This is a genomic window from Acinetobacter seifertii, from assembly GCF_016064815.1.
GTDB lineage: Bacteria > Pseudomonadota > Gammaproteobacteria > Pseudomonadales > Moraxellaceae > Acinetobacter > Acinetobacter seifertii.
This window is the reverse complement of record NZ_CP065820.1, coordinates 3,171,928-3,229,598: the sequence shown is the minus strand read 5'-3', so window position 1 is coordinate 3,229,598 and position 57,671 is coordinate 3,171,928. Positions and strand designations below refer to the sequence as shown.

Genomic DNA, 57,671 nt, shown 5'->3' with positions numbered 1-57,671 from the left:
ATTATGCTGACCAGTAAGATGAGCGAAAACAAAATCCGATAGTAACGGAGCTTGGTCCAATAACTTTTGGAAGTTTTCGAGCCCTTCACGTCGGATTAAGGAGTCTGGATCGTGGTCATTTGGTAATACAAAGAATTTAAGCTCACGACCGTCGTTGAGTAATGGTAATGCAATTTCTAAAGTTCGACGTGCTGCTTTTTGACCAGCAGCATCACCATCAAAGGCAATCGTAATTCTATTATTTTGTTTAAATAAAATATTAAGATGTTCTGTATTACTCGCCGTTCCTAAAGTTGCGACAGCACCAGTAATGCCATATTGCTGTAAAGCAATGACATCCATATATCCTTCAACCATTAACCAGTCATTAGACTTTAATTTTCTGCCTTCATATAAACCATAAAGTAATTGGTTTTTATGGAAAACTTCTGAGTCTGGTGAGTTAATGTATTTGGGTTTAATTTCGTCATTGAGCGCACGACCACCAAACCCGACTACACGGCCTTTCGGGTCTCGAATTGGGAAAATCACACGATCGCGTAAAAGGTCAAAATCGCGACCACTGTCACTGGAACGAATGAGTCCAAGTTGCTTTAAGCCTTCAATGTCGTAAGGGAAAGCTTTTTCTAAATGTTGCCAGTCTTCGGGAGCATAACCTAAACGCCAGAATTGAATTGTTTGGTCGGTTAGGCCGCGTTGTTTAAAGTACTTTTTAGCTTTTTGACTTGTAGGTAGTTGGTGCTCGTAAAATTGAGCAATATTTTCCAAAAGGTCGTATAAATTACCTTCTTGTACAGGTTCATCAAAACTAAATGGCTGTTCGAACTGTGCAAAAGGATCATCAAAATATACTGGTTCAAGCGTATTGTACTGATCATCTATAGGTGCTTGAGTATTTGGTTCTACAACTGGTTTTGCTGGAACTGGTGGCTTGGTAACTTGGCGTGTATAAGACAGTTTTTTATTATCAGTATTGTCTTTGGGTAATTCGATACCCGCATTACTGGATAACTCCTTCATCACATCGATAAAGTTTCGGTTATCAATATCCATTAAGAAACGAATGGCATTACCGTTTGCTTGGCAGCCGAAGCAGTGATAGTACTGTTTATCGCGATAAACATGGAATGATGGAGTTTTCTCTTGATGAAAAGGGCAACAACCAGAATATGTTCGTCCGGTCTTTTTCAATTTCACACGTTGACCGATTAGATCGACAATATCTGTGCGATCTAGAATCTGATCAATCGTATGCTGTGGAATTGCCATAATTCAGATAACCGTGTTTAAACTAATGATGCGATAGGTCAGATTATTCTGACATGATGAAACGAGATATGCCCGATAAATATTTTACTATTTTATAAAAACAAACAGGCAAGTCATATCACTTGCCTGTTTGTTGGTTATTTTTAAGCTGTTATTGCTTATTGAGCAGCGTCGCCCGCTTCAGTCGAAGATGCTGCTGGTGCAGTTGTTGCACCTTCTGCTGCTTTTTCTGGTTTATCAAGTAAACCGAAGCTTAAACGGTTAGTCCAACTGCGTTCAGATTTTGGAGTCTCAACTGGTGCTTGGGTTGTTTCTTGAGTTTCTTCTTTACCTGAACTACCCATTAAGCCAAAGCTTACACGGTTAAGTAGACTTCGTTTTGGTTCAACTGGAGTAGCTGTTTCAGCTGCTACAGATTTAGATTCGCGACCAAGAATACCTAAGGTAGCACGGTTAATCCAGTTGCCTTCTTTACGCGCAGCGCGCATATTTACCGTGCCATTTTTATTAACAAGGCTAGGATAGTTAAGTTTCAGAACTTCGATGTATTGTTGTGAAGTTGCTTTATCACCCAGTTGGTCATAGCTATATGCCAAAGTTGCTAGGGCTTCTGGCACTTGAGGTGTTTGTGGGTAGTGTTCAATTACCCATTGCGAACGCTCAGCCGCTGCAACCCATGCTTTACGTTTAACGTTAAAGCGAGCAGTATTCATTTCACTTTCAGCAAGCTCTTGACCAATAAACTTCATACGCTGTGCTGCATCGACAGAATATTGGCTGCTTGGGAAGCGGCGAATCAGGTCAACGAAGTTTTGATAAGCAACTTTTAAATAACTGATGTCACGATGAGATTGTTGCAAAGATGTGTAACGCAACAAGCTATCATAGTTCAGTTCCATGTTAGATACGCCGCGAACGTAGTAAGCGTAATCTACATTTGGATGTTGAGGATTTAAACGAATAAAGCGTTCAGCTAAAGCAATCGCGCCTTCATAATCTTTTTGTTTAAATTTTGAATAGAGAAGTTCAAGTTGTGCTTGTTGTGCGTATTGTCCAGTTGGATAATAGGTATCAATCGCTTCTAAAGATTTAGCAGCGTCAAGATATTGCCCACGATCAAGAGATTTTTGAGCTTTGTCAAAATACGCTTGTTCACTAGATTGAGGCCCAGTATCGACCACTTCTTTTTTACTTGGATTGCTGCTACAGCCCACAAATGCAGACGCTAAACCTAAAGATAGGGCAAGCATCGTAATTTTATAACGTGGTAGCGACATAAAAACTCCTCTGTTATGTTGGGCAATGAGCTACAATTGCGCTATTAAACCACTTTTATCTCAATGATCAAATGACTTCAGCACAATCTTCAAACACAAACTTCTCTGAAACTGACTTCAATTTACTTGAAGATTCTGAGGATGCAGATAACCATACTTCTGATACAACTGCAACACGTTTATCGTTGCAAGTTCAGTTGGATGAAAGCTACTTAGGGCAACGTATCGACCAAGTTGCAGCTATGGTGTGGAGTGAGTTCTCCCGCGAAAAACTGAAACAATGGATGAAGGAAGGTCATCTGTTGGTAAATGGTAACATCGTAAAACCTAAATATCGTTGTGAGGGCATTGAAACCCTAACTTTAAATGTTGAGTTAGAAGCACAGACGACCAGTCAGCCTGAAAATATCCCACTTGATATTGTTTATGAAGATGAAGATATTTTAGTTATTAATAAACCAGTCGGTATGGTGGTCCATCCTGGAGCGGGTAATAGTTCAGGAACATTAGTGAATGCATTGCTTTACCATTTCCCAAAACTGGCAGAGCTTTCACGTGCTGGTTTAGTACATCGTATTGATAAAGATACGAGTGGTTTATTGGTTGTTGCAAAAACGCTAGAAGCCCAATTTTCTTTAAGTAAGCAGTTGGCAAATAAATCGGTTTACCGCTTATATGACTTAGTTGTTTATGGAAATATCATTGCTGGCGGTACGATTGATGAGCCGATTAAACGTCATCCGGTAGACCGTGTGAAAATGGCGATTTTACCGGGCGGACGCGATGCAGTGACTCACTACAATGTAAAAGAACGTTTTAAAGACTTCACTCGTGTACAAGCGCGTCTAGAAACAGGACGAACTCATCAGATTCGCGTGCACTTTAGCTATATTGGCTATGGCTTGATTGGTGATCAGGTTTATATGAACCGTGTACGTGTGCCTGCTGGTGCATCTGAATTACTCATTGAAACTTTACGTGGTTTTAAACGTCAAGCATTACATGCAGCTAAATTAGGCTTGAAACATCCGCGTACTGGTGAAGAAATGCAATTTGAAGCGCCGTGGCCTGAAGATTTTACTCAGTTGGTAAATGTGTTACGTTCAGAAAACGCAGCCTACTAAGGAACTGAATTATGGAATTTGTTCAAGGTTTACCACAAGGTGTTTTTGTAGGGCAGACGCGTATTCAACATCCTTTGGCATTGCCAACGGACCAAACTGAATTAACGGGTTTTAATCTTGCTTTGCATGTTAATGATGAAGCTGGACGCGTTCAGCAGCATCGAATGATGCTTTTAGATGAGTTTGCTCAGTTTGGCGTTAAGAAAATGACATGGATGACCCAAACACATAGCACGATTTGTCATACGGTAAATGAACAAATTCCCTTTACGGCATTAATAGGTGATGGCTTGGTTACTCAAACCAAAGGCCATGCATTAATGATGATGACAGCCGATTGTTTACCTGTGGTACTTGGCAATGCAGAGGGCACTGAGGTCGCTAACTTACATGCAGGATGGCGAGGTTTGGCAGGTGGTATTATTGAAAATACAATTGCTGCTATGCAAAATCCTCCAACTTGGGCATGGTTAGGAGCTGCGATTAGCCAACCCTGCTTTGAAATTGGAGCCGAAGTAAAAACTGCTTTTTGTAGTAAGTATCCTGAATTGGAAACAGCTTTTGTTGATGGAGCGGTACCAGATAAATTTCATGCAGATTTATATGCGATTGCTCGCTTTATTTTGCAAAGACTCGGCGTGAAACAAGTTTTAGGTGGAGACCAGTGCTCATATCAACAGCAAGATAAGTATTTCTCTTACCGCCGTAATGCTAAAACGGGACGTATGGCAACTTTTGTATTTATGTAGTTTATAAAAATCGCAATTCACTTTAAGAAGTGTGATTGTTGTGATATCAATCTCTTATGTTATTTAGATTTTTAAATAATATAGGAGATTTTTTTTATTTTTGGATTTTTAATATTGACTCAAATAATCCCTTAAAAAGCTAATTTTTGATATTCACAGATCGCGGTTTAGCAAGTTTTAATAAAATGCTAAAATACAAAAAATCGCTCAAATTATTAAACTTATGTCTTTGCCTGAAAAACATCTCTCAATTGTCTATCACAGCCCTTATGGCCACACTGCAAAGGTAGCTTCTGCTATTGCTGCTGGAGCGGAAGTGATGGGCGTTAAAGTACATGTGATGAATATTGAGCACATTGACTGGGATGTTTTAGACGCTTCACAGGGAATTATTTTTGGCTCGCCAACCTATATGGGCAGTGTAACTGCTGATTTTAAAAAGTTTATGGATAGCACATCCAAACGCTGGAAAAATCGGTTATGGCAAGGCAAGTTGGCTGCTGGTTTTGCAAATTCGGGTGGTTTGAGTGGTGATAAGCTTGCAGTTTTGCAGCAGCTTAATATTTTTGCGATGCAACACGGCATGCTGTGGTCTGGTTTGCCTTTAATGACAACTGGTCATACTGAAACTGATTTAAACCGTTTATCAAGTTGTTTGGGCTTAATGACACAGTCAGATAATGCACCTGTTGAGATTACCCCGCCACAAGGTGATTTAGATACTGCTAAATGGTTTGGTGAATATATCGCTGGTCTTTTATATAGATTAAGTTAAGTAAATCATGCGATATAAAAAAAGCCTCTAAAAGAGGCTTTTTTACTAAATTACTTATGAAATATACGGGCTTTATCACGCTGCCAGTCGCGGTCTTTTTCAGTCGCACGTTTGTCGTGAAGCTGTTTACCTTTCACAAGCGCAATTTCCAGCTTAACTAAATGACCTTTCCAGTAACACGCCAAAGGAACGCATGAGTAACCTTTTTGGTTAACTGCACCCATGAGGTGTTCAAGCTGACGTCGAGAGAGCAATAACTTACGAGTACGTGTTGCTTCAGGAACAACATGGGTTGAAGCCGATAATAAAGGCTGAATTTGTGAGCCAAGTAAAAATGCTTCGCCATTTTTGAAAATGACATAACTTTCTGTCAAAGTCATACGCCCAGCACGTAAGGATTTCACTTCCCAACCTTGAAGTGACATGCCTGCTTCAAATTTTTCTTCGATAAAATAATCATGACGGGCACGTTTGTTTTGTGCGATGGTTCCGCCATTATGTTTCTTAACTACTGTTGCTTTCGCCATAATTCAAACTTCCACAATTGCCTCTATTGTGCCGTAAACTGATGCCAAGGTGAAGTTTTTTCCCACATATCAATATTTCGCCTAATGTATAACTTTTGCTAAAATAGGCGCACAATACAATTAGAGTACTAGCGGATGTCTAAAACGCGTGTAATTTATCCTGGAACATTTGACCCTATCACAAATGGGCACGTTGATTTAGTTACTAGAGCATCAAGAATGTTTGATGAGGTCGTAGTAGCGATTGCAATTGGACATCATAAGAACCCTTTGTTCAGTCTAGAAGAGAGAGTTGCACTGGCACAATCATCATTAGGTCATCTATCAAATGTTGAGTTTGTAGGTTTTGATGGCTTACTGGTTAATTTTTTCAAAGAACAAAAGGCTACAGCGGTACTTCGCGGTTTAAGAGCAGTTTCTGATTTTGAATATGAGTTTCAATTGGCTAATATGAATCGCCAGTTGGACCCACATTTCGAAGCAGTGTTCTTAACACCTTCTGAACAGTATTCTTTTATTTCTTCGACGTTGATTCGAGAAATTGCACGCTTAAGAGGTGATGTAACCAAGTTTGTTCCGCAAGCTGTGGTAGAAGCTTTTGAACGTAAACATCAACAAGGTTGGTAAAGTGTCGTTATATATCACCGATGAGTGCATAAACTGTGATGTTTGTGAACCAGTTTGCCCAAATGAAGCTATTTTTATGGGTGAAGTGATTTATGAAATTCATCCAGATTTATGTACAGAGTGCGTTGGTCACCATGACCAGCCACAGTGTCAATTATTTTGTCCAGTAGACTGTATTCCTAAAGATCCGCAGCATGAGGAGACGGAAGAACAGCTATTAGACAAATATAAAAGATTAATTGCTCAAAAAAGCACAAGCAATTAGTGAATAAATTTGTTAATATGCGCCCCTGAAGTGAGCTGGATGGTCGCTGCTGTGGAGGTCTTCGTGACTGAAGCAGGAGAGGAAAGTCCGGGCTTCATAGGGCAGGGTGCCAGGTAACGCCTGGGCGGTGAAAGCCGACGGAAAGTGCAGCAGAGAGTAGACCGCCTCATTCGTGAGGTAAGGGTGAAAGGGTGCGGTAAGAGCGCACCGCGTGTCTGGTAACAGTTCACGGCATGGCAAACCCCACCAGAAGCAAGACCAAATAGGAATCCTAGGTGCGGCCCGTACTGGATTCGGGTAGGTCGCTTGAGCGTATGAGTGATTGTACGCCTAGAGGAATGACCATCCTCGACAGAACCCGGCTTATAGGCTCACTTCACCTCATTTTATTTAAAATTTTTCTTGACGCGCGGTAAAGAAGCTAAGATAATGCGCGCACAGTTTACGGCTATGTAGCTCAGTTGGTTAGAGCACCGCACTCATAATGCGGGGGTCACAAGTTCAAGTCTCGTCATAGCCACCATTTTACAGACCACGCTCCTGCGTGGTCTTTTTTTATGCTCATTTTTTGATTAAACACAGTTTGTAAAGACCGACTTTATAGTTCCGGCATTGTTTGTCTAACTCAATTTCTTCATGTTCTTATAACACTTAACAAGGATGTTGAAGACATGAAAAGGTCATTATTATTTTTAGGAATTTTGAGTTTATCTGCGGATGTACAAGTCTCTGCGGCTGATTTGAGTTGGGGTGATCCAACTTTAGATTCGGGTCAATTTAAAGTGTCTGGTGCGGTACGTTCCCGTTATTTGCATAAGGATTATGTGGTTGGGGCCAATGAAGGTTCTCAAAATGATGACTGGCGACTCACAGACATTAAATTAGTGTTGGGTTATGAAAATCCAGATTGGATTGCAGGTCTAGATGCCCGTTGTTACCAATATAATCGCCTATGTGACGCAATTTTCCTAAAAAAAGCATGGGCAGGCTATAAGCTATCTGACCAGCAAAGAATTACGGTAGGTTTGCAGCCTGTTGATTTTGGCTTTGGAGAATTTTGGGGCAGCAGTTATTACGAGACGCTTTTAAATACCGTTGGTTTAGAAGATATTGATAATTTAGGTATTAAATATAAATTTGCAGATAACAAATACAATTTGACCTTAGGTTTCTATCCAACAGATGGAGGAAATTATAAGGGAACGTCAAAGGATTCAAGCCGTTACAGTGGTAATTTTGTTGAGGCAGACGATTTGTCTAATGGAACCAGTATTGAAGAAAAAAATATGTGGATTGCTCGAGCATCTAGAAAATTTGAGCTTGATAAGACGCGAAATTTTTCGACGGAACTAGGTGGGGCAGCTTGGTATTCTGATTTAGAAAATAAAAGAACAAATATAGATGGACACCGTAAATCATGGAATATTTTTGCTCAAACCCAATATCAAGCATGGCAATGGATGTTCTTGGCAGGTAAGCAAGATGTGACCAATGGGGATGATTTATTTCCAAATAGTTCAACCATTGGTGCATTTGATTATCCATATCAAGTCGCCAATAAAGGTAAGTATTTAGTCAATGAAATTAATTACACCTTTGCTCAGCCATTTCATCAACTTACCAACATTAAGCCTTATATTTCTCATAGTCGCTTTTTCAAAGATGAGGAAGGCTATAAAGACTCTGAACGCTTAATTGCAGGTGTTTATTTTAATTACAAAGCCATTGGTATTCAGGGTGAATATATTATGAGTAAGAATGACCCAATGGTAGGTGGTGGGGCAAATGGCCTTGCACAAGGCAGCAGTAATGACTGGGATAAAATGTTTTATCTTTCAATTGGATATTATTTCTAAAATTTAAAAGCAAACTAGTGCCCTAAGTGAATAGCCTCACTTAGGGCTTTTTTATAGAAAGACTTTTTCAGGCGGCGGTTCTCGTTTGACGGCTGGTGAAATCAGTTGTCCACGATTTAGGTTTTGCACATGTTGCAAGCGATTAAGTAATTCATTTTGAATAAACAAAATGCAAGTTTGTAATTTAGATGAGCTTTTGAGTCGTGATGGATAAACTGCCCAGACGTCTGCATCTTGCCAGTACTCAGGCAAAATATGTTGGAGTTGGCCGGTAATCAACTCATCTGCAACATCCCAAATTGATCGGAAAATAATACCGTGACCTTCTATAGCAAGTTGATGAATAATTTCGCCGTTATTAGAAACAAAACGTGGTTTGATATGCACGGAGACATCTTCAGAAGCATGTCTAAATTTCCATAATACAGATGATTGATCACGCTCACTAATCGTCAAACAATCATGTGTTTGCAAATCTTCAATACTGTCTGGTACGCCGTGTTTAAGTAAATAGCTTGGTGCTGCACATAAAATTCGAAAGTTAGAGGCTAACTTCTTCGCAATCATGTTTGGCGCAATTTCATTACCAATCCTGATGTCTAAATCAATACTGTGTTGAATCAGATCTTTGGTATTGTCGATGGTGTCAAAATGTATTTGAAGCTTTGGATAAAGCATCATTAACTTAGACAAAATTGGTGCGATATGCTTTCTGCCAAAACCAAAGCTACTAATAATATCCATACGACCTGTGGGCGTACTAAGCGGGTTATTGACCAGTTCACAAACTTCATCAAATTCTTCAAGAATATTTGAAACTCTCTCAAGAATAAGTTTGCCATCTTCCGTCAAGCTAACGTGACGTGTACTGCGATGAAAAAGTTTGCAGCTTAATGTGTTTTCTAAAATATTAATTCGCTTGCTAATAAAAGCTGGCGATGTCCCAAGTTCCTCAGCAGATTCGACAAAACTTTTTAGTTTGGCGACTGTGCAAAAAACCTTTAAATCCGATAGGTTAGGTAGATTATTCACGATCCGTGTCCATTGGAGTGATAGTTCCGTTGTTGATCATTTTTGCTTAAAACAGCATGTTTAAGCCATACAAGGATATTAGTCGAAGGTGTGAAGGAAGCTTATGGCAAAAAGATATAAAGTTGCCACGATTGCAGGCGATGGCATTGGTTTAGAAGTTCTACCAGAAGGCATTAAGGTTGTAAAGGCAGCGGCAGAGAAGCATGGTATTGAGCTTCAACTCGATGCTTTTGATTGGGCAAGCTGCGATTACTATCTTGAGCACGGCAAAATGATGCCAGATGACTGGTTTGAAACCTTGCAAGGTTTCGATGCGATCTATTTTGGCGCTGTAGGCTGGCCGGATAAAGTACCCGACCATATTTCACTTTGGGGTTCGCTACTTCAGTTCCGTCGTCGCTTTGACCAATATGTAAATTTACGTCCAGTGCGCTTAATGCCGGGTGTAAAATGTCCATTAGTAGGTAAAAAACCGGGCGACATCGATTTTTACGTGGTTCGTGAAAACAGTGAAGGTGAGTACTCAGCCATTGGTGGTAAAGCTTTTGAAGGGACAGACCGAGAGTTTGTTTTACAAGAAGCAGTATTTACACGCCATGGTGTAGATCGAATTTTGCGCTATGCATTTGAGTTTGCAAATCAGCGTGATGCGAAAAAAATTACAGCAGCGACTAAGTCCAATGGTATTGCTGTCAGCATGCCGTACTGGGATGAACGCGTTGACGCGATGGCAAAACAATATCCACAAATTCAGGCTGATAAACAGCATGTTGATATTTTAGCGGCGCGTTTTGTGTTGCAACCTGAGCGTTTTGATGTGGTTGTAGCATCGAATTTATTTGGCGACATTCTTTCCGATTTAGGTCCTGCATGTACGGGAACCATTGGTTTGGCTGCTTCAGCAAATTTAAACCCAGAAAGAAAATTTCCATCATTGTTTGAACCTGTACATGGTTCGGCACCAGATATTTACGGTAAACAAATTGCTAACCCAATTGCTGCGATTTGGTCGGGTGCCATGATGTTCGAGTTCTTTGGTGAAGAAGACGAGCGCTGCATCCAAGCAGGTCAGGACATTATGCAGGCGATTGAGCATGTATTAATTAATGGGCCAAAGACAGCCGATATCGGCGGTCAGGCAAAAACTTATGAGGTAGGAGATGCAATTGCATCGTGTGTAGCCCAAATTAAAATGGACGTGTTCGCTATGGAATAACGCCATCCAAAAATGGATGTATGGATATGGATAATCAAAACACAAAAATTTATACGGATAAAGTTCTTGCCGTAACCAGCTTACTGTTTGTATTTATTTCAGTTGCTGGCCTGGCGATTTATTCGCAAGAGTCGATTAAGATTGCTGCAACATGGATGCAGTGGACGACATCGATGTTTACAACACCAGTATTACTGTTTGCTTTTTTAGCTATCATTTTTACTTTTGGTCTGGCCTTTAGTAAATACGGAAAAATCAAACTAGGTGAAGGAAAGCCTCAATACACCACGATGTCATGGATTTTTATGTTCATTTTGTCAGGTATTGGGTCTTCTACACTGTACTGGGGCTTCTTGGACTGGGCTTACTATTATCAAACGCCGGGTTTGAGCTTACCGCCTGAGTCAGCAGAAGCATTGAAATATAGCGTGGCGTACTCGTTTTTTCACTCTGGTTTAAGTGCTTGGGCAATTTATGCATTGGCATCAATTTCTTTGTGCTACAGCTACCATGTGCGAAAAAATAAAGGTTTAAGTTTGGCTTCTGTGATTGAGGCTGTAACAGGCTTTAAATCAACTGGCGTGGTTGGGCGTTTAGTCGACCTTATGTTCTTGCTTTGCATGTTTGGTGCATTGACGATTTCATTGGTACTCACTGCTGTGACATTTACCAATATTTTGTCTCAGCTCACAGGTATCCCAAACACCTTTATGACTAAGGTCATCATTATTTTAGGTGTTTCGGTTCTGTTCGCACTCAGTTCTTATGTGGGTATGGATAAAGGCATGCAACGTTTAAGTCACATGGTGTGCTTGGGCGTGGTGTTATTTGCGATTTATGTACTGTGCTTTGGTCCGACCCAATTCATTTTGAATAATTCATTAATGAGTTTCGGGTTAATGGCAACCAACTTTGTTGATATGAGCTTGTTTACTGATCCAATGGGTGACGGCAAGTTTACTCGTGAATGGACTGTTTTCTACTGGTTATGGTGGATTTCATATGCGCCGGGTGTAGCACTCTTTGTAACACGTGTTTCTAAAGGCCGTACCATTAAAGAAGTCATCTTTGCCATGGTGATTGGCGGCAGTGTTGGTCTTTGGTTCATCTTTGGTGTGTTTGAAAACTACAGTGTTTATAGCTTTATTCATGGGGCTGTCAATGTACCGCAAATCTTAAGCCAACAAGGTGGTGAGGTTGCAATTGGTCAGTTGCTCAGCTTGTTACCTGCTGGAAAACTCATGATGTGGATTTTCCTTGGCATTATGGTGGTGTTCTTGGCAGCGCATATGGATGCGGTTGGGTATGCGGTTTCAGCAACATGTACACGTGGTTTAAGTGAAGGGCAAGATCCATCACCAAATGCTCGTTTGTTCTGGTGTGTCATGCTGACTTTAGTTCCAATTGCCATGATCTTTAGTAAAGCGCCTTTGGACACAATGAAAACAGCAACCATTGTGACGGCTTTACCATTCATTGTGATTATTCTTATTCAAACCTATGGCTTAGTGAAATGGCTGATTCAGGATTATGCCAAAGTCCCATCGCATTTAATTGAGCAACAAGGTTATGATGATCAGGAAATTGGTTTAAACCAGTCCCAAGATGAACATGCAAAACGGATGCAGCTTGAGCTTGCAAGCTCAATCAAACTGGATAGAAAAACCAGCTAGAGGGAACGGTAATGACTACACGTGAACAGAACACTTATGCCTTAAGTGAAGAAATGCAAAGCCTAGTGTACTGGAGCAGCATTTATTCACCAGCAGATGCAGATATTGACTCAGTCCGTGCGGCCTATGACGCGATGTGTCGACACTACACTTTGCCACGTGATGGCAAGATTGCAGTAGAAGATCGCATTGTTGCAAGTGATGAGTATCAAGTTCCTGTTCGTGTGTATTTACCAAAAACCGATCGACCTGAGTCAGGTTGGCCGTGTGTATTGTATTTACATGGCGGCGGTTGGATGGTCGGTGGGCTCGATTCACATGAATTTATTACCAGCTATTTGTGCCAGGACTTAAATGCAGTTGTCATTGGTGTGGATTACCGCATGGCACCAGAGCACCGCTTTCCAGCAGCTTTTGAAGATTGTTTAGCAGTTTATCAATGGCTTAAAAAGCATGGTTCAGCTTGGCAGATCGATATCGAAAATATCGTTCTAGCAGGGGATAGTGCAGGCGGTAACTTAGCAGCAGCCCTTGCAGTTTATCTGCAGCAAAGTGGTATGCAAGCTCAAGGACTGGCTTTGGTTTATCCGTGTTTAACTACAGCGCTTGATACACCAGCCGCACAAAAGTATGCCCATGCGCCGTTATTAACAACGGAAGATATGCATTTTTATTTAAAGGAATATGCACCTAACTCTCAAGATTGGCAGGATTTACGTCTAGCGCCTTTATTGGCAATTGATTTTTCAGATATGCCTATGAGTTTTGTCGCAGTTGCAGAATATGACCCTTTAAGTGATGACGGTTATTTCTTTACCCAAAAATTGGAACAAGCAGGAATCTCGAGTGAGTTCCATTTAGGCAAAGGTTTACTACATGGCAGTTTACGACTTATGCGTGACTGCCCTGAAGTTCAACAGTTATATCAAAACATGCTGAGTGCGATACGCCGCATGTTAAGCAGTACCGAAAAGACATCAATTTAATATCGAGTCATTTGGACGAAAAGAATTTAATGGAGTAAAAACATGAGTGCAGTTGAAAAATTACCTGAAGATTTTTGCGCAAACCCAGATGTTGCATGGACTTTCCCTAAAGTTTTCTATACTTCATCACAAGTTTTTGAGCATGAGAAAGAAGCAATCTTTGCTAAAAGCTGGATTTGTGTTGCACATGGCAGTGAATTGGCACAACCGAATGACTATATTACCCGTAAAGTAATTGGTGAAAATATTGTCATCATTCGCGGTAAAGATAGCGTTTTACGTGCGTTTTATAATGTCTGTCCACACCGCGGTCACGAGCTTTTAAGTGGCAGTGGTAAAGCAAAAAATGTAATTACCTGCCCATACCATGCTTGGACTTTCAAGCTAGACGGTAGCTTGGCTTTGGCACGTAACTGTGACCATGTTGAATCTTTCGATAAAGAAAACTCAAGCATGGTGCCTTTAAAAGTTGAGGAATATGCAGGATTTGTTTTCATTAATATGGATGAAAATGCGACATGCGTAGAAGACCAACTTCCTGAATTTGCTGAGCGTTTAAATCAAGCATGTAGTGTAATTAAAGATTTAAAATTGGCAGCACGCTTTGTGACAGAAACTCCAGCAAACTGGAAAGTTATTGTCGATAACTATCTAGAGTGTTATCACTGTGGGCCTGCACATCCTGGTTTTGCCGATTCGGTTCAAGTTGATAAATATTGGCACACAACACATCAAAACTGGACTTTACAGTACGGTTTTGCCCGTTCATCAGAGAAGTCATTTAAGCTTGATCCATCAGTAACAGATCCTGAGTTTCATGGGTTCTGGACTTGGCCTTGTACCATGTTCAACGTACCGCCAGGCAGTAATTTCATGACGGTAATCTATGAGTTTCCAGTAGATGCAGAAACGACTTTGCAGCATTACGATATTTACTTCACGAACGAAGAACTCACTCAAGATCAGAAAGACTTAATTGAGTGGTATCGCAATGTATTCCGTCCTGAAGATTTGAACTTGGTCGAAAGCGTACAACGTGGTTTGAAATCACGTGGTTATCGTGGCCAAGGTCGTATTATGACTGACAAGCAACGCTCAGGAATTAGTGAGCATGGTATTGCTTACTTCCAGCATTTAGTGGCGCAGCACCATAAATAAAACAAATGGATTTATTCAGGTGTAAAGATGACTTACACCTGATTCTTCAGTTAGGAAGATGATATGTCGAGTTTACAAAGCACTGAATTATTTCAGCAACAAGCCTATATTAACGGGCAATGGCTAGCTGCACAGTCAAATGCAACAGTTCCAGTGACTAACCCAGCTACAGGCGAAGAAATTGGCACAATTCCAAATATGGGAGTGGCTGAGGCTACACAAGCGGTTGAGGCTGCTTATACGGCTTTGCAAAGTTGGAAAGCTTTAACTGCTCAAAATCGTGCAGATATTTTATTGGCTTGGTACAAACTGGTTCTTGATCATACCGATGAACTTGCTTTGATTATGACCATTGAACAAGGCAAGCCTTTAGCAGAAGCAAAAGGTGAGGTGCGTTATGCTGCATCATTTATTCAATGGTTTGCTGAAGAAGGCAAGCGTATTTATGGCGATGTGATTCCAACCGTAAATAACCAACAGCGTTTTATTATTAGTAAAGAACCTGTAGGGGTCGTGGCTGCGATTACGCCTTGGAACTTCCCAATTGCCATGATTACCCGTAAAGCAGCTCCAGCTTTAGCAGCGGGTTGTACGGTCGTGATTAAGCCAGCAAATGAAACACCTTACTGTGCATTAGCGATTGCAAAGCTTGCAGAAAAAGCAGGTATACCAGCTGGTGTGATTAATGTTGTTACTGGTAAATCTCAAGAAATTGGCTCGGTATTTACTTCACATGAAAAAGTGAAGAAGTTGACTTTCACTGGTTCAACGCCAGTGGGCCGTTTACTCATGCAGCAGTGTTCAAGCACCATTAAAAAATTGGCGCTTGAGTTGGGTGGTAACGCGCCTCTGATTGTGTTTGATGATGCCGATTTGGATAAAGCTGTACAAGGTGCGATTTTTGCCAAGTTTCGTAATGCAGGCCAGACTTGTGTTTGTGCTAACCGCATTTATGTACACGATAATATTTATCAAGCTTTTGCCGAGAAGTTTGTACAAGAGGTACAAAAATTTAAGGTCGGTAACGGTCTGGAAGATGGCGTGCAAATTGGGCCATTAATTAATGAAAAAGCAGTGTTAAAAGCACAGCAGTTGATTGATGACGCAGTCAGTAAAGGTGCTAAAGTCGCTTGTGGCGGTAAACAGCATGCTTTAGGACAAACGTTTTATGAGCCATCAGTTTTAACCAATGTTGATCGTACAATGGAAATTGTACAAGAAGAAATTTTTGGCCCAGTCGCACCACTTATTCGTTTTACAGATGAAGCAGATGTCGTTGCTCAGGCCAATGACACCATTTTCGGTTTGGCAGCTTACGTTTACAGTGAAAATATTTCACGTTTATGGCGAGTGTCAGAACAGCTTGAATATGGAATGGTCGGTATGAATGCCACAGCAATTTCAAATGAAGTTGTACCATTCGGCGGTGTGAAGCAATCAGGTGTTGGGCGTGAAGGCTCAAAGTATGGTCTTGAAGAGTTCATGACCATTAAATACATGTGTTTAGGGCTTTAAGGATAAGCCCTAACAACAAGAATATGCGGTAAAAGAAGGATTCTAATATGGCTAGTCATTATGAAATGTTCCCGGCAGTTGTTACTCATGTGGAACAGCTTACCCCTTTAATCAAACGGTTTACGTTCAAACGTCAAGATGGGCAGAACTTTCCTCGATTTAGTGGGGGAAGCCATATTATTGTCAAAATGAATGAGCAACTTTCAAATGCTTACTCATTGATGAGCTGTACACAAGACCTATCGACTTACCAAGTCTGCGTTCGTAAAGATGCGGAAGGTAAGGGGGGATCGGTTTTCATGCATGATCAATGTAATGAAGGCTGTGAAATTCAGATTTCAGAACCAAAAAATTTATTTCCATTAGCTGAAACAGGCAATAAACATATTTTAATTGCAGGTGGTATTGGCATTACGCCATTCTTGCCACAAATGGATGAGCTTGCAGCACGTGGTGCTGAATTTGAGCTACATTATGCTTATCGCTCACCTGAACATGCGGCTTTGTTAGATGAGTTAAAGCAGAAACATGCTGAGCATGTGTTTAGTCATGTTGATTCAGAAGGTTCCGCATTAAATTTAGATCAACTCATTTCATCGCAACCAAAAGGCACGCATGTCTATGTATGTGGTCCTAAATCCATGATTGATGCAGTGATTGATTGTTGTAATAAACACCGTTATCGCGATGAATATATCCACTGGGAACAATTTGCCTCAACAGTTCCTGAAGATGGTGAAGCTTTTACGGTAGTACTTGCTAAGTCTAATCAAGAAATTGAAGTACAAAGTAACCAGACTATTTTACAAGCTATCGAAACATTAAATATCGATGTGGAATGTTTATGCCGAGAAGGCGTTTGCGGTACGTGTGAAACTGCTATTTTAGAAGGTGAGGCAGAGCATTTCGATCAATACTTAAGTGATGCAGAAAAGGCTTCACAAAAGAGCATGATGATTTGTGTATCGCGAGCTAAAGGTAAAAAGCTCGTATTAGATCTCTAATATATTTCTCTGCCCGATCAATTGCTTAAAGTCTTAATTTACTAAAAAATGAATAAATAATGATGATCTGAATCTTATTTGTTCATTTGGTGGGCATAAAGAGTTTTGAGGTATTGACCTGCTATACAGAACTATAGATAATGCGCACACAGTTTACGGCTATGTAGCTCAGTTGGTTAGAGCACCGCACTCATAATGCGGGGGTCACAAGTTCAAGTCTCGTCATAGCCACCATTTTAAAAACCACGCTCCTGCGTGGTTTCTTTTTATCTATTTTTTACTCATTAAAATGTTTTTCAATCATATCGAGTGTTTTTGAGCTTTGATAAAAAGGAGCTAAGAGCGCTTGAAGCAACGGTTCCAAAATACCGTGCTCATTAAAGGCATCCATAACCTTCGGATAAAAACGTAAAGCTTCAGTTTGTAAGTCAGTTTCTGTTAAACCAATCTCACTTAACACTTCAAATAGACTTTGATCTTTATAAAAATCATAAAAAACTTCGACGCCATACAAAATAAGATCTTGCATAAATTGTGACTGACGTAATTCTTTCCAGTATTCATAAATTAAAACAAAGAACTCTTCCACATCGAGAGGAGTGAGCTGTTTCATAAACTCATACATTTTTTTATGTCTAATATCTTCCCAAACATGACGTATTAAGCTCTCTAAGTCTTCAGTCGATAAAAGGCTTAATTCAGTAAGCTGTTCATGAATAAAACTCGCAATCCACGTTTCAAGTTTATGCTCAAGACGTTGTTGCTGTAGAAAAGAGAATTTTTTAAGTTTGTGTTGCCATTCAAAATGGTAGTCATTTACTGTCGAGGCAGTTAAAAATTTTGGTAATTTTTGTTCTAAGGTTGAGGTCGCAATATATTGGCAAAGCTGTTGAACAGAAGGGCTAGTTCTTAAAAACTCATTCAAATATTGAGGAATATGCTCCATTTCCAAAAACTTGGAAAGCCACATTTCAAACTGGTGATCGGATACCAAGTCTTGTAGTTGAATTGGAGATTTCATAGCAGATAAATAAATACGCTGTGCAATTTCCCCAATAAACTCAAGTAAGCCAGCGCCAAGCTGCATCTCAAAAGCATAACGTTTCACAACGGCTTGTAATTGTTCTAAATCTACAACTTCATGAAGCTTGATTTCATCAGCATGTTGCATAAACAGTTGAATGAACTGCTGGAAATAAATAGGTGAGTTTTCTATCGATAATTGTTTTTTGAAAAATTCCACCTGCTCAAGCAAAAGTGCTTGAGCAAGTGCTGTGGTTTTTGATGAGTTTTTCTGCTCAGTCATTCGCTGTCCAACCGTTGACAATCGGATAACGTCGTTCGCGACTAAATGCACGAGAAGTAATTCTCGGGCCAATCGCACCTTGACGACGTTTGTATTCATTACGATCAACTAAACGGATGACTTTTTCAACAACTTCTTTATCAAAACCTTTGGCAATAATGTCTGCCTGACCTAAATCTTCTTCAATGTATGCATATAGGATAGCATCCAATACATCATAAGCTGGTAGAGAGTCTTGGTCTTTTTGATCTGGACGAAGTTCTGCAGAAGGTGGGCGGGTAATCACACGCTCAGGAATAACTGGGGTTTCACTTAAGCTATTACGGTATTTTGCTAGTTCAAACACAATAGTTTTGTAAACGTCTTTTAGAACAGCAAAGCCACCCACCATGTCGCCGTAGAGTGTGCAGTAGCCAACTGAAAGTTCAGATTTATTACCTGTAGACAGGACTAAATTACCAAATTTGTTAGATAAGCCCATAAGCAATGTGCCACGAGCGCGCGCTTGTAAATTTTCTTCAGTTGCATCGGCTGGTGAGTTACCAAAGAATGGATATAGCGTTTGCATGAAGCTATTTACGATTGAGTGGATTTCGGCAATACCGAAAGTCACACCCATACGGCGAGCTTGCTCGGCTGCATCTTCTACACTAATTTGAGACGTGTAAGTATATGGCATCATGACAGCTTGTACTTTTTCTGCACCAATTGCATCAACAGCAATTGCAAGTGTAAGGGCAGAGTCAATACCACCAGAAAGACCTAAGATCACACCAGGGAAACCTGAACGCTCTACATAGTCACGTGTTGCCATAACTAAGCTTTGATAGATTTCTGCAAAAGTTTCCAATGCCGGAGCAGACTCAGTGACTTTATATAATTTGGTATCACGGTCAAATTCAGCAATATAAAGATCTTCTTTAAAGCTTGGTGCTTGTAAAGCAATTTCACCATTTTGATTGCTGACAAAACTTGAACCATCAAAAATTAAATCATCTTGCCCACCAACTTGGTTGACATAAACAATATTTAAGTGAAGTTGTTTTGCAAGCTCGCTTAATGTTTGTTTGCGATGCTGTGGTTTACCTACTTCATATGGAGATGCATTAAGTACAAGTACAGTATCAACATTTAATTGGCTTAATTGTTTAACTGTATTGATTGACCAAATATCTTCGCAAATGAGGACACCAAACTTATGACCAAGGTATTCAAATACCAAATGTTGATGACCTTTTTCGAAATAGCGCTTTTCATCAAAAACGCTATAGTTTGGCAAGTTATGTTTATTGAAAACACCTAAAACCTGACCATCTTTCATGACAGCAGCTGAATTATAACGTTGGCCATCTTCAGTCTGGTTCACGAAGCCGAAAACCATCACAATATCTTTAACTTCGCTAAGTTGAGCAAAAGCCTTTTGCATACGTTTGTTTAAATTTGGACGTAACAATAAGTCTTCAGCTGGATAACCAATCACAGAAAGCTCAGGAAAAATAATCAGGTCAGCGTCTTGTTTTTTCGCCTGATTTGCTTGCTCAATCATCTTTTGGGTGTTTGAGTCAATATTGCCAATATGCGGAGAAAACTGAGCAAGGGCAACTTTAAAACTTTTCATTCAAACCTAATCCTAGATCATAACGAATATAAATACACATAGTGTTGATTTTTATGAATATAATTTTTCAACGATGTGTATGATACGATAATAAACAAGTAAAATAGTAAACAAAAATGTCAAGATCAATAATATATACCAATCACATATTTTCTGCGTAAAAATAACGAGATTTTCTGTATACAATAGAAACAAGCTTCATTATTTTTATTGTTTGTATACTGCCTTAACACTCCAAAATTTGGAATAAGTTTTTATACTTATTTTCAATAATTTGACAGTAATGAACTCAAATCTCAACTTTATTTTCATATTTTTTTGTTTATAAAATTTGCGTTGAGTAAGTTAGTAAAAATGTTACGTTGAAGTCAAACTCAATTATTTGCTTACAAATCCAGTTGAGGTAAACAAATAATATTGGGTAGCTTACCTGAGCAGATATCTCTCGCAATCTCTCCTTGTTGTTCAATATTGTAAGAGCTAAATGCTTTTTGCGGGTGATAGGTGTATTTGTAAGGATTGTAATATTTAAAGCTGAGGTAATAGGCAGATTGTAAAAATGCGCCTTTTAGTAATACATGAATACCTCGCTGATATTGCATAACATGGGTGAGTTCATGAATAAAAATACCTTGTATGAACTTAGACTCTAAAGCGTAATTGGTACTATAGTCAGAAAAATTTACATAGATATTTCCATTTGGAGCCATCAAAATTCCATGAGCTTGCCAAGGTAAGTAACGAGTAGCAATAATTTTAGGACGTTCACAATCCAGCAGATCTCCAAAAACCCTTTGCGCTAAAGCTTTTTCTTCAGGTGTAAGAAATCGAATTGGATAGCTTTTTAAGTGACGAAGAATAAAAAGAGTAAAAATAATAAATTGTCGATCTAAGGCGAATTTAAAAGCGCTGAGAGTGAACATAGTTTTGCTATTAAATAAGTTCATCTATTTGTTTAGCAGCATAACATACATCAACTATGTTGAAAGACAGACACAATGAACGATATTTATTTCTTACTTGATGATTTGAGTACCTTATTTGACAAAATGTCCACTTTGAATTTTATCAAAGGCTTGTAAAATCTCATTCTAATTATTGATTATAAAGGCGCCGTGACCATTAATAAGCTTAATTGAAAATAGGTTAACTGACTGAAATGAATTAAAAATTTAAATGAAAAGTCTTAGACAATAAAAAACCCCAGTTAAAACTGAGGTTTTACGACAACTAGAATCACAACCGCAAATAAAATTAAGGTTGGCATTTCATTGAAGAAACGCCAGAACTTATGGGATTTATAGTGAGCATTTCCGATAAGCTTTTTGCGATAGTAACCACACACTAAATGGTAAACTACTAATAAAGCCACTAGTCCAACTTTTAAGTAAAACCATGTGGCTTCATGGTAGTGTCGAGTTGCATCACCCCACTCAACGAGAAAGTGTGCAGTAATTAATGTGGCAATCATAGAAGGCCACATAATTCCTCGATACAACTTACGTTCCATTACTTCAAAGCGTTGATGACTTGCAGCATCTTCACTCATAGCATGATAAACATATAAACGTGGTAAGTAGAACAAAGCAGCGAACCAACAAACCACAGCAATAATATGTAATGCTTTTACCCACAAAAAAGCATCAGAAGGTGCATCCATCGTTAATCCTAGGTGGGATTATGCATCCCACTTCTTGAAAATTAGGCAAGCGTTTACACCGCCAAAGCCAAAACTGTTACTCATTACAGTATTCAATTTTGCATCACGTTTTTCAAGTACGATATCAAAAGGTTTTGCGCCTTCATCAAGTTCAGTTACGTTGATGTTTGGTGCAATAAAGTCATTTTGCATCATAAGAACAGAGTAGATTGCTTCTTGAACGCCAGCTGCTCCTAAGCTATGACCAGTCATAGATTTAGTTGAGCTTAACGGTGGTACTTTACCTTCACCAAAAGCACGTTCCATTGCTTTAAGTTCAGTAACATCACCTGCTGGGGTAGAAGTACCATGTGTATTTACATAGTCAATTGTTTCTACGCCATGCTGTTTAGCTTCTTCAAGTGCCATTAAAATACAGCGTGTAGCGCCTTCACCACTTGGAGCAACCATATCTGCACCATCACTGTTTGCTGCATAACCGACAACTTCAGCTAAAATGTTCGCACCACGTGCTTGTGCATGCTCAAGCGATTCAAGCACTACGAAACCACCACCGCCAGCAATTACGAAACCGTCACGGTCTGCTGAATAAGGGCGAGATGCTGTTTCAGGAGTATCGTTATATTTTGAGCAAAGTGCGCCCATTGCATCAAACAATAAACTTTGAGACCAATGATCTTCTTCACCACCACCAGCAAGCATAAGATCTTGTTTGCCAAGTTGAATAAGGTTATATGCATAACCAATTGCATCTGCAGAAGTTGCGCAAGCACTTGTAATAGTATGAGCAATACCTTGTAGTTTAAATGCAACACCTACGTTTGCCGTAATGGTATTTGACATATTACGTGGTACAAAGAAAGGACCTACTTTACGTGCACCTTTAGTTTCTAATAACTCAGTCATTTCAACAACAGATGCAGTTGAACCACCACCTGAACCACCTGCAATACCATAACGTGGGTTGCCGCCAATTTGTTCAGGTGTGAGTCCTGCATGTTCAACCGCAGCTACAGCAGCGTTGTAAGCATACATCGCACAAACGCCCATAAAGCGTTTTAATTTACGGTCGATATGATCAAAATCTTGTTCTGCAGCAGCGCTGACATGGCTTTTAAAATTAAGTTCAGCGTAAGTTGGGTTAAAACGTGTCCCCGAGATTCCATTTTGAAGTGAGTGAGTAACTGCTTCTAAAGAGTTACCGATACATGAGTTAATACCCATACCAGTGATTACGACACGTTTCATCTACAGGTCCCTTTATGGTGATATTTAAAGTCTATGAACATCAGCAGCTATTAAATGATAGGAGAAGATAGCTGGAAGAACATTAGACATATGTTTTCGTTGTTACCATGATAGCAGAAAGGTTTTTTATTTCTTATGGCAAATCTTTATGTCAATTTTGCATTTAAAAAAATAACCAAATACATAGTATGTTTCATTTAGGGTTAACTAAAATACACACATTCAAGTTGAGATAAATCTACATTCCACCTAGTATTTATCTCTAATTAGATAAATTAAAAAATCGAGGTACTGGATGACAAAATTTAATAATAATCAATCTGACAATTTGTTTTCTCAGGTCTTCGGAGTGGCTAAAAAGCTCAGTTCTACTGGGTTAAACATCTTGCAGCAAAGCCAAATAGGTGAGGTCAGTAAGTTGGTCGAGCCACTTGCGAGTGGCAAAACAGTAGAAGGTAATGCTAGAAACAAAAGCCCGTTTGAAGTGGAACAATATGAAAGTCCACAACAAATGTTACGTGAACATTTACCTAAAGTTACTCGCCAAGTTTTTGGTCGTCATTTCAGAAAGGTCAATGGTATTGCTACATTTATTTCACCTGACTGGAATGAGAAAATATCAAGCTATTTATTTGATGCGCTGAATGACTTTAGTTCGAAAAGTACACTTACTGAAAAAATCTTAGAAGAGGCAGGTGCAAAAGACCTATTTGAGTTAACTAAGGATACTTCACGCTCTCAACGTTTAAGTCAGGCGCTGATTGAACAAAATAAATTGATTGCAACAATACAAGGTGCGATTACTGGTGTATCTGGTATGGCGGGAGCGGCCGTAGATATTCCTGTATCTTTAGTTTTGGTTTTAAGAACAATTTATCAAACTGGAAGATCACATGGTTTTGATTTAAATGATGGAAGTGATCAAGATGTTGTTGAGTTTATTTTTAAAGAAGTCGATATCAGTTTGATTGCTGAAAAGCAGACGGTACTTTTGGCATTAAAAGCGTTACGTAATATGTTAGAGACACAAGATGTTCAACAGTTTCAGCAATTACTGGGGTCTTCAAATGATATTGAAACCTTGAAAAAATGGTTAGTTGATGAAAATGGCGAGTTTAAATGGAACTGGTTAAATAAAGTTCCGCAACTTGCTTCTGTTGGTAAATTTACTCCTGCAGTAGGGGCAGTGCTCAGTGCTGTTTACAGTTGGAAGTTACAAGAAGATGTAGGCCACAAGGCGCAAGCTATTTTTGGTGCTGCACGACACTATTTAAATGAACATCCGAATGAGCATTTATCACCACTTCAAGCTTATTATGCTGCTGTGACTCTTATTCAAAAGGCAAGTCCTCGTCTTTTGAACGTTGGAGAAAACGGCAGTATTCACGCGGCACAACATCATAAAATAGAAAATCATGATGTAATTTCAAAAGTGGCAGTTGTGGTTAAATCGAATACTTCTGAAAAAAGTGAAGAAAAAGTGCAAGAAAATGTTCATCAAGGTATTGAGCAGCTTGCAGAAAAACATGTGGTCGAGCACGAGCACAGTGAACAAAAACCAGCATTAGAAATTGAAAATGATGATGTTATAGAAGATCAAAAGTACTCTTAACAATACAATTACAAAGATAGGGTTTCAAAACGAAATTTCACCCCTATTTAATTTTGTAAGTCATCCTGTCAAACATTGATATGGTCAACATTTGGTAATTATTGCCGTGTTGACCATTTTTGCATCTTAGCTTACAATTATGTGCCCTTAAAAAGAGGTATTTTCTTTTTGAGGTTTTTTAATAACGGGAGAATTGCCATATGGCAACAACGAATCAGTTGATCCGTAAGGGTCGTACGACTTTGGTTGAAAAATCCAAAGTTCCTGCGTTGAAGGCTTGTCCACAACGTCGTGGTGTTTGTACACGTGTTTATACAACTACACCTAAAAAACCTAACTCAGCTATGCGTAAGGTTTGCCGTGTTCGCTTAACTTCAGGTTTTGAAGTATCTAGCTACATCGGTGGTGAAGGTCATAACTTACAAGAGCACAGTGTTGTTCTTATCCGTGGTGGTCGTGTTAAAGACTTACCAGGTGTACGTTACCATACCGTTCGTGGTTCTTTAGACTGTGCCGGCGTTAAAGATCGTAATCAATCACGTTCTAAATACGGTACTAAGCGTCCTAAGAAGTAATTCTAGGAAACTAGTCCAAAAGCCCTTTAGCGTTTCGCTTGTTTGAATTCTTCATAGATTTGTAATTCAAGCGACGTATAGTAAGGCCAGCGTCGTGTACATGACACTTGTACAAACTGCTGGATTATCCTGAAGTGTCATATTATTAGGTGTATTAAAATGCCAAGACGTCGCGTAGTCGCTGCTCGTGAGATCCTTCCAGATCCAAAATTTAGCAGCCAAACAATCGCTAAATTCATGAACCACGTAATGCAAGATGGTAAAAAATCTATTGCTGAAAGTATCGTTTACGGTGCTTTAGAACGCGTTCAAGAAAAAAACAAAGTAGACCCAGTTGAATTTTTCGAGACTACTCTTGAGAAAGTTCGTCCTATGGTCGAAGTAAAAGCACGCCGTGTTGGTGGTGCTACTTATCAAGTACCTATGGAAGTACGCCCATCCCGTCGTACTGCCTTAGCTATGCGTTGGTTAGTAGATGCTGCTGCTAAGCGTTCTGAAAAAACGATGGCTTTACGTCTTGCTGGTGAGTTGCTTGATGCAGCTGAAGGTAAAGGTGCAGCAATCAAAAAACGTGAAGATGTGCACCGTATGGCTGAAGCTAACAAAGCCTTCTCTCACTACCGTTTCTAAGCGGATAAAACAGGCCTTATTCAGGAGAATATTCATGCGTACAGCAGCTCGATTCAACATTGCTCTCTATCAAAGTGGGGGCTTTGCAGGTATTTAAGTTGCCTGTTTGGATATTCGCGCGCATCAATTTAATTGATGCGTCCTGTTTTAAATATAACATTTAGGAATGTAGACATCATGGCTCGCCAAACCCCAATTACTCGTTACCGTAACATCGGTATTTCTGCGCACATTGACGCAGGTAAAACAACTACAACTGAACGTATTTTGTTCTACACAGGTGTATCTCACAAAATTGGTGAAGTACACGACGGTGCAGCAACAATGGACTGGATGGAACAAGAACAAGAGCGTGGTATTACAATTACCTCTGCTGCTACGACTTGTTTCTGGTCTGGTATGGGTAACCAATTTGAACAACACCGTATCAACGTAATTGACACCCCGGGACACGTAGACTTCACAATCGAAGTTGAACGTTCTATGCGTGTTCTTGACGGTGCGTGCATGGTTTACTGTGCTGTAGGTGGTGTACAACCTCAGTCTGAAACTGTATGGCGTCAAGCGAACAAATATAAAGTGCCTCGTTTAGCATTCGTGAACAAGATGGACCGTACTGGTGCAAACTTCTTCCGTGCTGTTGAGCAAGTTAAAACTCGTTTAGGTGGTAATCCTGTTCCTATCGTTGTGCCAATTGGTGCTGAAGATACATTCCAGGGTGTTGTTGACCTTATCGAAATGAAAGCGATTATCTGGGATGAAGCATCTCAAGGTATGAAGTTTGAATATGCTGATATCCCAGCTGACCTAGTTGATACGTCTAACGAATGGCGTACAAAAATGGTTGAAGCTGCGGCTGAAGCTTCTGAAGAATTAATGGACAAGTACCTTGAAGAAGGTGATCTTTCTAAAGAAGAGATCATTGCAGGTTTACGTGCTCGTACATTAGCTTCTGAAATTCAAGTAATGCTTTGTGGTTCTGCGTTCAAGAACAAAGGTGTTCAACGTATGTTGGATGCTGTAATTGAATTCTTACCATCACCTACAGAAGTTAAAGCGATCGAAGGTATCCTTGACGACAAAGACGAAACTAAAGCGTCTCGTGAAGCATCTGACGAAGCTCCGTTCTCTGCGCTTGCGTTCAAAATCATGAACGACAAATTCGTAGGTAACTTAACATTCGTACGTGTTTACTCTGGTGTTCTTAAACAAGGTGATCCGGTTTATAACCCAGTTAAAGCTAAGCGTGAACGTATCGGTCGTATCGTGCAAATGCATGCGAACGAACGTCAAGATCTTGATGAAATCCGTGCAGGTGATATCGCAGCGTGTGTAGGTCTTAAAGACGTTACAACTGGTGATACATTGTGTGATGAGAAGAACATCATTACTCTTGAGCGTATGGAATTCCCAGAGCCAGTAATTTCATTGGCTGTTGAACCAAAAACTAAAGCAGACCAAGAAAAAATGTCTATCGCTTTAGGTCGTTTGGCTAAAGAAGATCCATCGTTCCGTGTTCGTACAGATGAAGAATCTGGTCAAACAATTATTGCTGGTATGGGTGAGCTTCACCTTGACATCATTGTTGACCGTATGAAGCGTGAATTCGGTGTTGAAGCTAACATTGGTAAACCAATGGTTGCTTACCGTGAAACGATCAAAAAGTCTGTTGAACAAGAAGGTAAATTCGTACGTCAAACTGGTGGTAAAGGTAAGTTTGGTCACGTATATGTACGTCTTGAACCGCTTGATGTTGATGAGTCTGGTAAAGAATACCAATTCGTTGAAGAAGTTGTTGGTGGTGTAGTACCTAAAGAATTCTTTGGCGCGGTTGACAAAGGTATTCAAGAACGTATGAAGAATGGTGTATTAGCTGGTTACCCTGTTGTTGGTATTAAAGCGACATTATTCGACGGTTCTTACCATGATGTCGACTCTGACGAATTATCGTTCAAAATGGCAGGTTCTTATGCCTTCCGTGATGGTTTCATGAAAGCGGATCCTATCCTTCTTGAACCTATCATGAAAGTTGAAGTAGAAACTCCAGAAGACTACATGGGCGATATCATGGGTGACTTAAACCGTCGTCGTGGTATGGTTCAAGGTATGGACGATCTTCCTGGTGGAACAAAAGCAATTAAAGCAGAAGTTCCTCTTGCTGAGATGTTTGGTTACGCGACTCAAATGCGTTCTATGTCTCAAGGTCGTGCGACTTACTCAATGGAATTTGCTAAGTATGCTGAAACTCCACGTAACGTGGCTGAAGGCATCATTGCTAAATTCCAAGCTGGCGGTAAAAAAGGTGACGACGAGTAATCTTTCGATTACTATAAGCCCTAACTAATTCTTAGTTGAAAACCAAGTGCTCATGGGGTGACCCTCCATGAGTAGTTAATAAAGGAAGATCATCATGGCTAAAGCCAAGTTTGAACGTAATAAGCCACACGTAAACGTGGGCACAATCGGTCACGTTGACCATGGTAAAACAACTTTAACTGCTGCGATTGCAACTATTTGTGCAAAAACTTACGGCGGTGAAGCGAAAGATTACTCACAAATCGACTCAGCACCTGAAGAAAAAGCACGTGGTATTACAATTAATACTTCACACGTAGAATACGATTCTCCAATTCGTCACTACGCACACGTTGACTGCCCGGGCCACGCCGATTACGTTAAAAACATGATCACTGGTGCTGCTCAGATGGACGGCGCGATCCTTGTATGTGCTGCGACTGACGGTCCAATGCCACAAACTCGTGAACACATCCTTCTTTCTCGTCAGGTTGGTGTACCTTACATCATCGTATTCTTAAACAAATGCGACCTTGTTGATGACGAAGAATTACTTGAATTAGTAGAAATGGAAGTTCGTGAACTTCTTTCTACTTATGACTTCCCAGGTGATGACACTCCAGTAATCCGTGGTTCAGCTCTTGCTGCTCTTAACGGTGAAGCAGGTCCTTACGGTGAAGAATCAGTTCTTGCTCTTGTAGCAGCTCTTGACTCTTACATCCCAGAACCAGAACGTGCTATCGACAAAGCATTCTTAATGCCAATCGAAGACGTATTCTCAATTTCTGGTCGTGGTACTGTAGTAACAGGCCGTGTAGAATCAGGTATTGTTAAAGTTGGTGAAGAAGTAGAGATCGTTGGTATTAAAGATACAGTTAAAACAACTGTAACTGGCGTAGAAATGTTCCGTAAACTTCTTGACGAAGGCCGTGCAGGCGAGAACTGTGGTGTATTACTTCGTGGTACTAAGCGTGAAGACGTACAACGTGGTCAAGTACTTGCTAAACCAGGTACAATCAAGCCGCACACTAAATTCGACGCAGAAGTATACGTACTTTCTAAAGAAGAAGGTGGTCGTCACACTCCATTCTTAAATGGTTACCGTCCACAGTTCTACTTCCGTACAACTGACGTAACTGGTGCAATCCAGTTGAAAGAAGGCGTTGAAATGGTTATGCCAGGTGACAACGTTGAAATGTCAGTAGAATTAATCCACCCAATCGCAATGGACCCAGGTCTACGTTTTGCGATCCGTGAAGGTGGTCGTACTGTAGGTGCTGGTGTTGTTGCGAAAGTAACTGCATAATCACTTTTCAGTGAAAAAAGCGCTCCTTTTGGAGCGCTTTTTTTATGCTTGTTGTTTGACAATTCAATTTAAAGCTGGCCTTAACTGATACTTCAATGTCCTTATTTGCACTTAAGCCTTTTTATTAAATTTGTATGATAAGAATCAAGAAAATGAACAATAAAGTTTATGTAACTTAGGTTACTGGTAAGGAGCTTTCGATATGAACGCTAAAGTGAATATTACGAATCGTGCAGGAGCGAGCTTTCCAGTACGTCGTATGAATTTTGACTTTAATGATGTACCAGAATATTGGATGAATGGTTCTGCTGGACTCACACATTTCATGACTGCATTATCAGCATTGTTTCCTGCTGGTGAGAAATTCTTCATCGATAGTGTACGTGCCGTACGTTATCATCCAGCTATTAAAGATGATGAACTGCTACAAAAAGAGATTAGTGCTTTCATTGGGCAAGAAGCAATGCATACTCAAGAGCATGTAAATTTTAATGCTTCTGCTCAAAAGTTTGGTCATGATGTAGAAACATTAGAGAAATTCACTGATACAGCGATTCAAACAGCCATTAAAACTTTTGTAAAAATTGTTAAACCTTTTGGCATGACAAAAGAAATGGTGGATTTGACTGCTACTACTGCACTTGAGCATTTTACAGCTACTATCGCTTCACAATTATTAGTTAATAAGAACATTCAAGAGCTGATGACTGATGAAACCATGTCAACTATGTGGTATTGGCATGCAGTTGAAGAAAATGAGCATAAAGCTGTAGCTTTTGATGTATACGAGGGTGTATTTGGTAAAGGTGTAAAGGCTTATGCTTTACGTACGAGCTCTTTAGTATTTGCTATGACTTTAATCTTTTTGATTCAGTCATCGTTTGTACTTCGTCTTTTAAAACAAGATAATAAATTAAACTTAGCTGAGCTGTCTGTAATTTATAAATATGGTTATAGCCCATCGAAAGGTATCATTACAGGTATGGCGAAAGAAATGCTTGCTTATTTTAAACCAGGTTTTCATCCTAACGATTTAGATACAGTTAGCTTGTTAAAAACATGGAAAGCTAAACTTGGACTTTAACCAAAAAATAAAGTGAAAAGGGCTTTGAATAGCCCTTTTTTGTTGCCTTAAAAGTGCGACTCATTTTTAAAATTATAGAGTTTTATTTTGATTCAGAAAGGGGCTTTTAATGACCTCATCTGATAATTCGCTGTCCTCATCTGCACTTAAATAGCATTTTTAAAAGCGTATTATTATAAATATTAAGAAAATAAATAAGGATATAAGTGAATTTTTGGTTCACTTAAAGGAGTCTAACATGAATGCTAAAGTAAATATTTCTAATCGTGCTGGAGCAAGCTTCCCTGTACGTCGTATGGACTTTGAATTTGATCAAGTTCCACGCTATTGGGCAAATTACGATGCAGGATTAACTCACTTTATGACAGCATTATCGGCTCTTTTTCCTGAAGGTGAACAATTCTTTGTAAATAGCACGCGTGCTGTTCGAAATGATCCAAAACTTGCTGACCCAGCTCTTCAAAAGGAAATTAGCGCTTTTATTGGTCAGGAAGCAATGCATTCGAAAGAGCACTTAGCATTTAATGCTTCAGCGCAGGCTTATGGTTATGATGTTCGTCATATGGAAAAGCAAACTGGAACAGTCATTAAGATGGGTACGGCTGTTGTAACCAAATTAATGAAACCTTTTGGCTACACCAAGGAAATGATTGATTTGACAGCAACCTGTGCTTTAGAACATTTTACTTCGACCATTGCAGCTGAGCTTCTACAAAATCCTGAAATTCAGGCTATGGTGCAAGACGAGACTATGTATCATTTGTGGATGTGGCATGCAGTTGAAGAAAATGAACATAAAGCAGTAGCTTTTGATGTTTATACAAGTATGTATGGGCAAGGTCCGAAAGCTTATTTTATGCGTTCAACTGCTTTAATTATTTCCATGGCTTTAATCTTCGCAACTCAATCATACTTTACTGCTAAGTTACTCAAGACTGATGAAAAGTTAACTTGGAAAGATACCAAATACATGCTTAAGTTTATGTATGGTCGTAAAGGTTTTATGACACGTCAAATTCCAGAATTGCTGGACTTTTTAAGACCAAAATTTCATCCAAATGATTCGGATACCACGGCTTTATTAGCAACTTGGCGTGAAAAGTTAGGCTTCTAATAAATCACATAGAAAAAGAGCAATTTAATTGCTCTTTTTTTTGCTCGTTTTTTCTATTTAAGTTTCTATAATACGTTTAACTAGAAATCTGTAAATGTGTTGAAATTCATGATTCGTACTATGCAAGCCTCCGATATTGATAGTGTTGCTCAAATTGAAAAGCTTGTTCAGACACACCCATGGTCAAGACAGCAATTTATTGAATCTTTGAATTCTTATCAATGCACAGTGATTGAGTTAAATAGCAAAGTAGTTGGATTTTGTATTTTACAACCCGTTTTAGATGAAGCAAATTTATTACTCATGGCAGTTGATCCTAAAATGCAAGGGCAGGGTTTAGGATATGAATTATTAAGTGCTTCAATTGATCAATTAAAAAATGAGCCAGTACAAATTTTTTTAGAAGTTCGTGAAAGTAATAAAGCAGCTATTGGTTTATATGAAAAAACAGGCTTTCACCAAATTGATCTGCGTCGCAATTATTATCCTACTCAAGAAGGTGGGCGTGAAAATGCGGTGATTATGGTAAAAACCTGTACTGATGATTTTGCATCATTATTTTAATCACTTATCTGTTTGCATTTGATAAGAATAGATTAAAACTATTTAATAATTAAGTTGTTCCATTCGGAAGGTAAGGTTGACATAAGAGACGTGCCTAACTGTTGGATCTCTTCTGGTGACAATGATCTATTTAAACGGCGCCATTGCCCATCTAGTAAAAGTTCTAAAGGTGTATATTGCGATTTGTAGTTCATTTTGGCAGAGTGAGGTACCCAATAGCCTAAATAAAGATATTCTAAGCCAAGTGATTTTACATATTCGATTTGATTCAAAATCGAATAAACACCTAAAGATCTACGGTGCTCATCTGGATCAAAGAATGTATAGACCGCTGATAAACCATCATCCATTAAATCACAAGTAGAAACACTGATCAGACGGTTATCTTTCCATAATTCCAAGAAGAAACTATCTGTGCAGCTATGAACTAGAAATTTTTCAAACTGATCTAAACTTGGCGGAAACATATCGCCATCGGCATGGCGCTCATTAATATAACGTTCATATAAATCATAATGAATTTGTGCAGCTTGCCGTGTTGGTAGAACAGTCATGGTAAGATCTTGATTCCGTTTCCATGCTTTTTTTTGCATGCTGTTCATTTGGAAATCGGCTACAGGAACTCGACAAGACAAACATTGTCTACATAAATGGCATTCAGGACGGTATACAAAGTCGCCACTACGACGAAAACCTAAACGAGAAAGTTCAGAAAGAGTCACCACATCAATTCGATGAATCGGGTCTAAAAAGACCATACGTGCTGATTTATTTTCTAAATAGCTGCAATCGTGAGGTGGAGTAATATAATACTGCAGATCATTTAAAAGGGACTTCGGGTGATATGATTTCATGATTGGTCCCTCCTGTTATCATTCCATTAATTTTGCATTTAATGCTATTGTTTTACTTGAAAATACACGTTCTTGATACTTTTTCCAATTGATAGAGGGGTGAATAATTACATCTTGTAACGATTTAAGATATTCCTGCCGAGAAAGTGTACAAGCCCCAAGACTAATTAAGTGACTATTTACTAGTTGGCAGTCGACCCAAGGAAGCTGATTTTCTTGACCGATTAACATTAAAGTATAAAAAGCCATTTTAGAAACATCGGTTTGGGTACTAAACATAGACTCGCCAAAACAACCTTTCCCGATCGTTACCCCATATAAACCACCTACCAACTGTTCATCTTGCCAGACTTCTATGCTATAGCCATAACCTGCATTAAACATTGCTAAATAGCCCTGAATAATATCTTCGCTAATCCAAGTTTCATTAGCATAACTTCGAGGTAGTGAACATGAGCGTATGACCTGTTCAAAAGCACGGTTTACCGTAATGGTGTAATCATACTTTTTCATATTCCGAATGAGCGATTTACTTGGTTTATAGTTTTGAGGATAAATCACACAGCGTGGTTCCGGACTCCACCAACAAATAGGCTCATCTTCATTAAACCATGGAAACAAACCATGGGTGTAAGCTTCATATAAAGTAGAAGGGGAGAGGTCTGCTCCGATACAAATTAAACCATGACCATCTGGATCAGCTTCCTCTGGATCTGGAAAAATATATTGAGATAGAGGTAGTTTGTTCATAAGTCTAAAATAATGTGCGTTTAAAGGTTATGCTATAAAAATTAATATGAGGCAGCCAGTAATTATTATAAATGATAAAAAAACAGCCGTTATAAAACGGCTGTTTGTAATATCTAAACTTAAAGATTGTCTAGATATTTCTCTGCATCTAGTGCTGCCATACAGCCTGAACCAGCTGATGTAATCGCTTGACGATAAATGCTATCAGCTACATCACCTGCAGCGAAAACACCTGCTACAGAAGTTGCTGTTGCATTACCTGAAGTACCACTTTGTACTTGGATGTAGCCATCACGTAAGTTTAATTGACCATCAAACATTCCTGTATTTGGTTTGTGGCCAATTGCTACGAATAGACCATGAACTTCTACATCTTGCTTAGAGTCATCTTTGGTTGATTTAAGGCGAACACTTGTTACGCCAGTATTATCACCCAAGACTTCTTCAACTTCATGATTCCAAACGATGCTGATTTTGCCTTCTTTTTCTTTAGCAAATAAATGATCTTGTAAAATCTTCTCAGAGCGTAAAGAATCACGACGGTGTACTAGAGTTACATGTGAAGCAATATTTGATAGATAAAGTGCTTCTTCAACAGCAGTGTTACCACCACCAACAACCATTACTTTTTGGTTTTTATAGAAGAAACCGTCACATGTTGCACAAGCACTCACGCCTTGGCCCATAAATTTTTGTTCAGACTCTAAACCAAGGTATTGAGCTGTTGCACCTGTCGCAATAATTAATGCATCACAAGTGTACTCTTCCATATCACCTTTAAGAACGAAAGGACGTACATTTAAGTCCACTTCATTAATATGGTCATAGACAAGTTCGGTACCGAAGCGTTCAGCATGCGCTTGCATACGTTCCATTAAAGCAGGACCAGTCAAACCTTCAGGATCGCCCGGCCAGTTATCAACTTCGGTTGTTGTTGTAAGTTGGCCACCAAGCTGTAAACCAGCAATAAGTGTTGGTTTGAGATTTGCACGAGCTGCATACACAGCCGCACTATAACCTGCAGGGCCTGAACCGAGAATAATTAACCGAGAATGACGAGCACTCATTGAGGGTATCCTTATTTATTTCGAGAATTTTGAAAATTATACGTGAAATTGCCGACCAATAGCGTGAAATCGATGTGGATAATATTGATCAGGTCAATCGAATTAAGTTATATAACAATATAGAAGAGCCTTATGTTAACAACAACTGTAAAGAATCATGCACCTTTTTTGTAAGAACAGGTGCATAATATAAAGTTCATTCGTTGAAGATCTGAAATGTTGGTCTTCACATCTCTAAACCAATAATTAAATGGGTTACAGGACAGTATATGACTGCGGTGTCAAGTGTTTATGCACAGCGCTTATTGATGACATTATTCTTGGTCTCTTTTGGTATTTATATGTTTCTGGCGACAGTAACGTATACGCCATTTGATCCGGGCTGGATGCATATTTCAAGTGATACTCAGCAAGTATCTAATGCAAGTGGTATTGCTGGTGCATGGATTGCAGATTTGCTGTTCGGCTTTTTAGGCTGGGCAAGTTTGCTTATTCCAATTTTCTTGTTTGTTGAAGCCATTCAAGTCTGGTGGCCGCATAGTTTTCTAAACCGCCCATTTCGTTATGCTGCTCAATTCTTCTTAATTCTTGTTGTGTCGAGTTTACTCTATTTACACTGGAATGTACCTGCAGATACTTTAGATAATGCCGCAGGTGGGATTATTGGTTATGAATTGGGGCAGAGCTTATCTCAAGTGCTAACAATTTATGGTGCCACATTCTTTTTATTGGTTTTTGGGGTGGTTTTGTTCACTTTGGCATTTGGGGTGCAGTGGAGCAAAACTTGGGTTACGCTCAAAGCGATGCCAAGTTATTTACAAGACTTATTCTATAAGAACGTATCGCCAAATGAATCTGCTTATGATTTAACTACACAGCCAGCAAATAAAACAGCAAAGGTAAAAGTTGCAGAGATGCCTAAGGCCGAAGTTGCTGATGAGGTAGAGTTAAATATTCAACCAGAAAAAACACAAACAAAAGTTAGCTCTACACGACACGATGAAGTGGCAGAGCGTTTATTTGCCGATGTTTTAGCAAAAGAGCAAAGTCAGCCTGAAGCTGTGGAAGAAAAGCAAACTCCTCAACCAGAAAACTTTGAACATACACTTGAACAAGCTCATCAGCTTAAAAAAGATAGTGAGCGTCTGGTTGCTACCGGTGAAGTTTGGCGCGCTTTGCAACGTGATGATGCAAGTCATAAGCAAGAAATTGACGCCTTATTAAGAGCAGCTGATGATTCAAATGAACATCCAAGTCATGAGCAGTTCCAAGAGGTAGCTTATCAGGCTAAACAAACTCAGCCTCAAGTCTCGAATACTCATCAAAGTTTAGATTGGAATGATGATGAGATTTTTGATGAATTGCTTGCCGCAGTTCCAAATAGTAAAACTGCTACTGATGTACATACGCCGTTCATTCAAGACCATCATGTTGAACCAGTTGTAACGCCGCAAACATCTCATGCATCAGTTGAAACATCTGTAGCTCCATCGAATTTAAATCAGTCACCTAAAAATTTATCAAATGAACAGGTGTTTGATGATTTTGATGACTTGTTAATCGATGAAGATATTGCTCCAGTAACTCAACCGGTCAAAGCAAGTAGTTATGCTCAATCTTCAGCATTTGTACAAGCACCAATTCAAACTGCGATTGGTACAGAGAAGCTTTCAAAAGAAGAGTTTATTGAAGCTTGGCAAGAAACTGCTGGAAAGCCTGAGGACGATTTTGAAGATGAGTTCGATTTTGATGCGCCATTAACTGATGCATCTGGTCGACCAATGTCTCGTGCAATGCAGGTAGCCAAGAAGCGTTTAGATTTACCAACATTACCGGGCTTTGAACTCCTTGATAAGGTTGACCCAAATAAGAAAGTTAACTTTACCGAAGAGCAGCTTTCACGTTTGTCTGAATTGTTAGAGATTAAATTACAAGAGTTTAATGTTAAGGCTCAGGTGGTTGAAGCTCAGCCAGGGCCAGTTGTTACGCGCTTTGAATTAGACTTAGCACCGGGTGTAAAAGCGTCTAAAGTGACTAATATTTCCCGCGATTTGGCACGTTCAATGTCTATGGCTTCTGTACGTGTTGTAGAGGTTATTCCGGGTAAACCGTATATTGGTATTGAAGTACCTAATAGTGCCCGTGAAATGGTACGTTTGATCGAGTTATTGGAAACGCCAACATATCGAGATCCAAGCGCACTGATTAGCATGGCAATGGGGAAAGATATTTCGGGTAATCCGGTATTAACCGATTTAGCAAAAGCACCGCATATGTTGGTTGCGGGTACCACAGGTTCTGGTAAATCTGTTGCAGTTAACTCGATGATTTTATCGATGTTACTTAAGTATACGCCAGACCAATTACGTTTAATTTTAATTGACCCGAAACAGCTTGAACTTGCAAACTATAATGATATTCCGCATTTATTAACGCCTGTAGTGACTGACATGAAAGATGCAGTCAGTGCATTAAACTGGTGTGTAAATGAAATGGAACGCCGTTATAAGCTTATGTCATTCCTTAAAATTCGTAAGTTAAGTGACTACAACCGAAAAGTTGAAGAAGCAATTGCAAATGGGGAAGACTTAATTGATCCAACATGGAAGCCAAGTGACTCAGCGACACAAGAGCGTGCACCTCGTTTAACGCCGTTACCATCAATTGTAATTGTGGCAGATGAGTTTGCCGACATGATCATGCAAGTAGGTAAGAAAGCTGAAGAAATGATTACGCGTTTGGCGCAAAAATCTCGTGCTGCCGGTATTCACCTTTTGCTTGCAACTCAGCGTCCATCGGTAGATGTTATTACGGGTTTGATTAAAGCCAATATCCCAACGCGTGTAGCTTTACGTGTAAATAGTAAAATTGACTCACGTACTATTTTGGATGCAGGTGGTGCAGAAGACTTGTTAGGTCATGGTGATATGCTGTTCTTAGGGCCAGGTAAGATTGAGCCAGAACGTGTACATGGCGCATTTATTAGTGATGATGAAGTGAACCGTATCTGTGATGCATGGCGTGAACGCGGTGAACCTGACTACGTAGATGAGATCTTGACGCCATTTGATGAAGAACCTACATCTCGTGGCTTTGAAGAGGGTGATGGTGCTTCAGACCGTGATGCACTTTATGATCAATGCGTATCGTTTGTCCTAGAAACTCGAAAGGCATCTACATCTTCATTACAGCGTAAGTTTAGCTTAGGTTATAACCGTGCTGCCCGTATTATCGACCAAATGGAAGAGAACGGTATTGTGAGTGCTATGGGTGCCAATGGTAAGCGAGATATTTTAGTTTAATATCTTTACTATAAAAAAAGCCTCTTCGGAGGCTTTTTTTATAGTCCAAAATAATAGCCCTGAACTGAAAGTTTGAGATTTTATCAAATAGTAAAAAATGCTAATGTGTGCTTCTAAATAAAAAACAATGAAACAAATCAGGAGGACAACATGCTAGTCGCGTTAATTACGTTAGCTTTTATTCATTTTTGTGCGCTTATTACTCCAGGGCCTGATTTCTTTCTAGTATCGCAGACCGCGGTAAGCCGATCTCGTAAAGAAGCAATGCTGGTTGTAGCAGGAATAACAGCAGGCGTTATGTTTTGGGCATCTTTAGCACTGATGGGCTTAAATATTATTTTCGAGAAAATGGCTTGGTTAAAGCAAGGTTTGCTTATAGCTGGTGGCTTATACCTATGTTGGTTAGGCTATCAAATGTTACGTTCGGCATTTTCAAAAAATCAGCAGGAAGAGGTTACGGAGGTTGAGTTACCTAAAGCACCTTACTTATTTTTTATGAAAGGATTGCTGACCAATTTATCGAATCCGAAAGCTGTGATTTATTTCGGTAGTGTGTTCTCTTTATTTTTAGCTAACCCTCAGCTTGATCAAGTTCATTGGTTGCTTTTTATTATTGTGTCGGTTGAAACGATTTTATGGTTCTGCTTTGTGACATTTATTTTCTCGTTACCAAGTTTCAGAGTGGCTTACCGTAATTTTTCAAAATGGATTGATGGGATTTCAGGTGGTATTTTCACTGTATTTGGTATTTTCCTCATTGGAAACCGGTAAATCCAGACAATAAAAAAGCCTCTTAAAGAGGCTTTTTTATGTTTAAGCTTAAGCAAATTTTGCTAAAACTTCTAAAAACGGCGCTGATTGACGCGGAAATTTAGCAATCACGTCATGGATGCGTTCACCTTCAGGATCTGTTGCATTGATATCTCGTCCATCTGCAACAAATTTAGTCAAAAGACGTTCATAGTCATTTGGACGCATATGTTTGAAAGCATGGTAGAGCACATGAAAATCTGCGTTCACACCATTTGGAGGAAGTTGGTTGAGGTAGGCAAAAACACGCTCATCGGACCATTCTTCATTGAAAGTTGCTGGCTGTGATAATGCCATGACAATCTCCTCATTTTAAAAAAGGCAAAATAACTTGCGTTATTTTGCCTTGATTCTGATGTGTTGAATAGTCAGAAATAGAATTATCGTTCTTCAGGTAAATTGATATTCATTTCTAACATTTCGATATTTGCTTCAGAACGAACTTGCATTTGGATATGCTGTTCGCCTACACCGCTGACATAACGACTCACCACCTGCATGATTTCTTTCTTCATTTGGTCAATCTTGTCTTGGCTTAAGCGACGGCCTAAACCTTGTTCTGATGCAACAATAACTTTTAAACGATCTTTAGCAGTTTGAGCACTTGATGGCTTTTCGTCACTGCTAAATAATTTACTCCAGAATCCTGCCATATCTACGCTCCAAATAGTCGTGCTAACCAGCCTTTAGGTTGAGCTGTGATGTGTCGATAAGGGCGTTCTTCGCCAAGAAAGCGAGCAACCAAGTCATCATACGCTTGGCCAGCTTTAGTTTCTGAATACAGAATAACTGGCTTACCTTCGTTTGATGCTTGTAATACGCTTGGACATTCAGGAATAACACCTAATGTCGGTACGCGTAAAATATCTTTAGAAATATCATCAATCGTCAGCATTTCCTGACGGTCAGCACGTTCAGGGTTAAAACGTGTAATACATAAATGCTTACGTATACGTCCTTCGTTGTGTTCAACTTTTTTAGTTTTACTGTCTAACATTCCGATGATGCGGTCAGAGTCACGTACTGAAGAAATTTCAGGGTTTGTCACAATGATTGCTTCATCTGCATGGTACATTGCTAAAATTGCACCACGCTCAATTCCAGCAGGTGAGTCACAAATAATGTAATCAAATTCTTGAGCAAGTTCGTCAATCACACGAGCAACACCTTCGTCGCTCAAAGCATCTTTATCACGGGTTTGTGAAGCCGGTAAAATGTAAAGGTTTTCGATATCTTTATCGCGAATAAGGGCTTGTTGCAGACGTGCTTCATTGTTAATTACATTGACAAAATCATAAACAACACGACGCTCACACCCCATAATTAAATCAAGGTTACGTAAGCCTACATCAAAGTCAATCACAACAGTTTTATGACCACGAAGGGCTAAACCTGTTGCAAAAGATGCACTCGTTGTAGTTTTACCTACACCACCTTTGCCTGATGTTACGACAACAATTTTGGCCACCGAATCCACTCCTATTATGGTCATACATACACCCTTAAAAGGGCTGTTTTTTGGTGATTTGCTTAATAAACTAAAGTTCTAGAGCTTCAAATTCAAGCTCTTGCTTTTCATTTAAATAAATATGTACTGGCTTTTTTACCACATGTTTAGGGATATCATCTGCGACACAATATGTTCCGGCAATGGAAACGAGTTCAGCCTCTAAAGATTGGCAAAAAATACGTGCAGCAGCGTGCCCACCCGCACCAGCAATGACTCTACCACGAACCGTGCCATAAATATGTATATTTCCTGAAGCAATCACTTCAGATCCACTATTCATGCCAGCTTTTAAAATAATATCGCCTTGGTCTTGTACAAGAGATTGGCCTGTACGCAAAATTTCATCATGATAAGAGGTAATATGGGCAACTGCATTATTATTTAGTGGTTTTTTTGTTTCTGCTGAAGCTTGTGCAGGTGCCGGTTTCTCTACAATTGCAACTTGCTCGGCAGTTGCTTTAATACGTTGTAATGGCTGATCTGCTGGTAATACAGGGAACTGAATAGCGCGTGCTTCATCACCCAAAATACCATCAATAACTGCCATTGGTTGCAAACCTAAGCTGACTAACAGCTGAATTAAAGCAATCAACTCTTGTTCAACAGTACTATCTATAATAACGAGAGTTCCCTGATAGGACCCTTCATTTAATATGTTTGATAATTGCTGGCGGATCACATCATGATCATTCGTATCGAAGGTTATCCTGCTAAAGTTAACCATTCTGCCGGTAATCCGGATATCAGCCATAAGTCTTCCTTCAAGGCGTTAAAACGAGCTGTAATATCGTTAAGTTTATTGTAAATAGAGCAAATGCTAGAACAAATCGTGCCAATTCTCTAGCGTGTTTCATAAAAAATTAAGTAAATGCTTATTCTTTGATTCGATCATGCTCCGCAAGGGTTTGTTGCCACTGTTTGACCTTAACTTGTTTGCGAATTGCTTCTAGGCTTTCAAACACCACAGACTCTACAAGTTGCTCAAGCTCACGGTTATTAATATTCACGTTACTTATTTTTTCTGAAATTAATTGATAAGTTGCATTTGGGTGCTCTTTTGATCCTTCAACTAATGGTTCAATTAAACCTGCACTGATATTTTCACCGAGCCGTTGTCCAATACTTTGGATTTGCTGTTCGATACGACCACCCACTAAAGGAATTAAGCGTAATAATTGAGTTAACTCAGGCGTATCCTCTATTGCCTGATCAACAATCTGCCCAACGCCTTTTGTAATTGCTGGCTTTTGTTCTTTTAAAGCAGTCGCTAATGATTCTTGCAATATAGATGTCAGGGTAATTGTAAATTGTTCACGATGATGATTAACCAAGTCGTGAATAATTTGTTTATGTGTTGAGCTGGTCTGTAGCTCATTTCGAATGCCATCAATAACCGTAATAACAACACGGTCAGACAGTTCTTCCATAACGACGCGATAATAAAATAGTCCGTTTTTTCTCCAGCCTTCAGGAATAATAGGATAGCCTAATTCATATAAACGATAGGCAATAATGCCAGCACGAAACAAACGTAAAAAACGCAATTGAGGAATGATGGCTAAAATTTCATACCAGTGAATAAATGGGAAGAAGAACCAACGTTTATGGTGTTTATAAACAATAGAGATGCCCCAACGGACAAGAAATTCAGTAATTAAAAAGCCAATAAACCAAGCTTCTGTCGTAATTACCCATGGGTGTAAATAGGTTTTATAAAAGCTGAGTACTTGGGGCAAGTGAATATGTTCAAAAAACCATGCCCCAATACTGCTCATTAAAAAGAAATTTGCTGCAAGACAGAACAAATTGAAAATAATAATAAACACCATAAAGATGTCATAAACCAAAAACAGCTTAAATGAAATGCTGTTTGGGTCCATATGGTAATATTTTGCTTGTTTTCTGGAACTGTTTTGCATAGCTATAAATGCTTTTAATGAGTTGAAGTAGTATATCGAGCTTTCATTTGTTCGATAAGTTGATCTTTTTCAGTCCAAAGCTCGTGTACCCATTGTTGAAAACGTTCACGATAAACTGGGTCATCTTCATAGTTACCACCGAGTACCCAAGCTGGTATTTCAATTTTACGAAGATTTACCGCAATTTTTGAAACATCACCTAACCAGAATTCGCCATAGCCCGGTACACCGTCAGGGTAGACAATCGTCATATCAACCAAAGCATCAATTTTGTCGCCCAAAATATTTAGAGCCAACGCCAAACCACCTGCTTTAGGTTTTAACAAATGTTTATATGGCGAATTTTGTTGATCATGTTTTTCCTGAGTAAAACGTGTACCTTCTAAATAGTTTAATAAAGTAAAAGGTTGGCTCAAGAGTTGCTCGCACGCTTTACGTGCTTCCATCATATCGCGGTCTTTGAGCTCAGGGTTTTTCGCAATTTGCTCTTTAGTATGACGCTTCATCATTGGGAAGCCTAAAATTTTAAAGGCTTGACCAACGAACGGAATAAAGATGAGTTCCCATTTGGTAAAAAAACGGGTAAGGGGCATACGTGTTAAACCAAAATACTGATTTACTGTCGTATCAACCCAACTTTGATGGTTACAGGTCATTACATAACGGCCTTGCATACTCAAATCAAGACCTTCATCGATCGTAATATCCCATTTTAAATTTGGTAAAACATGATCAATGAGCCAGTTATTTACACCAAGCCAGCTATTTGTAATTTGAATATTGGTTTCATCAACTTTAGAAGATTTTTTTAACAGCTTAGTCAAACCTAAAGCCAATACAGGTGGTCCATGAAAAAAAGTACTACCTGTGATGACTGTACCTACAGTGAGTCCACGTGTAATTTTTTTTAGCGCAGATTGCTTATTGGGTGCAGTTGACATATAAATGACCCCGAATATCTAAAATCCATGGAAAGTTGTTCAACTATAACTATCGTGAAATGAAATACAACGATATCTTAGATAACAATGAAGAAATTGTGATGAGTGCGCATCTTAAAGTGCATCAAAATATTACAAAAAAATAACTAAACTGTTTATTATTAACAAAATATCAATGTTTTATACTTCCTTTTTGTTTCATTATTCATCCAGACAACAAAACACACAAAGTGAGGAGGCATGCAATGCGTGCACTAGTTATTTCAACAGTCGTAGGGGCAGCAGTAGTATTATCTGGTTGTCAGACAACAGGTAACAACCTAGGTGGAATTGAATACGATAAAGCCGCATTAGGTACTTTAATTGGCGCAGCAGCAGGTTATGGTATTTCTAAATCAAGTGCAAACTCTAGCCGTCAAAACAACCGTGCTGCGGCAATCGGTGCAGTTCTTGGTGCAGCTGGTGGTTTATATCTTGATAACAAAGAGAAAAAATTACGTGAGCAAATGGCGGGTACTGGCGTAGAAGTAGGCCGTAACCCAGATGGTTCTGTTCAATTGATTATGCCAGGTAGCATTACTTTTGATACGAACAAATCAAACATCAAACCAAACTTCTATGCAACTTTGGATAAAGTAGCTCAAACATTAGCTGAAGATAACAAGAGTGCGATTTTAGTTACCGGTTATACAGATAACACTGGTAATGACTCTATCAACATTCCATTATCTCAAGCACGTGCTCAATCAGTTAAAATGTATTTAGCTGGTAAAGGTGTATCTTCTACTCGTATTGATGCACAAGGTTATGGTTCTTCTAACCCAATCGCAGACAACTCAACTGCTTCTGGTCGTGAACAAAACCGTCGCGTAGAAATCAGCATTTATGCTAAACAATAAGATTTAATTTATTGTTTCGAAAACCACCTTCGGGTGGTTTTTTTATGGGTGCAGTACAAGAAATAATCACGACATTCTACGGCGCATAAATTGCATTATTAGACATCATTTATACATATCCGCAGATTTATTATTGGGATTCTAAAAAAGAGATGACTATAATCATGCTCGAAAAATTAAGAGGTAATACACGATGTCAGCTGCCAGTCAATTGAACGACAAGCAAGAAGAAGCCATGAAATATACTCAAGGCCCTTTATTGGTGCTTGCTGGTGCTGGTTCAGGTAAAACATCGGTAATTACCCGTAAAATTGCCTATTTGGTGCAGCATTGTCGTATTCCTGCGCATCGTATTACAGCGATGACATTTACCAATAAAGCCGCACGTGAAATGAAAGAGCGTGTAACCAAGCTTTTATCACGTGAAGAAGCAAAAGGCTTATCTGTTTCGACTTTCCATACGTTTGGCTTAAATCTTTTACGTTTAGAACTTAAAAATTTACCTTTAAAAGCTAATTTTTCGATTTTGGATGCAGATGACTGTAAACGTATTTTGATGGATTTGATGCATCGCGATAATTTGTCTGGTGCAGAAAGCAAAGAATTAATTGCTAAAGCAATGAAGAAAATTTCAGATTGGAAAAATGATCTGATTTTACCTGAACAAGCACATTCGACGTGTGAAACTCCTGAAGATGTCCAGTTTGCGCATCTTTATCAACTTTATGAACGTAATTTACGTGCCTACAACGCCGTCGATTTTGATGACCTGATTGTTATGCCAACCCGCTTACTGCAAGAAAATGCAGAAGTACGTGACAAGTGGCAAAACCGCGTTCGTTATTTATTGGTCGATGAATATCAAGATACCAACACCGCGCAATATATTTTAGTGAAACTGTTGGTTGGTGTAATGGGGCAGTTCACCGCGGTAGGTGATGACGACCAATCGATTTACGCATGGCGTGGAGCGAAGCCTGAAAACATGGCTTTGCTTAAACAGGATTTCCCAAATTTACATATTATTAAGCTTGAGCAAAATTACCGCTCGACCAGCCGTATTTTGAAAGCTGCGAACTGCGTTATTCAGAATAACCCGCATATTTTTGATAAGAAATTGTGGAGTGATAAAGGCCATGGTGAGGTCATCAGAATTATTACCTGCCGTAATGATGACGATGAAGCTGAACGCGTAGTCAAAGACTTACTGACTCATAAGCTGATGAACGGTAAGAACTGGAAAGATTACGCTGTATTGTACCGTGGTAACTTTCAAGCACGTGTATTAGAAACCCAGCTTCGCCAAATGCAAATTCCTTATAAACTCTCTGGCGGTACATCATTCTTCGCTCGTGCAGAAATTAAAGATGTGATGAGCTACTTACGTCTTATTATTAACCCTGAAGATGACAGTGCTTTCTTACGCATTATTAATACGCCTAAACGTGCGATTGGGCCAGTTACTCTTGAGAAGCTAGGTTTATTTGCGCAAGAAAATAATTTATCTTTACTTGGCGCTTCTTCAGACCAACGTTTAAGTATGGTTCTTCCTAAAAAAGCAGAAACTCAATTGCATGAGTTTGCCGACTTTATTGCGACATTTACGCGTGAGTTGCTAGAAGATGATGAGCCTGTGCCTAAAGTTCGTCAAATGATGAATGAGGCGGGTTATATCGATTATATTCGTGAACAGTCAGCAACACCTGCTCAAGAGAAAAGTAAACTCGACAATATCGAGAATTTATTTACCAGTATTCAAAATCTGATTAATCGTGCAGAAGATGTTGATGAAAAGAACATTGAAAGCGTTATTCGAAAACTGGTCTTGCTCGATTTGTTAGAACAGCAGCAAGAAGAAGAGGACACTGACAAAGTAAACCTACTTACTTTGCATGCAGCAAAAGGTTTGGAGTTCCCATATGTGTACATTATGGGACTTGAAGAAGAGCTTTTACCGCATAAAAACTCGATTGCAGCTGAAACCATTGAAGAAGAACGCCGTCTTATGTACGTGGGTATTACCCGTGCACGTCAAGGGCTGACTTTGACTTTGGCAGAACAGCGTAAAAATGGTGGTCAAATGAAACAAATGACCCCAAGCCGTTTCCTTGATGAGCTTCCGCAAGACGAGCTCGAATGGTTAGGGCGTAAAAAGAAAATTGCAGCAAATGTTGACCCTAAAGAACAGGCTCAACAATATTTGGCAAATTTAAAAGCTTTATTAAAGCGTTAATTTTTTTAATTTTTAGGAAATCCAATGAAAGTTCAAGTTAAATTGCTCGATCCGCGTTTAGGTAAAGAATGGCCTTTACCTTCATATGCAACAGCAGGATCAGCAGGTCTAGATTTACGTGCCTGTTTAGATGAAGCAATTGAAATTGAACCAGGCCAAACTGTATTGGTTAAAACAGGTATGGCAATTTATATTCATGATGTGAATTTTGCTGGTTTAATTTTACCGCGTTCAGGTTTAGGCCATAAACACGGCATTGTTCTTGGTAACTTGGTTGGATTAATTGACTCGGATTATCAAGGTGAATTGATGGTTTCAGTTTGGAACCGTGGTCAAACGACTTTCCGTTTAGAACCGGGTGAGCGTTTAGCACAGTATGTTTTAGTTCCAGTGGTTCAGGCTGAGTTTGAGCAAGTAGAGGAATTTGAAGAAACTTTACGCGGTGCGGGCGGCTTTGGTCACACGGGTAAACAATAATTAGCTTATAAAAAATTATTGAAAGAAACGCCTGTTTTACAGGTGTTTCTTTTTATGTCTTGAATGTTACAATGAATTATATTACAAAACGCTTTACTCATACTCTTTTAACTTTTTTAGCAAATACCCTTTCAAATTTTGAATACTCTATGTTTTTGCGATAGATCAGATTGATCTTTAAATAGAAGATACGTTATGAATGTAAGACACTCATTTCCAAAAAATATTTTCCGTGCTTACGATATCAGAGGCAAACTTTCTTATTTAACTACAGACGTCGTCCGTTCAATTGCCTATGGATTGGCACAACAATATAAACAAGCAGCACAAACTCAATTAGTAATTGGCTATGATGCCCGTCTCACAAGTCCATCTTACGCTCATTTAATTGAAGAGATGTTAATAGAGCAGGGTTTAACAGTTACAAATATTGGTTGTTGCTCGACCCCGATGATGTATTACATTGCACGTGAGTTTGGCGGCAATGGCATTATGGTAACCGCTAGCCATAATCCTAAATCAGATAATGGTATTAAATGGATATTAAAAGGGGAACCTCCATCCCCAGAAATGATTCAGCAAGTCGGTGAGTTTGCGCAAACTTATGTTCCTGTTCATCCAATATCATTATTAGAATTATCAACTCCTCAATTTAAATCAGAATTTTGTAAAAAATACCAACAGGCTCTTTTTAAAGATATTCAACTCAGACGCCCATTAAAAGTCGTATTAGATGGTTTACATGGTTCGGCAGGGCATTGTGCGAAACTGGTACTTGAAAAAATGGGATGTGAAGTCATTGCTTTACGTACTACCCCAAATGGCGAGTTTCCTGACCATGCGCCAGATCCTTCACATGCTGCACATTTAAAAGAACTGCGTAAAACGATTATTGAGCAAGATGCAGATATTGGTATTGCGCTTGATGGTGATGGCGATCGTGTCGTATTACTCGATGAAAAAGCAAATATTCTGACAGCGGATCGTCTTTTATCGCTTTTTGCACAAATGTGCCTAGAACAGCAACCAGATAAAGAAATTGTATTTGATGTGAAATGTTCGCTTATGGTTCAAAGAACTGTAGAGCAACTACGCGGTAAACCGAAAATGATTCGTACTGGAAGTAGCTTCCTTCGTTCATATTTATCCAAGTCTAAAGGGCAAGCCATTTTTGGTGGTGAATACGCGGGTCATTATGTGTTTAATGATGGTCGTGGTTTTGGATATGACGATGGAATATATGCTGCACTGCGTGTAATGGAATATTTTACCCAATCTAAAGCAAAAACTATTTCTGAGTTATTTTCTATTTATCCTGAGAGATGCTGTACCGAGGATACTTACATCAGTAATCACCATTCAGACCCTAAACATGTACTACAAGACATTGAAATTTTGAGCCATCGTCTAGGCGCACATATTAGTAAAATTGATGGTGTACGTCTTGATTTTGAGGATGGTTTTGGCATTATTCGAGCATCAAATACAGGTGAGTATTTTACCGTAAGATTTGATGCTGATAATCCTTTACGTTTAAAGGAAATCCAGCAAAAATTTATTGATATGTTGCAAGAGCGTTACCCGCAAATTGCACAAGAACTTTCTGAAGCCTAAGTAAGGAGAGGCGCAATGCCACAACATCAGCATCTTGGCGTCGACAAAGCAAAAATCTTAATTGAAGCTTTGCCATATATTCAACGTTTTTCCGGTAAGACGCTGGTGGTGAAATACGGTGGTAATGCGATGACTGATCCAGAGTTGGAAAGTTCATTTGCCCGAGATATCGTTTTACTTAAAACAGTGGGTTTAAACCCGATTGTTGTGCATGGTGGTGGCCCACAAGTTGACTCTTTCCTAAAACAATTAGGTCGTGAGTCTGATCGTATTGACGGTATGCGTGTGACCGATGAAGCCACTATGGAAGTGGTTGAAATGGTATTAGGCGGTAGCGTAAACAAATCCATTGTTAATTTAATTAATAAGCATGGTGGACGTGCGATTGGCTTAACTGGTCAAGATGGCAATCTATTACGTGCCCGTAAATTGTTAATGGAAAAACAAGAAGAAGACGGTTCGATCAGACATATTGACCTAGGTATGGTCGGTGAAGTTACTGGAGTAAAAACAGATGTATTAGAGATGTTTACTCAAAGTGATTTTATTCCTGTTATCGCACCATTAGGTGTTGATGAAAAAGGCAATACCTACAACATTAATGCTGACCTAGTTGCTGGTAAAGTTGCGGAGGCATTAGGGGCGGAAAAATTAATTCTGTTGACTAATATTACTGGTGTGCTTGATGAAAACAAAAATCTGTTAACAGGTTTAAGCACCCAAGAAGTTGACCGTTTAATTGAAACAGGCGTGATTTATGGTGGAATGATTCCTAAAGTCGGTTGTGCGCTTGATGCAGTCAAAGGCGGTGTTGTCAGTGCTCATATTGTAGATGGTCGTGTACCACACGCGACATTACTTGAGATTTTTACAGATCACGGTGTGGGTACGCTTATTTCTAATCGTACAAATGCTTCTCACTAAAGTGAATATTTTTATGAAAAGATCACGCTAAGTGGTCTTTTTTTATGTCATTTAATTTTGGTCATTTTTTTGTCATGAGCTTTGACTAGTGTAAGGGGTGTCACTAGGAGCGTTCATTATGCTGGAAAAATTTAATCAATATCGCCAAACCTGGACTTTACCTCTAAATCGTCATAAGACTACTAATCAAACACAATTTCGCTTTGAATGGGTTGATAATTTAAAAGAATTACAAGATGTACAACGGTTCCGTGCACAACAGTTTAGTAAACAATTTGGCATTCATTTTGAAGATAATTTAGATCAAGATATTTACGATTTTAGTTGTGAGCATGCAGTATTACGTGAGAAATGGACGGGAGAGATTGTGGCTTATACACGACTTAAACTCTTCCAAGGCCATGAAATTGGACAAAGCTATAGTGCCCATGAGTTTGATATTGTTCCTCAGTTATCACACTTGCCAAACGTATTGGAAATAGGGCGTACCTGCGTGCATCCGCGCTTTCGTAATGGTAAGGCACTTTCTACGCTTTGGATGAACCTTGCACCTAAAGTGTTGTGGTCAATGCGTGCTAAATACTTGATGGGTTGTGTGAGTATTCACCTTCAGGATAATTTGGCTAGAGCGTATTATACGCATCGTCAGATTCAGCAATTACCAGACGCTAAAACCATTGATATTCGTTCTAAAAAGATTTATGAACCTGAATATCCAGAGTTCAGTTTTCCTCAAGATGAGCGCATGCCGAAACTGTTCCAAATGTATTTAAGCATGCAATCTAAACTGTCTAAAGAAGCTTTTTTCGATGATAAATTTAATTGTCTGGATTACTTTGTATTCTTAGAAGTGAATAAAATTGCCACTTCATTTGTAATGAACAAAATGGCTCAACGATAAAGATATCTTATATTTTGTAATAGCGAGCGCATATTGGGATTTACAAGCTATTTTACTCTCATGCACAATAGTGCGTATGGGGTAATGAAGCGAAAAGTTTAGAACAATATGTGCCAGCTATTAGGAATGAATTGTGCAACACCAACGGATATCACTTTTTCTTTCCGTGGTTTTTCACAGCGCGCAGGAATTACCTCTGACCATAGTGATGGCTTTGGTATCGCTTTTTTTGAAGACAAGGCATGTCGCTTATTTGTAGATAACCAGTCTGCGGTTGAATCGCCAATTGCCGACCTTATTCGTAATTATCCTATCAAATCACGCAATGTGATTGCGCATATTCGTAAGGCGACCCAAGGTAAAATTACACTGGAAAATTCGCATCCATTTATTCGGGAATTATGGGGACGTCATTGGATTTTTGCTCATAATGGCGATTTACATGATTTTGATCCACCTTTGAGCGGACGTTTTACACCTGTAGGTAATACAGATAGTGAAAGAGCATTTTGTTATTTATTAGACCAACTGGTAGAAGTATTTGGTTATGAAGAGCCAAGTCTTGAGCAAATATTTGAAGTATTAGAAAAGATTTCTCCGCAAATTGCAGAATATGGCACCTTTAATTTCTGTTTATCTAATGGTAAAGCTTTATTTAGTTATGCAATTACTAAATTGCATTGGTTAGTCCGAGAATATCCATTTAACAATGCACATTTAATTGATTTAGATGTTGAAGTTGATTTTAGTCAAGTGACTACTCCAGAAGACCGAGTGGCAGTAATTACCACTGAGCCTTTAACCCATAATGAAAACTGGACAGCTTATCAACCGGGTGAAATGATTTTATTCCAAAATGGAATGCCTATAAAAAAAGCAATAACACATGTTGAAAGATTAATACGTGAAGAGAAAAATCCGGAACTTAAACGTATTACTCGAGCAGATCAATATTAATTTTAACTAAAATAAATATAATTCTTTTAAAAACATATATTTTTATTTACTTAGCGATAAAGTATTTTGATTAAAAAATACTTTATCGTTTTAGTTGGTTAATATTAATTAATTTTATGTAAATCAATGCTTTGGGTTTTAATTTATTTTTATTATATAAAGCCGACAAAATAGGTTTGTTTTTATTTATCCCCTTTAACTATAAAATGCGATTTATGCAACAGTCATTGAACATCATTGGGGGTGGTGTATGAAAATGAAATGGGCTTTAGAATATAATACCGGTATTGAAGTTATTGATGAGCAACATAAACGGATACTTGATTATATTAATCAGATTGATGATGTAAAAGATGATGAAGATAGACGTCGTATTAAAGATGTTTTAGATAATATTATCGATTATACGCAGTCTCATTTTACTTTTGAAGAAAGTTTACAAGAAGAAGCCGATTATAAATATAGAGTACCTCATAAACGTGTACATGACTTATTTATTAAAAAAATTGAGCTATATCGTGAACGTTTTGAAATGGGTCATACCATTGAAGCCGAATTACAAGAAATTTTGGCTAAATGGCTCATTAATCATATTCAACATGATGATGCCGATTATGTAGGAGCAGTAAAAGAAAATATGATGGGAATCATTAGAGAAAAGGAAAAGAAGAAAGGAAAAAACTGGTTCGCTCGTTTTTTCTCATAACTTTAACTAGAAAAACTCTAAATTATCGTTAGCGCGGCAAACTATCGTTTCGGTGGTTTGCTTTTTTTATGGTGCAAACTTTGATTTTCATGCATGAGACGGGCAAAATATCTATAGACTTTTTCAAGGAATGCATAATGCAGGACATACCTATGTCACGTTGGTTATCGCCTCTTATGGCGTTTTGCTTATCTTTTGTCATCATGGCTACTTTGGCCCCAACTATGGGCATCCAGATTGATCGTCAGCTCGATTTCTGGTTATTGTGGTTTGGTACAATGTTGTTATTGGCATTACCAGTTTGTTATTTGGAAATTGCTTTAGCAAAACGATCTAAAACGACCGCTTTAAATGCGCTATCGAGTCTAACTCGTGAAGCAGATAGTTCATCTAAATGGCGTGTGGTTGGCTGGCTTGCTGTTGTTTTTATTCCTTTCTTAGCTGGTAATGTTTTGAGCACTGCAAGCAATATATTAGTTGCACAATTTGCTCCAAGTATTTCTGGGCAAATTATTTTTGCAGGCCTTGCTGTTGCTGCCTTAGTACTATCTTTTATTCCACGTCAAATTCTTATTTTATTAATGACTGTTGGAGTAATTGCTTCTATTGTGTTGGCAAACATGATGGGAACGACTTTACAACCTTGGCATTGGACCAATGTTGAGTTCAAAGAGTGGGGTAATGCAACTGTACTTGCTCTTGTAGCGAGCGGTTTGGGTTTAGGACTTTACTGGCAAAATACAGTGGGTACAGTTAAAGCAGAAGAAGGTGCAACTAAAACTGTGCTGCCAATTTGGTTGGCCCAGCTTATTGCTGTAATTGCTTTTGGCTTCTTTTCGCTCCAAGCTCAATTACCTGTTTTGACGTGGATATTTACAGGTGTGATGACATCTGCGCTATTTGTGCAATTGGCGCGAGAACAACTAGCTCAGCGTCAGCTCATGATTGTTTTACAGTGGGTAATTCTTGTTGTTGCCATTGCAATTTGGGCAGTGCCTGAACTTCATCACTTATTTACGCTAATTCTTATGCTTTGGGGCTTACTCATTAGTTTGATCTATGCCATTTTTGCTGGCTGGATTATGAAAATTAGCCACTTGCGTAAATCAATGAATTTCAGCAACGAGCTTTTCTATAATTTATGGCGTATTGCTGTACGAATTGTTTTGCCACTTTCAATTGTTCTGGCAATGGTTGCCGTAATTGGACAAAGTATTTAATGGAACGCACTCAGCAAGTTTGGGTGGCTTTTGCCGCACCAGAACAACAGTTTCTCATTTCTATTCCATTTGTAGAGGGCATGAGTGCTTTGCAGGCAGTACAAGCAAGTGGTTTGTTAAATCATGTTGAATTGCCAGAACCTCTTCAGCTCGGTGTTTTTGGAGTAAAAGTAGAAGCGGATACAGCATTACATGTGGGTGATCGAGTTGAGGTTTATAGACCTTTAACAATTAATCCAAAAGACATTCGCCGTAATCGTGCAGCGAAAAACCCTGTAGGCCGTTATATTAAAAGTAATCGCTTTAAGCAATCAGCTCAATAAGCAAAACCCCTCAAGTTTTTTCACTTGAGGGGTTTCTTTTTATTAGAAAAAACGATTATAGTGGCGGGGCAGTTAAAATCGCTTCTTTAGAAGCTGGTAAACCTGGTTGCGATTCTGGAATAGTCTCTAAACCTTCAATTTTAGTTACAGTTCCAGTACTATCAAAGTAAATTTTTAAATGCTGACCATGTGCTGCGGGGATTTTCGCTTTTTTAGCATATGTTCCCGGGATATAGTTGTAGATATAGTCCCAACGTTGTGGATTGAGAGGATCAGTCACTGTTGGGCTACCAAGCAAAAAGCGCACTTGCTGGAAATTCATGCCGACTTGTACTTGAGAGGCTTGAGCTTTAGTCAATGGAGTCCCTTGAGGAATATCAACCTTATATACACCAAAGATTGAACAACCAGCTAGGAGTGAAGTGACGAATAACGTCAGCACGAGTTTTTGCATTTTGCTACACTATCCCAATAAATTATGATGCATTTGATCAAAGGATAGATCATACTTCATCTAAATTCTATTGCCTATTCCAACTTGAGATTTGTTGAGAGACCTTTTTTCATGCCTATTTCCAATCAAGATTTGCGCAAAGCTGGACTTAAAGTTACCCTTCCACGAATTAAGATTTTGGAATTATTAGAAAATTCAAAACAACATCATCTTAGCGCTGAAGATATTTACAAGACTTTGTTAGAGCAAGGGGAAGATGTCGGCCTTGCGACAGTTTACCGTGTGTTAACACAATTTGAAGCTGCGGGCATTATTCAACGTCATCATTTTGAAAATAACCATTCTGTTTTCGAAATTATGCAAGAAGATCACCACGATCACTTAGTTTGCCAAAACTGTAACAAAGTTATTGAATTTACTAATGATGTTATCGAGAAAGAACAGCATGCTGTAGCAGACCAACATGGGTTTACCTTAACAGGTCACTCGTTAAATCTCTATGGTTACTGTAATGAACCTGAATGTCAGGATGCATTGCGCAAGAAATAATCGTTTTCACATAAAGAAAACAAATAAAAAAGGAAGGTTACGTTTAACCTTCCTTTTTTTATGAAGAAATTACTGGCGGTCAAAAGTCAAATGCTGTTTTTCTTCTGCAATTTGATCTGGACCTTCATTTGCAAGCTTAATCGTCAAACGTAAATCGTTTGGTGAGTCGGCATGTTTAAGCGCATCTTTATAGGTAATTTGACCTGTTTTATATAAGTCAAATAAAGCCTGGTCAAAGGTTTGCATACCGAGTTCACGTGAGCGTTTCATTAAGTCCTTAATTTCATGAATTTCACCTTTACGGATGTAGTCTGAAATTAATGGTGAGTTAATTAAAATCTCAATCGCTGCACGGCGTGAATTTCCATCTGGCGTTGGAATAAGTTGCTGAGCAATCATGGCCTTTAAGTTGAGAGATAAGTCCATATAGAGCTGACTGTGGCGGTCACTTTCAAAGAAGTGAATAATACGGTCGAGTGCTTGGTTAGCGTTGTTGGCGTGCATTGTGGCTAATACAAGGTGACCTGTTTCAGCAAAGCCAATCGCGTAGTCCATTACTTCACGAGAACGGATCTCACCAATTAAGATGACATCGGGTGCTTGTCGTAAAGTATTTTTCAAAGCAATTTCAAACGAGTCAGTATCAATACCGACCTCACGCTGAGTAATAATACAGCCCGCATGTTCGTGAATAAACTCAATCGGGTCTTCAATAGTAATGATATGACCTTTAGAGTTATGGTTACGATGGCTGATCATTGAAGCCAACGAAGTCGATTTACCAGTACCTGTTGCGCCTACAAAAATAATAATGCCGCGTTTGGTCATTGATAAATCTTTAAGCACAGAGGGTAACTGTAAGTCATCAATCGAAGGAATTTTAGTTTCAATTCGACGTAGAACCATGCCTGGCATATCGCGTTGCTGAAAAGCACTCACACGAAAACGTGCCGTTTTGTCACGATTCATAATGGCAAAGTTACATTCACGAGTGTCCGCAAATTCTTTACGCTGCTTCTCACTCATAATCGAATGTAAGAGCTGTCCAATTACTTCACCAGAAAGGCTATTCTTTGAAATGGGAACAATTTGACCATTAATTTTCATAGATGGTGCAACACCATCTGTAATAAAAAGATCCGATGATTTTTTTTCAACCATCAGGTTGAGCAAGTCATTAAAATCCATAATTGTATTCTCGCTATTTTGTTATTTTTATAGGAATGATTCAGGTTGTTTTGCCGCAGTACGTGCAGTTTGTGGGCTAATTACACCACGTGACACTAAAGCTTTTAAGCTTTGGTCAAGCGTTGTCATGCCATAGTTAGCACCAGTTTGAATAGCTGAATACATTTGTGCGACTTTGTTTTCACGGATTAAGTTACGAATGGCAGGAATACCAATCATGATTTCATGTGCTGCCACACGACCGCCGCCGTTCTTTTTAAGCAGAGTTTGCGAAATAACGGCTTGCAAAGATTCAGACAGCATGGCACGTACCATGTCTTTTTCTTCGGCAGGGAATACGTCAATCACACGGTCAATGGTTTTAGCGGCAGATGTGGTATGAAGCGTACCAAATACTAAGTGACCTGTTTCGGCAGCTGTAAGGGCCAAACGAATCGTTTCAAGGTCACGCATCTCACCGACCAAAATAATATCTGGGTCTTCACGCAATGCTGAGCGAAGTGCTTCATTAAAGCCATGTGTATCACGATGTACTTCACGCTGGTTAATGAGGCATTTTTTTGACTGGTGTACAAATTCGATTGGGTCTTCAACCGTTAAAATATGGTCATAACGATTTTCATTAATATAGTCCATCATCGCTGCAAGCGTGGTTGATTTACCCGAACCTGTTGGACCTGTAACTAGGACAATCCCGCGAGGATAGTCACAAATGTCTTTAAAGATTTGACCTAAGCCTAAATCTTCCATGGTGAGTACTTTAGATGGAATGGTACGAAATACTGCGCCAGCACCACGGTTCTGGTTAAATGCGTTCACACGGAAACGTGCAACATTAGGTACTTCAAAAGAAAAGTCAGTTTCGAGTTTTTCTTCATAATCACGGCGCTGTTTATCATTCATGATGTCGTACACAAGGCGGTGGACATCTTTATGTTCTAAGGCTGGTAAGTTAATACGACGAACTTCACCATCGACACGAATCATTGGTGGCATGCCAGCAGATAAATGTAAATCGGAAGCGCCATTTTTCACAGAGAAGGCGAGTAGCTCTGTAATATCCATAATTTCCCCAAGTAAATCAAAATATGTCATTATTTTGTAGAATAATATACGGCTTTCACCGAGGCTTACCAACACCTCGCTTTAGGTGAAAAGCAAAAAAGTTTTTTGAAAATGAGAACCTTGTCAATGAATTACCTGCAAGATGCGCGGCAGCACGTATTACAGCAAATTAAAACTGCTTGTGAGCATGCTCAGCGTGCGCCTGAAACTGTGCAACTTTTAGCCGTATCAAAAACACATCCAAGTGAAAGATTGCGTGAAATGTATGCAGCAGGGCAAAGGGCATTCGGCGAAAACTATTTACAAGAAGCTTTGGATAAAATTGAAGCTCTGCATGACTTAGACATTGAATGGCATTTTATTGGTCATGTTCAACGCAACAAAACTAAGCATTTGGCTGAAAAGTTTGATTGGGTGCATGGTGTAGATCGCTTGATTATTGCAGAGCGATTGTCTAACCAACGTGGTGATGAGCAAGCTGCACTTAATATTTGTTTGCAAGTGAATATTGATGGGCAAGACAGTAAAGATGGCTGTGCTCCGGAAGAAGTTGCTGAATTGGTTGCTCAAATTAGTCACCTGCCAAAAATTAAACTACGTGGCTTAATGGTCATTCCGGCACCAGACAATACCGCTGCTTTCGCAGATGCTAAAAAGCTATTTGATGAGGTGAAAGGGCAACATGCTCATGCGCAAGACTGGGATACATTAAGCATGGGAATGTCAGGCGATTTAGACGCTGCAATTGCAGCAGATTCAACCATGGTTCGTGTAGGAACGGCATTGTTTGGTAAGCGTGACCCGATTGAAAAAAAATAACTTTTACGGTTTAGCTAAATATTTTGTGGTGGAACTGTAATCAATTAATTTAAATTTAATTTTCCTCGCTTATAACCCAAATATTTTATATTTGAGTGTGTAATGTATGGATTTGTTGCATGTT

General features: G+C 39.1%; 56 protein-coding genes, 2 tRNA genes and 1 other RNA gene (2 of these 59 only partly in view). 38 read left to right on the top strand and 21 right to left on the bottom strand.

Going from position 1 to position 57,671, the window contains the following annotated elements; translation table 11 throughout:
• Together I8T81_RS14830 and I8T81_RS14825 are read right to left on the bottom strand one after the other, a co-directional pair.
• Positions 1 to 1,269, bottom strand: partial view of a DNA primase gene (locus I8T81_RS14830; RefSeq protein WP_198071557.1) — the 5' portion only. Its footprint begins 597 nt before the window's first position; only the first 1,269 of its 1,866 coding nucleotides appear in the window; the start codon lies at positions 1,267 to 1,269; its stop codon lies off the left edge, out of view.
• Between the two features lie 158 nt (positions 1,270 to 1,427).
• Positions 1,428 to 2,546: an outer membrane protein assembly factor BamD gene (locus I8T81_RS14825; RefSeq protein ID WP_077164617.1), complete on the bottom strand. Its 1,119-nt coding sequence runs from the start codon at positions 2,544 to 2,546 to the stop codon at positions 1,428 to 1,430.
• A 71-nt stretch (positions 2,547 to 2,617) separates the two neighbouring features.
• On the opposite strand from I8T81_RS14825, the gene rluD reads away from it, so the two are divergent.
• From rluD to I8T81_RS14810, 3 genes are all read left to right on the top strand, one after another.
• Positions 2,618 to 3,670, top strand: a complete 1,053-nt coding sequence (gene rluD / locus I8T81_RS14820; protein WP_004703372.1) for a 23S rRNA pseudouridine(1911/1915/1917) synthase RluD — start codon at positions 2,618 to 2,620, stop codon at positions 3,668 to 3,670.
• Positions 3,671 to 3,681: 11 nt separating this feature from the next.
• Positions 3,682 to 4,419, top strand: coding sequence for a peptidoglycan editing factor PgeF (pgeF, locus tag I8T81_RS14815; protein WP_198071556.1), 738 nt, complete (start codon positions 3,682 to 3,684; stop codon positions 4,417 to 4,419).
• Positions 4,420 to 4,642: 223 nt separating this feature from the next.
• Positions 4,643 to 5,194 (top strand): flavodoxin family protein, encoded by a 552-nt coding sequence (locus I8T81_RS14810; RefSeq protein ID WP_134262138.1) that lies wholly within the window; start codon positions 4,643 to 4,645, stop codon positions 5,192 to 5,194.
• A 50-nt stretch (positions 5,195 to 5,244) separates the two neighbouring features.
• On the opposite strand, the gene smpB is transcribed toward I8T81_RS14810, so the two are convergent.
• Positions 5,245 to 5,721, bottom strand: coding sequence for an SsrA-binding protein SmpB (smpB, locus tag I8T81_RS14805; protein ID WP_004641603.1), 477 nt, complete (start codon positions 5,719 to 5,721; stop codon positions 5,245 to 5,247).
• Between the two features lie 135 nt (positions 5,722 to 5,856).
• Between smpB and coaD the strand changes: the two genes are divergently transcribed.
• The 5 genes from coaD (at position 5,857) to I8T81_RS14780 (ending at position 8,469) form a co-directional block, all read left to right on the top strand.
• Entirely contained in the window at positions 5,857 to 6,348 is a 492-nt protein-coding gene (coaD, locus tag I8T81_RS14800; protein WP_004703369.1) for a pantetheine-phosphate adenylyltransferase, read from the top strand.
• A gap of 1 nt (position 6,349) precedes the next feature.
• Entirely contained in the window at positions 6,350 to 6,613 is a 264-nt protein-coding gene (locus tag I8T81_RS14795; RefSeq protein ID WP_004703368.1) for a YfhL family 4Fe-4S dicluster ferredoxin, read from the top strand.
• 27 nt (positions 6,614 to 6,640) lie between these two features.
• Positions 6,641 to 6,995, top strand: an RNA gene (gene rnpB / locus I8T81_RS14790) — RNase P RNA component class A.
• Positions 6,996 to 7,059: 64 nt separating this feature from the next.
• Positions 7,060 to 7,136, top strand: a tRNA-Met gene (locus tag I8T81_RS14785).
• A 148-nt stretch (positions 7,137 to 7,284) separates the two neighbouring features.
• Positions 7,285 to 8,469, top strand: a complete 1,185-nt coding sequence (locus I8T81_RS14780) for a porin (protein WP_198071555.1) — start codon at positions 7,285 to 7,287, stop codon at positions 8,467 to 8,469.
• A 51-nt stretch (positions 8,470 to 8,520) separates the two neighbouring features.
• Here the strand turns inward: I8T81_RS14780 and I8T81_RS14775 are convergent, their stop codons facing one another.
• Complete coding sequence (locus I8T81_RS14775; RefSeq protein ID WP_004710275.1) at positions 8,521 to 9,501, bottom strand: LysR family transcriptional regulator; 981 nt, start codon at positions 9,499 to 9,501, stop codon at positions 8,521 to 8,523.
• A 103-nt stretch (positions 9,502 to 9,604) separates the two neighbouring features.
• On the opposite strand from I8T81_RS14775, the gene I8T81_RS14770 reads away from it, so the two are divergent.
• From I8T81_RS14770 to I8T81_RS14740, 7 genes are all read left to right on the top strand, one after another.
• Positions 9,605 to 10,717: a tartrate dehydrogenase gene (locus I8T81_RS14770; protein ID WP_198071554.1), complete on the top strand. Its 1,113-nt coding sequence runs from the start codon at positions 9,605 to 9,607 to the stop codon at positions 10,715 to 10,717.
• Positions 10,718 to 10,737: 20 nt separating this feature from the next.
• Positions 10,738 to 12,390, top strand: a complete 1,653-nt coding sequence (locus tag I8T81_RS14765; protein WP_198071553.1) for a BCCT family carnitine transporter — start codon at positions 10,738 to 10,740, stop codon at positions 12,388 to 12,390.
• Between the two features lie 11 nt (positions 12,391 to 12,401).
• Positions 12,402 to 13,376 carry an alpha/beta hydrolase gene (locus I8T81_RS14760; protein ID WP_198071552.1) on the top strand — a complete coding sequence of 325 codons (975 nt, stop codon included), beginning with the start codon at positions 12,402 to 12,404 and terminating at the stop codon, positions 13,374 to 13,376.
• Positions 13,377 to 13,418: 42 nt separating this feature from the next.
• Entirely contained in the window at positions 13,419 to 14,534 is a 1,116-nt protein-coding gene (gene cntA, locus I8T81_RS14755) for a carnitine monooxygenase subunit alpha (RefSeq protein ID WP_002120432.1), read from the top strand.
• Between the two features lie 63 nt (positions 14,535 to 14,597).
• Positions 14,598 to 16,049, top strand: a complete 1,452-nt coding sequence (locus I8T81_RS14750; RefSeq protein ID WP_198071551.1) for an NAD-dependent succinate-semialdehyde dehydrogenase — start codon at positions 14,598 to 14,600, stop codon at positions 16,047 to 16,049.
• A 47-nt stretch (positions 16,050 to 16,096) separates the two neighbouring features.
• Positions 16,097 to 17,053: a carnitine monooxygenase, reductase subunit CntB gene (gene cntB, locus I8T81_RS14745; RefSeq protein WP_198071550.1), complete on the top strand. Its 957-nt coding sequence runs from the start codon at positions 16,097 to 16,099 to the stop codon at positions 17,051 to 17,053.
• A gap of 157 nt (positions 17,054 to 17,210) precedes the next feature.
• Positions 17,211 to 17,287, top strand: a tRNA-Met gene (locus I8T81_RS14740).
• A gap of 43 nt (positions 17,288 to 17,330) precedes the next feature.
• Here I8T81_RS14740 and I8T81_RS14735 read toward each other — a convergent pair.
• From I8T81_RS14735 to I8T81_RS14715, 5 genes are all read right to left on the bottom strand, one after another.
• Entirely contained in the window at positions 17,331 to 18,359 is a 1,029-nt protein-coding gene (locus I8T81_RS14735) for a hypothetical protein (protein WP_198071549.1), read from the bottom strand.
• Positions 18,352 to 19,977, bottom strand: a complete 1,626-nt coding sequence (locus I8T81_RS14730; RefSeq protein ID WP_049065950.1) for an NAD+ synthase — start codon at positions 19,975 to 19,977, stop codon at positions 18,352 to 18,354. The genes I8T81_RS14735 and I8T81_RS14730 overlap by 8 nt, the downstream gene beginning before the upstream one ends.
• Positions 19,978 to 20,363: 386 nt before the next feature.
• Positions 20,364 to 20,924: a hypothetical protein gene (locus I8T81_RS14725; RefSeq protein WP_198071548.1), complete on the bottom strand. Its 561-nt coding sequence runs from the start codon at positions 20,922 to 20,924 to the stop codon at positions 20,364 to 20,366.
• A 260-nt stretch (positions 20,925 to 21,184) separates the two neighbouring features.
• Positions 21,185 to 21,637 carry a protoporphyrinogen oxidase HemJ gene (gene hemJ, locus I8T81_RS14720; protein ID WP_004703336.1) on the bottom strand — a complete coding sequence of 151 codons (453 nt, stop codon included), beginning with the start codon at positions 21,635 to 21,637 and terminating at the stop codon, positions 21,185 to 21,187.
• 18 nt (positions 21,638 to 21,655) lie between these two features.
• Positions 21,656 to 22,885 carry a beta-ketoacyl synthase N-terminal-like domain-containing protein gene (locus I8T81_RS14715; protein WP_004703335.1) on the bottom strand — a complete coding sequence of 410 codons (1,230 nt, stop codon included), beginning with the start codon at positions 22,883 to 22,885 and terminating at the stop codon, positions 21,656 to 21,658.
• 295 nt (positions 22,886 to 23,180) lie between these two features.
• Here I8T81_RS14715 and I8T81_RS14710 point away from each other — a divergent pair, with 295 nt between their 5' ends.
• The 8 genes from I8T81_RS14710 (at position 23,181) to rimI (ending at position 32,065) form a co-directional block, all read left to right on the top strand.
• Positions 23,181 to 24,497, top strand: coding sequence for an EcsC family protein (locus tag I8T81_RS14710; RefSeq protein WP_004703334.1), 1,317 nt, complete (start codon positions 23,181 to 23,183; stop codon positions 24,495 to 24,497).
• Positions 24,498 to 24,697: 200 nt separating this feature from the next.
• A complete protein-coding gene (rpsL, locus tag I8T81_RS14705) occupies positions 24,698 to 25,072 on the top strand; it encodes a 30S ribosomal protein S12 (RefSeq protein WP_002050319.1) in 375 nt (124 codons plus the stop codon).
• 159 nt (positions 25,073 to 25,231) lie between these two features.
• On the top strand, positions 25,232 to 25,702 hold the full coding sequence (gene rpsG, locus I8T81_RS14700; RefSeq protein ID WP_001138055.1) for a 30S ribosomal protein S7: 471 nt from the start codon (positions 25,232 to 25,234) through the stop codon (positions 25,700 to 25,702).
• Between the two features lie 177 nt (positions 25,703 to 25,879).
• Complete coding sequence (gene fusA / locus I8T81_RS14695; RefSeq protein ID WP_039255563.1) at positions 25,880 to 28,018, top strand: elongation factor G; 2,139 nt, start codon at positions 25,880 to 25,882, stop codon at positions 28,016 to 28,018.
• Positions 28,019 to 28,112: 94 nt separating this feature from the next.
• Positions 28,113 to 29,303 carry an elongation factor Tu gene (gene tuf, locus I8T81_RS14690; RefSeq protein ID WP_002157016.1) on the top strand — a complete coding sequence of 397 codons (1,191 nt, stop codon included), beginning with the start codon at positions 28,113 to 28,115 and terminating at the stop codon, positions 29,301 to 29,303.
• A gap of 202 nt (positions 29,304 to 29,505) precedes the next feature.
• Positions 29,506 to 30,387, top strand: coding sequence for a metal-dependent hydrolase (locus I8T81_RS14685; RefSeq protein ID WP_004703331.1), 882 nt, complete (start codon positions 29,506 to 29,508; stop codon positions 30,385 to 30,387).
• Between the two features lie 238 nt (positions 30,388 to 30,625).
• Entirely contained in the window at positions 30,626 to 31,501 is an 876-nt protein-coding gene (locus I8T81_RS14680; RefSeq protein WP_198071547.1) for a metal-dependent hydrolase, read from the top strand.
• 108 nt (positions 31,502 to 31,609) lie between these two features.
• Entirely contained in the window at positions 31,610 to 32,065 is a 456-nt protein-coding gene (rimI, locus tag I8T81_RS14675) for a ribosomal protein S18-alanine N-acetyltransferase (RefSeq protein ID WP_198071546.1), read from the top strand.
• A 38-nt stretch (positions 32,066 to 32,103) separates the two neighbouring features.
• Here the strand turns inward: rimI and I8T81_RS14670 are convergent, their stop codons facing one another.
• The 3 genes from I8T81_RS14670 to trxB form a co-directional block, all read right to left on the bottom strand.
• Positions 32,104 to 32,919 carry an arginyltransferase gene (locus I8T81_RS14670; RefSeq protein WP_198071545.1) on the bottom strand — a complete coding sequence of 272 codons (816 nt, stop codon included), beginning with the start codon at positions 32,917 to 32,919 and terminating at the stop codon, positions 32,104 to 32,106.
• Between the two features lie 18 nt (positions 32,920 to 32,937).
• Entirely contained in the window at positions 32,938 to 33,669 is a 732-nt protein-coding gene (aat, locus tag I8T81_RS14665) for a leucyl/phenylalanyl-tRNA--protein transferase (protein WP_019456836.1), read from the bottom strand.
• A 119-nt stretch (positions 33,670 to 33,788) separates the two neighbouring features.
• Entirely contained in the window at positions 33,789 to 34,736 is a 948-nt protein-coding gene (trxB, locus tag I8T81_RS14660) for a thioredoxin-disulfide reductase (protein WP_191000613.1), read from the bottom strand.
• A 269-nt stretch (positions 34,737 to 35,005) separates the two neighbouring features.
• Between trxB and I8T81_RS14655 the strand changes: the two genes are divergently transcribed.
• Positions 35,006 to 38,038, top strand: a complete 3,033-nt coding sequence (locus I8T81_RS14655; RefSeq protein WP_198071544.1) for a DNA translocase FtsK — start codon at positions 35,006 to 35,008, stop codon at positions 38,036 to 38,038.
• 150 nt (positions 38,039 to 38,188) lie between these two features.
• Positions 38,189 to 38,809, top strand: a complete 621-nt coding sequence (rhtC, locus tag I8T81_RS14650; protein ID WP_004703321.1) for a threonine export protein RhtC — start codon at positions 38,189 to 38,191, stop codon at positions 38,807 to 38,809.
• Positions 38,810 to 38,857: 48 nt separating this feature from the next.
• Here the strand turns inward: rhtC and I8T81_RS14645 are convergent, their stop codons facing one another.
• The 6 genes from I8T81_RS14645 to I8T81_RS14620 form a co-directional block, all read right to left on the bottom strand.
• Positions 38,858 to 39,145 (bottom strand): PA4642 family protein, encoded by a 288-nt coding sequence (locus tag I8T81_RS14645; RefSeq protein WP_004703320.1) that lies wholly within the window; start codon positions 39,143 to 39,145, stop codon positions 38,858 to 38,860.
• Positions 39,146 to 39,228: 83 nt separating this feature from the next.
• Positions 39,229 to 39,501, bottom strand: coding sequence for a cell division topological specificity factor MinE (gene minE, locus I8T81_RS14640; RefSeq protein WP_003653273.1), 273 nt, complete (start codon positions 39,499 to 39,501; stop codon positions 39,229 to 39,231).
• A 2-nt stretch (positions 39,502 to 39,503) separates the two neighbouring features.
• Positions 39,504 to 40,316: a septum site-determining protein MinD gene (minD, locus tag I8T81_RS14635; protein ID WP_019456834.1), complete on the bottom strand. Its 813-nt coding sequence runs from the start codon at positions 40,314 to 40,316 to the stop codon at positions 39,504 to 39,506.
• 70 nt (positions 40,317 to 40,386) lie between these two features.
• On the bottom strand, positions 40,387 to 41,109 hold the full coding sequence (gene minC / locus I8T81_RS14630; protein ID WP_019456833.1) for a septum site-determining protein MinC: 723 nt from the start codon (positions 41,107 to 41,109) through the stop codon (positions 40,387 to 40,389).
• A 121-nt stretch (positions 41,110 to 41,230) separates the two neighbouring features.
• Positions 41,231 to 42,277 (bottom strand): preprotein translocase subunit SecA, encoded by a 1,047-nt coding sequence (locus tag I8T81_RS14625; protein ID WP_151819279.1) that lies wholly within the window; start codon positions 42,275 to 42,277, stop codon positions 41,231 to 41,233.
• Positions 42,278 to 42,291: 14 nt separating this feature from the next.
• On the bottom strand, positions 42,292 to 43,218 hold the full coding sequence (locus I8T81_RS14620; protein WP_077165711.1) for an acyltransferase: 927 nt from the start codon (positions 43,216 to 43,218) through the stop codon (positions 42,292 to 42,294).
• 245 nt (positions 43,219 to 43,463) lie between these two features.
• On the opposite strand from I8T81_RS14620, the gene I8T81_RS14615 reads away from it, so the two are divergent.
• From I8T81_RS14615 to I8T81_RS14570, 10 genes are all read left to right on the top strand, one after another.
• Positions 43,464 to 44,117: an OmpA family protein gene (locus I8T81_RS14615; RefSeq protein ID WP_004703310.1), complete on the top strand. Its 654-nt coding sequence runs from the start codon at positions 43,464 to 43,466 to the stop codon at positions 44,115 to 44,117.
• A 193-nt stretch (positions 44,118 to 44,310) separates the two neighbouring features.
• Positions 44,311 to 46,350: a DNA helicase Rep gene (rep, locus tag I8T81_RS14610; RefSeq protein WP_004703308.1), complete on the top strand. Its 2,040-nt coding sequence runs from the start codon at positions 44,311 to 44,313 to the stop codon at positions 46,348 to 46,350.
• A 24-nt stretch (positions 46,351 to 46,374) separates the two neighbouring features.
• Positions 46,375 to 46,827, top strand: a complete 453-nt coding sequence (gene dut / locus I8T81_RS14605) for a dUTP diphosphatase (RefSeq protein ID WP_000868152.1) — start codon at positions 46,375 to 46,377, stop codon at positions 46,825 to 46,827.
• Between the two features lie 195 nt (positions 46,828 to 47,022).
• A complete protein-coding gene (locus I8T81_RS14600; protein WP_198071543.1) occupies positions 47,023 to 48,441 on the top strand; it encodes a phosphomannomutase/phosphoglucomutase in 1,419 nt (472 codons plus the stop codon).
• A gap of 15 nt (positions 48,442 to 48,456) precedes the next feature.
• Positions 48,457 to 49,365 (top strand): acetylglutamate kinase, encoded by a 909-nt coding sequence (gene argB, locus I8T81_RS14595; RefSeq protein WP_004703301.1) that lies wholly within the window; start codon positions 48,457 to 48,459, stop codon positions 49,363 to 49,365.
• Positions 49,366 to 49,483: 118 nt separating this feature from the next.
• Positions 49,484 to 50,266, top strand: coding sequence for a GNAT family N-acetyltransferase (locus tag I8T81_RS14590; RefSeq protein ID WP_004703299.1), 783 nt, complete (start codon positions 49,484 to 49,486; stop codon positions 50,264 to 50,266).
• A 108-nt stretch (positions 50,267 to 50,374) separates the two neighbouring features.
• Positions 50,375 to 51,223 carry a class II glutamine amidotransferase gene (locus I8T81_RS14585; protein WP_019456827.1) on the top strand — a complete coding sequence of 283 codons (849 nt, stop codon included), beginning with the start codon at positions 50,375 to 50,377 and terminating at the stop codon, positions 51,221 to 51,223.
• A gap of 250 nt (positions 51,224 to 51,473) precedes the next feature.
• Positions 51,474 to 51,929, top strand: a complete 456-nt coding sequence (locus I8T81_RS14580) for a bacteriohemerythrin (protein WP_004703295.1) — start codon at positions 51,474 to 51,476, stop codon at positions 51,927 to 51,929.
• A 152-nt stretch (positions 51,930 to 52,081) separates the two neighbouring features.
• Positions 52,082 to 53,149, top strand: a complete 1,068-nt coding sequence (locus I8T81_RS14575; protein WP_039254389.1) for an SLC5/6 family protein — start codon at positions 52,082 to 52,084, stop codon at positions 53,147 to 53,149.
• Positions 53,149 to 53,472: an RnfH family protein gene (locus tag I8T81_RS14570; protein WP_077165706.1), complete on the top strand. Its 324-nt coding sequence runs from the start codon at positions 53,149 to 53,151 to the stop codon at positions 53,470 to 53,472. The genes I8T81_RS14575 and I8T81_RS14570 overlap by 1 nt, the downstream gene beginning before the upstream one ends.
• A 55-nt stretch (positions 53,473 to 53,527) precedes the next feature.
• On the opposite strand, the gene I8T81_RS14565 is transcribed toward I8T81_RS14570, so the two are convergent.
• Positions 53,528 to 53,926: an outer membrane protein assembly factor BamE gene (locus tag I8T81_RS14565; protein WP_004703289.1), complete on the bottom strand. Its 399-nt coding sequence runs from the start codon at positions 53,924 to 53,926 to the stop codon at positions 53,528 to 53,530.
• 111 nt (positions 53,927 to 54,037) lie between these two features.
• On the opposite strand from I8T81_RS14565, the gene fur reads away from it, so the two are divergent.
• Positions 54,038 to 54,475: a ferric iron uptake transcriptional regulator gene (fur, locus tag I8T81_RS14560; protein ID WP_004703287.1), complete on the top strand. Its 438-nt coding sequence runs from the start codon at positions 54,038 to 54,040 to the stop codon at positions 54,473 to 54,475.
• Positions 54,476 to 54,544: 69 nt separating this feature from the next.
• Here fur and I8T81_RS14555 read toward each other — a convergent pair whose 3' ends face one another.
• Entirely contained in the window at positions 54,545 to 55,663 is a 1,119-nt protein-coding gene (locus I8T81_RS14555; RefSeq protein WP_004703285.1) for a PilT/PilU family type 4a pilus ATPase, read from the bottom strand.
• A gap of 27 nt (positions 55,664 to 55,690) precedes the next feature.
• The gene (locus I8T81_RS14550; protein ID WP_025469189.1) at positions 55,691 to 56,728 is read right to left on the bottom strand and encodes a type IV pilus twitching motility protein PilT; all 1,038 of its coding nucleotides are present in this window, start codon (positions 56,726 to 56,728) and stop codon (positions 55,691 to 55,693) included.
• A gap of 126 nt (positions 56,729 to 56,854) precedes the next feature.
• Between I8T81_RS14550 and I8T81_RS14545 the strand changes: the two genes are divergently transcribed.
• Entirely contained in the window at positions 56,855 to 57,547 is a 693-nt protein-coding gene (locus tag I8T81_RS14545) for a YggS family pyridoxal phosphate-dependent enzyme (RefSeq protein WP_198071542.1), read from the top strand.
• Positions 57,548 to 57,653: 106 nt separating this feature from the next.
• On the top strand, positions 57,654 to 57,671 hold the 5' end (the start) of the coding sequence (locus I8T81_RS14540) for an undecaprenyl-diphosphate phosphatase (RefSeq protein WP_068933939.1). The gene runs 825 nt beyond the window's last position; the window shows 18 of its 843 coding nt (coding positions 1-18); its start codon is at positions 57,654 to 57,656; the stop codon falls past the right edge of the window.

What these genes read in the sequence shown, in the direction of transcription:
- I8T81_RS14825 (WP_077164617.1), bottom strand. Translation starts at nt 2,546, where the DNA reads ATGTCGCTACCACGTTATAAAATTACGATGCTTGCCCTATCTTTAGGT.
- rluD (WP_004703372.1), top strand. Translation starts at nt 2,618, where the DNA reads ATGACTTCAGCACAATCTTCAAACACAAACTTCTCTGAAACTGACTTC.
- pgeF (WP_198071556.1), top strand. Translation starts at nt 3,682, where the DNA reads ATGGAATTTGTTCAAGGTTTACCACAAGGTGTTTTTGTAGGGCAGACG.
- I8T81_RS14810 (WP_134262138.1), top strand. Translation starts at nt 4,643, where the DNA reads ATGTCTTTGCCTGAAAAACATCTCTCAATTGTCTATCACAGCCCTTAT.
- smpB (WP_004641603.1), bottom strand. Translation starts at nt 5,721, where the DNA reads ATGGCGAAAGCAACAGTAGTTAAGAAACATAATGGCGGAACCATCGCA.
- coaD (WP_004703369.1), top strand. Translation starts at nt 5,857, where the DNA reads ATGTCTAAAACGCGTGTAATTTATCCTGGAACATTTGACCCTATCACA.
- I8T81_RS14780 (WP_198071555.1), top strand. Translation starts at nt 7,285, where the DNA reads ATGAAAAGGTCATTATTATTTTTAGGAATTTTGAGTTTATCTGCGGAT.
- I8T81_RS14770 (WP_198071554.1), top strand. Translation starts at nt 9,605, where the DNA reads ATGGCAAAAAGATATAAAGTTGCCACGATTGCAGGCGATGGCATTGGT.
- I8T81_RS14765 (WP_198071553.1), top strand. Translation starts at nt 10,738, where the DNA reads ATGGATATGGATAATCAAAACACAAAAATTTATACGGATAAAGTTCTT.
- I8T81_RS14760 (WP_198071552.1), top strand. Translation starts at nt 12,402, where the DNA reads ATGACTACACGTGAACAGAACACTTATGCCTTAAGTGAAGAAATGCAA.
- cntA (WP_002120432.1), top strand. Translation starts at nt 13,419, where the DNA reads ATGAGTGCAGTTGAAAAATTACCTGAAGATTTTTGCGCAAACCCAGAT.
- I8T81_RS14750 (WP_198071551.1), top strand. Translation starts at nt 14,598, where the DNA reads ATGTCGAGTTTACAAAGCACTGAATTATTTCAGCAACAAGCCTATATT.
- cntB (WP_198071550.1), top strand. Translation starts at nt 16,097, where the DNA reads ATGGCTAGTCATTATGAAATGTTCCCGGCAGTTGTTACTCATGTGGAA.
- I8T81_RS14735 (WP_198071549.1), bottom strand. Translation starts at nt 18,359, where the DNA reads ATGACTGAGCAGAAAAACTCATCAAAAACCACAGCACTTGCTCAAGCA.
- I8T81_RS14730 (WP_049065950.1), bottom strand. Translation starts at nt 19,977, where the DNA reads ATGAAAAGTTTTAAAGTTGCCCTTGCTCAGTTTTCTCCGCATATTGGC.
- I8T81_RS14725 (WP_198071548.1), bottom strand. Translation starts at nt 20,924, where the DNA reads ATGAACTTATTTAATAGCAAAACTATGTTCACTCTCAGCGCTTTTAAA.
- hemJ (WP_004703336.1), bottom strand. Translation starts at nt 21,637, where the DNA reads ATGGATGCACCTTCTGATGCTTTTTTGTGGGTAAAAGCATTACATATT.
- I8T81_RS14715 (WP_004703335.1), bottom strand. Translation starts at nt 22,885, where the DNA reads ATGAAACGTGTCGTAATCACTGGTATGGGTATTAACTCATGTATCGGT.
- I8T81_RS14710 (WP_004703334.1), top strand. Translation starts at nt 23,181, where the DNA reads ATGACAAAATTTAATAATAATCAATCTGACAATTTGTTTTCTCAGGTC.
- rpsL (WP_002050319.1), top strand. Translation starts at nt 24,698, where the DNA reads ATGGCAACAACGAATCAGTTGATCCGTAAGGGTCGTACGACTTTGGTT.
- rpsG (WP_001138055.1), top strand. Translation starts at nt 25,232, where the DNA reads ATGCCAAGACGTCGCGTAGTCGCTGCTCGTGAGATCCTTCCAGATCCA.
- fusA (WP_039255563.1), top strand. Translation starts at nt 25,880, where the DNA reads ATGGCTCGCCAAACCCCAATTACTCGTTACCGTAACATCGGTATTTCT.
- tuf (WP_002157016.1), top strand. Translation starts at nt 28,113, where the DNA reads ATGGCTAAAGCCAAGTTTGAACGTAATAAGCCACACGTAAACGTGGGC.
- I8T81_RS14685 (WP_004703331.1), top strand. Translation starts at nt 29,506, where the DNA reads ATGAACGCTAAAGTGAATATTACGAATCGTGCAGGAGCGAGCTTTCCA.
- I8T81_RS14680 (WP_198071547.1), top strand. Translation starts at nt 30,626, where the DNA reads ATGAATGCTAAAGTAAATATTTCTAATCGTGCTGGAGCAAGCTTCCCT.
- rimI (WP_198071546.1), top strand. Translation starts at nt 31,610, where the DNA reads ATGATTCGTACTATGCAAGCCTCCGATATTGATAGTGTTGCTCAAATT.
- I8T81_RS14670 (WP_198071545.1), bottom strand. Translation starts at nt 32,919, where the DNA reads ATGAAATCATATCACCCGAAGTCCCTTTTAAATGATCTGCAGTATTAT.
- aat (WP_019456836.1), bottom strand. Translation starts at nt 33,669, where the DNA reads ATGAACAAACTACCTCTATCTCAATATATTTTTCCAGATCCAGAGGAA.
- trxB (WP_191000613.1), bottom strand. Translation starts at nt 34,736, where the DNA reads ATGAGTGCTCGTCATTCTCGGTTAATTATTCTCGGTTCAGGCCCTGCA.
- I8T81_RS14655 (WP_198071544.1), top strand. Translation starts at nt 35,006, where the DNA reads ATGACTGCGGTGTCAAGTGTTTATGCACAGCGCTTATTGATGACATTA.
- rhtC (WP_004703321.1), top strand. Translation starts at nt 38,189, where the DNA reads ATGCTAGTCGCGTTAATTACGTTAGCTTTTATTCATTTTTGTGCGCTT.
- I8T81_RS14645 (WP_004703320.1), bottom strand. Translation starts at nt 39,145, where the DNA reads ATGGCATTATCACAGCCAGCAACTTTCAATGAAGAATGGTCCGATGAG.
- minE (WP_003653273.1), bottom strand. Translation starts at nt 39,501, where the DNA reads ATGGCAGGATTCTGGAGTAAATTATTTAGCAGTGACGAAAAGCCATCA.
- minC (WP_019456833.1), bottom strand. Translation starts at nt 41,109, where the DNA reads ATGGCTGATATCCGGATTACCGGCAGAATGGTTAACTTTAGCAGGATA.
- I8T81_RS14625 (WP_151819279.1), bottom strand. Translation starts at nt 42,277, where the DNA reads ATGCAAAACAGTTCCAGAAAACAAGCAAAATATTACCATATGGACCCA.
- I8T81_RS14620 (WP_077165711.1), bottom strand. Translation starts at nt 43,218, where the DNA reads ATGTCAACTGCACCCAATAAGCAATCTGCGCTAAAAAAAATTACACGT.
- I8T81_RS14615 (WP_004703310.1), top strand. Translation starts at nt 43,464, where the DNA reads ATGCGTGCACTAGTTATTTCAACAGTCGTAGGGGCAGCAGTAGTATTA.
- rep (WP_004703308.1), top strand. Translation starts at nt 44,311, where the DNA reads ATGTCAGCTGCCAGTCAATTGAACGACAAGCAAGAAGAAGCCATGAAA.
- dut (WP_000868152.1), top strand. Translation starts at nt 46,375, where the DNA reads ATGAAAGTTCAAGTTAAATTGCTCGATCCGCGTTTAGGTAAAGAATGG.
- I8T81_RS14600 (WP_198071543.1), top strand. Translation starts at nt 47,023, where the DNA reads ATGAATGTAAGACACTCATTTCCAAAAAATATTTTCCGTGCTTACGAT.
- argB (WP_004703301.1), top strand. Translation starts at nt 48,457, where the DNA reads ATGCCACAACATCAGCATCTTGGCGTCGACAAAGCAAAAATCTTAATT.
- I8T81_RS14590 (WP_004703299.1), top strand. Translation starts at nt 49,484, where the DNA reads ATGCTGGAAAAATTTAATCAATATCGCCAAACCTGGACTTTACCTCTA.
- I8T81_RS14585 (WP_019456827.1), top strand. Translation starts at nt 50,375, where the DNA reads ATGTGCCAGCTATTAGGAATGAATTGTGCAACACCAACGGATATCACT.
- I8T81_RS14580 (WP_004703295.1), top strand. Translation starts at nt 51,474, where the DNA reads ATGAAAATGAAATGGGCTTTAGAATATAATACCGGTATTGAAGTTATT.
- I8T81_RS14575 (WP_039254389.1), top strand. Translation starts at nt 52,082, where the DNA reads ATGTCACGTTGGTTATCGCCTCTTATGGCGTTTTGCTTATCTTTTGTC.
- I8T81_RS14570 (WP_077165706.1), top strand. Translation starts at nt 53,149, where the DNA reads ATGGAACGCACTCAGCAAGTTTGGGTGGCTTTTGCCGCACCAGAACAA.
- I8T81_RS14565 (WP_004703289.1), bottom strand. Translation starts at nt 53,926, where the DNA reads ATGCAAAAACTCGTGCTGACGTTATTCGTCACTTCACTCCTAGCTGGT.
- fur (WP_004703287.1), top strand. Translation starts at nt 54,038, where the DNA reads ATGCCTATTTCCAATCAAGATTTGCGCAAAGCTGGACTTAAAGTTACC.
- I8T81_RS14555 (WP_004703285.1), bottom strand. Translation starts at nt 55,663, where the DNA reads ATGGATTTTAATGACTTGCTCAACCTGATGGTTGAAAAAAAATCATCG.
- I8T81_RS14550 (WP_025469189.1), bottom strand. Translation starts at nt 56,728, where the DNA reads ATGGATATTACAGAGCTACTCGCCTTCTCTGTGAAAAATGGCGCTTCC.
- I8T81_RS14545 (WP_198071542.1), top strand. Translation starts at nt 56,855, where the DNA reads ATGAATTACCTGCAAGATGCGCGGCAGCACGTATTACAGCAAATTAAA.